The organism is Parvularcula maris (genome assembly GCF_024505085.1).
Taxonomy (GTDB): domain Bacteria; phylum Pseudomonadota; class Alphaproteobacteria; order Caulobacterales; family Parvularculaceae; genus Parvularcula; species Parvularcula maris.
In genome coordinates, this window is sequence record NZ_JANIBC010000001.1 from 443,983 (window position 1) to 498,915 (window position 54,933).

Annotated in this window: 55 protein-coding genes and 3 tRNA genes (2 of these 58 cut by a window edge); 28 read left to right on the forward strand and 30 right to left on the reverse strand. The window is 65.3% G+C overall.

From position 1 onward, the window contains the following. The 9 genes from NOG11_RS02120 to NOG11_RS02160 all read right to left on the reverse strand — a co-directional run. Window positions 1–1,005: the 5' portion of a UDP-glucose dehydrogenase family protein gene (locus NOG11_RS02120; RefSeq protein ID WP_256617978.1), read on the reverse strand. Its footprint begins 318 nt before the window's first position; the window shows 1,005 of its 1,323 coding nt (coding positions 1–1,005); it begins with the start codon at window positions 1,003–1,005; its stop codon lies beyond the left edge, outside the window. Between the two features lie 61 nt (window positions 1,006–1,066). Continuing rightward, window positions 1,067–2,194 carry an AGE family epimerase/isomerase gene (locus NOG11_RS02125; protein ID WP_256617979.1) on the reverse strand — a complete coding sequence of 376 codons (1,128 nt, stop codon included), beginning with the start codon at window positions 2,192–2,194 and terminating at the stop codon, window positions 1,067–1,069. Between the two features lie 109 nt (window positions 2,195–2,303). Continuing rightward, window positions 2,304–2,379: transfer RNA gene (locus tag NOG11_RS02130), tRNA-Thr, on the reverse strand. Between the two features lie 45 nt (window positions 2,380–2,424). Beyond that, window positions 2,425–3,309, reverse strand: coding sequence for a subclass B3 metallo-beta-lactamase (bla, locus tag NOG11_RS02135; protein ID WP_256617980.1), 885 nt, complete (start codon window positions 3,307–3,309; stop codon window positions 2,425–2,427). A 43-nt stretch (window positions 3,310–3,352) separates the two neighbouring features. Further along, window positions 3,353–3,427 (reverse strand) — tRNA-Asn (locus NOG11_RS02140). Between the two features lie 209 nt (window positions 3,428–3,636). After that, window positions 3,637–6,807, reverse strand: coding sequence for an efflux RND transporter permease subunit (locus NOG11_RS02145; RefSeq protein ID WP_256617981.1), 3,171 nt, complete (start codon window positions 6,805–6,807; stop codon window positions 3,637–3,639). Further along, a complete protein-coding gene (locus NOG11_RS02150) occupies window positions 6,804–8,075 on the reverse strand; it encodes an efflux RND transporter periplasmic adaptor subunit (protein ID WP_256617982.1) in 1,272 nt (423 codons plus the stop codon). Before NOG11_RS02150 ends, NOG11_RS02145 begins: the two co-directional genes overlap by 4 nt. Further along, window positions 8,072–9,586, reverse strand: a complete 1,515-nt coding sequence (locus NOG11_RS02155) for an efflux transporter outer membrane subunit (protein ID WP_256617983.1) — start codon at window positions 9,584–9,586, stop codon at window positions 8,072–8,074. The genes NOG11_RS02150 and NOG11_RS02155 overlap by 4 nt, the downstream gene beginning before the upstream one ends. A 357-nt stretch (window positions 9,587–9,943) precedes the next feature. Next, a tRNA-Cys gene (locus NOG11_RS02160) sits at window positions 9,944–10,017 on the reverse strand. 176 nt (window positions 10,018–10,193) lie between these two features. Between NOG11_RS02160 and NOG11_RS02165 the strand changes: the two genes are divergently transcribed. Both NOG11_RS02165 and NOG11_RS02170 read left to right on the forward strand, forming a co-directional pair. Further along, window positions 10,194–10,850, forward strand: coding sequence for a protein-L-isoaspartate O-methyltransferase family protein (locus NOG11_RS02165; protein ID WP_256617984.1), 657 nt, complete (start codon window positions 10,194–10,196; stop codon window positions 10,848–10,850). 165 nt (window positions 10,851–11,015) lie between these two features. Continuing rightward, entirely contained in the window at window positions 11,016–11,738 is a 723-nt protein-coding gene (locus NOG11_RS02170; RefSeq protein WP_256617985.1) for a DUF2497 domain-containing protein, read from the forward strand. 716 nt (window positions 11,739–12,454) lie between these two features. On the opposite strand, the gene NOG11_RS02175 is transcribed toward NOG11_RS02170, so the two are convergent. Then, window positions 12,455–14,167 carry an alkaline phosphatase D family protein gene (locus NOG11_RS02175; protein WP_256617986.1) on the reverse strand — a complete coding sequence of 571 codons (1,713 nt, stop codon included), beginning with the start codon at window positions 14,165–14,167 and terminating at the stop codon, window positions 12,455–12,457. Between the two features lie 242 nt (window positions 14,168–14,409). Here NOG11_RS02175 and NOG11_RS02180 point away from each other — a divergent pair, with 242 nt between their 5' ends. The 7 genes from NOG11_RS02180 (at window position 14,410) to NOG11_RS02210 (ending at window position 19,329) form a co-directional block, all read left to right on the forward strand. Continuing rightward, window positions 14,410–15,588 carry a type III PLP-dependent enzyme gene (locus NOG11_RS02180; RefSeq protein ID WP_256617987.1) on the forward strand — a complete coding sequence of 393 codons (1,179 nt, stop codon included), beginning with the start codon at window positions 14,410–14,412 and terminating at the stop codon, window positions 15,586–15,588. Continuing rightward, complete coding sequence (gene speD, locus NOG11_RS02185; protein ID WP_256617988.1) at window positions 15,585–16,019, forward strand: adenosylmethionine decarboxylase; 435 nt, start codon at window positions 15,585–15,587, stop codon at window positions 16,017–16,019. The genes NOG11_RS02180 and speD overlap by 4 nt, the downstream gene beginning before the upstream one ends. Before the next feature lie 6 nt (window positions 16,020–16,025). Beyond that, window positions 16,026–16,313, forward strand: a complete 288-nt coding sequence (locus tag NOG11_RS02190) for a hypothetical protein (RefSeq protein ID WP_256617989.1) — start codon at window positions 16,026–16,028, stop codon at window positions 16,311–16,313. A gap of 4 nt (window positions 16,314–16,317) precedes the next feature. Further along, entirely contained in the window at window positions 16,318–17,187 is an 870-nt protein-coding gene (gene speE, locus NOG11_RS02195; RefSeq protein WP_256617990.1) for a polyamine aminopropyltransferase, read from the forward strand. 359 nt (window positions 17,188–17,546) lie between these two features. Continuing rightward, complete coding sequence (gene speB / locus NOG11_RS02200) at window positions 17,547–18,416, forward strand: agmatinase (RefSeq protein ID WP_256617991.1); 870 nt, start codon at window positions 17,547–17,549, stop codon at window positions 18,414–18,416. Window positions 18,417–18,494: 78 nt separating this feature from the next. Beyond that, window positions 18,495–18,896 carry a hypothetical protein gene (locus tag NOG11_RS02205; protein ID WP_256617992.1) on the forward strand — a complete coding sequence of 134 codons (402 nt, stop codon included), beginning with the start codon at window positions 18,495–18,497 and terminating at the stop codon, window positions 18,894–18,896. A 4-nt stretch (window positions 18,897–18,900) separates the two neighbouring features. Continuing rightward, entirely contained in the window at window positions 18,901–19,329 is a 429-nt protein-coding gene (locus NOG11_RS02210; protein ID WP_256617993.1) for a phosphatase domain-containing protein, read from the forward strand. Window positions 19,330–19,332: 3 nt separating this feature from the next. Here NOG11_RS02210 and NOG11_RS02215 read toward each other — a convergent pair whose 3' ends face one another. The 3 genes from NOG11_RS02215 to ileS form a co-directional block, all read right to left on the reverse strand. Beyond that, window positions 19,333–19,875 carry a DUF3035 domain-containing protein gene (locus NOG11_RS02215; RefSeq protein WP_256618237.1) on the reverse strand — a complete coding sequence of 181 codons (543 nt, stop codon included), beginning with the start codon at window positions 19,873–19,875 and terminating at the stop codon, window positions 19,333–19,335. Window positions 19,876–19,937: 62 nt separating this feature from the next. Beyond that, window positions 19,938–20,468 (reverse strand): signal peptidase II, encoded by a 531-nt coding sequence (lspA, locus tag NOG11_RS02220; RefSeq protein WP_256617994.1) that lies wholly within the window; start codon window positions 20,466–20,468, stop codon window positions 19,938–19,940. Further along, entirely contained in the window at window positions 20,465–23,344 is a 2,880-nt protein-coding gene (ileS, locus tag NOG11_RS02225; protein WP_256617995.1) for an isoleucine--tRNA ligase, read from the reverse strand. The genes lspA and ileS overlap by 4 nt, the downstream gene beginning before the upstream one ends. A gap of 47 nt (window positions 23,345–23,391) precedes the next feature. On the opposite strand from ileS, the gene NOG11_RS02230 reads away from it, so the two are divergent. Then, on the forward strand, window positions 23,392–23,847 hold the full coding sequence (locus NOG11_RS02230; RefSeq protein WP_256617996.1) for a GNAT family N-acetyltransferase: 456 nt from the start codon (window positions 23,392–23,394) through the stop codon (window positions 23,845–23,847). 122 nt (window positions 23,848–23,969) lie between these two features. Here NOG11_RS02230 and NOG11_RS02235 read toward each other — a convergent pair whose 3' ends face one another. From NOG11_RS02235 to NOG11_RS02245, 3 genes are all read right to left on the reverse strand, one after another. Further along, window positions 23,970–24,893 (reverse strand): bifunctional riboflavin kinase/FAD synthetase, encoded by a 924-nt coding sequence (locus NOG11_RS02235; RefSeq protein ID WP_256617997.1) that lies wholly within the window; start codon window positions 24,891–24,893, stop codon window positions 23,970–23,972. Continuing rightward, window positions 24,890–25,747, reverse strand: coding sequence for a TIGR01459 family HAD-type hydrolase (locus tag NOG11_RS02240; RefSeq protein WP_256617998.1), 858 nt, complete (start codon window positions 25,745–25,747; stop codon window positions 24,890–24,892). Before NOG11_RS02240 ends, NOG11_RS02235 begins: the two co-directional genes overlap by 4 nt. Before the next feature lie 499 nt (window positions 25,748–26,246). Next, on the reverse strand, window positions 26,247–27,449 hold the full coding sequence (locus NOG11_RS02245; protein ID WP_256617999.1) for a glycine C-acetyltransferase: 1,203 nt from the start codon (window positions 27,447–27,449) through the stop codon (window positions 26,247–26,249). Window positions 27,450–27,539: 90 nt separating this feature from the next. Here NOG11_RS02245 and NOG11_RS02250 point away from each other — a divergent pair, with 90 nt between their 5' ends. Continuing rightward, complete coding sequence (locus NOG11_RS02250; RefSeq protein WP_256618000.1) at window positions 27,540–28,019, forward strand: DUF3291 domain-containing protein; 480 nt, start codon at window positions 27,540–27,542, stop codon at window positions 28,017–28,019. Between the two features lie 127 nt (window positions 28,020–28,146). Here NOG11_RS02250 and NOG11_RS02255 read toward each other — a convergent pair whose 3' ends face one another. From NOG11_RS02255 to NOG11_RS02285, 7 genes are all read right to left on the reverse strand, one after another. Beyond that, window positions 28,147–29,739: an ABC transporter permease gene (locus NOG11_RS02255; RefSeq protein ID WP_256618001.1), complete on the reverse strand. Its 1,593-nt coding sequence runs from the start codon at window positions 29,737–29,739 to the stop codon at window positions 28,147–28,149. Then, on the reverse strand, window positions 29,736–30,653 hold the full coding sequence (locus tag NOG11_RS02260) for an ABC transporter ATP-binding protein (protein WP_256618002.1): 918 nt from the start codon (window positions 30,651–30,653) through the stop codon (window positions 29,736–29,738). The genes NOG11_RS02255 and NOG11_RS02260 overlap by 4 nt, the downstream gene beginning before the upstream one ends. A 157-nt stretch (window positions 30,654–30,810) precedes the next feature. Further along, the gene (locus NOG11_RS02265) at window positions 30,811–30,993 is read right to left on the reverse strand and encodes a hypothetical protein (RefSeq protein WP_256618003.1); all 183 of its coding nucleotides are present in this window, start codon (window positions 30,991–30,993) and stop codon (window positions 30,811–30,813) included. Continuing rightward, window positions 30,990–31,160, reverse strand: a complete 171-nt coding sequence (locus NOG11_RS02270) for a hypothetical protein (RefSeq protein WP_256618004.1) — start codon at window positions 31,158–31,160, stop codon at window positions 30,990–30,992. The genes NOG11_RS02265 and NOG11_RS02270 overlap by 4 nt, the downstream gene beginning before the upstream one ends. 54 nt (window positions 31,161–31,214) lie before the next feature. After that, window positions 31,215–31,814, reverse strand: a complete 600-nt coding sequence (locus NOG11_RS02275) for a hypothetical protein (protein ID WP_256618005.1) — start codon at window positions 31,812–31,814, stop codon at window positions 31,215–31,217. Then, a complete protein-coding gene (locus NOG11_RS02280) occupies window positions 31,811–32,311 on the reverse strand; it encodes an RNA polymerase sigma factor (protein ID WP_256618006.1) in 501 nt (166 codons plus the stop codon). The genes NOG11_RS02275 and NOG11_RS02280 overlap by 4 nt, the downstream gene beginning before the upstream one ends. A 37-nt stretch (window positions 32,312–32,348) precedes the next feature. Further along, complete coding sequence (locus NOG11_RS02285; protein WP_256618007.1) at window positions 32,349–32,792, reverse strand: response regulator; 444 nt, start codon at window positions 32,790–32,792, stop codon at window positions 32,349–32,351. Between the two features lie 297 nt (window positions 32,793–33,089). On the opposite strand from NOG11_RS02285, the gene NOG11_RS02290 reads away from it, so the two are divergent. The 3 genes from NOG11_RS02290 to folD are packed head-to-tail and all read left to right on the forward strand — an operon-like array spanning window position 33,090 to window position 35,217. Continuing rightward, entirely contained in the window at window positions 33,090–34,052 is a 963-nt protein-coding gene (locus NOG11_RS02290; RefSeq protein WP_256618008.1) for a sterol desaturase family protein, read from the forward strand. Next, entirely contained in the window at window positions 34,049–34,339 is a 291-nt protein-coding gene (locus tag NOG11_RS02295) for a YggT family protein (protein WP_256618009.1), read from the forward strand. The genes NOG11_RS02290 and NOG11_RS02295 overlap by 4 nt, the downstream gene beginning before the upstream one ends. Beyond that, window positions 34,339–35,217, forward strand: a complete 879-nt coding sequence (folD, locus tag NOG11_RS02300) for a bifunctional methylenetetrahydrofolate dehydrogenase/methenyltetrahydrofolate cyclohydrolase FolD (protein WP_256618010.1) — start codon at window positions 34,339–34,341, stop codon at window positions 35,215–35,217. Before NOG11_RS02295 ends, folD begins: the two co-directional genes overlap by 1 nt. Window positions 35,218–35,424: 207 nt before the next feature. Here the strand turns inward: folD and NOG11_RS02305 are convergent, their stop codons facing one another. Next, window positions 35,425–36,186 carry a divergent polysaccharide deacetylase family protein gene (locus NOG11_RS02305; RefSeq protein WP_256618012.1) on the reverse strand — a complete coding sequence of 254 codons (762 nt, stop codon included), beginning with the start codon at window positions 36,184–36,186 and terminating at the stop codon, window positions 35,425–35,427. Between the two features lie 46 nt (window positions 36,187–36,232). Here NOG11_RS02305 and NOG11_RS02310 point away from each other — a divergent pair, with 46 nt between their 5' ends. The 7 genes from NOG11_RS02310 to NOG11_RS02340 all read left to right on the forward strand — a co-directional run bounded on the left by NOG11_RS02310 (window position 36,233) and on the right by NOG11_RS02340 (window position 42,285). Further along, window positions 36,233–36,826 carry an anthranilate synthase component II gene (locus NOG11_RS02310; protein ID WP_370468216.1) on the forward strand — a complete coding sequence of 198 codons (594 nt, stop codon included), beginning with the start codon at window positions 36,233–36,235 and terminating at the stop codon, window positions 36,824–36,826. Then, the gene (gene trpD / locus NOG11_RS02315; RefSeq protein WP_256618014.1) at window positions 36,823–37,830 is read left to right on the forward strand and encodes an anthranilate phosphoribosyltransferase; all 1,008 of its coding nucleotides are present in this window, start codon (window positions 36,823–36,825) and stop codon (window positions 37,828–37,830) included. Before NOG11_RS02310 ends, trpD begins: the two co-directional genes overlap by 4 nt. After that, window positions 37,827–38,630 carry an indole-3-glycerol phosphate synthase TrpC gene (gene trpC / locus NOG11_RS02320; protein ID WP_256618015.1) on the forward strand — a complete coding sequence of 268 codons (804 nt, stop codon included), beginning with the start codon at window positions 37,827–37,829 and terminating at the stop codon, window positions 38,628–38,630. The genes trpD and trpC overlap by 4 nt, the downstream gene beginning before the upstream one ends. Window positions 38,631–38,697: 67 nt before the next feature. Beyond that, complete coding sequence (gene lexA, locus NOG11_RS02325) at window positions 38,698–39,372, forward strand: transcriptional repressor LexA (RefSeq protein WP_256618016.1); 675 nt, start codon at window positions 38,698–38,700, stop codon at window positions 39,370–39,372. Window positions 39,373–39,583: 211 nt separating this feature from the next. Continuing rightward, a complete protein-coding gene (locus NOG11_RS02330) occupies window positions 39,584–40,240 on the forward strand; it encodes an SDR family oxidoreductase (protein ID WP_256618017.1) in 657 nt (218 codons plus the stop codon). 97 nt (window positions 40,241–40,337) lie between these two features. Then, complete coding sequence (gene proS, locus NOG11_RS02335; protein WP_256618018.1) at window positions 40,338–41,687, forward strand: proline--tRNA ligase; 1,350 nt, start codon at window positions 40,338–40,340, stop codon at window positions 41,685–41,687. A 160-nt stretch (window positions 41,688–41,847) separates the two neighbouring features. Further along, window positions 41,848–42,285 (forward strand): helix-turn-helix domain-containing protein, encoded by a 438-nt coding sequence (locus tag NOG11_RS02340; RefSeq protein ID WP_256618019.1) that lies wholly within the window; start codon window positions 41,848–41,850, stop codon window positions 42,283–42,285. Here the strand turns inward: NOG11_RS02340 and gluQRS are convergent. Next, window positions 42,203–43,045 (reverse strand): tRNA glutamyl-Q(34) synthetase GluQRS, encoded by an 843-nt coding sequence (gene gluQRS, locus NOG11_RS02345; protein WP_256618020.1) that lies wholly within the window; start codon window positions 43,043–43,045, stop codon window positions 42,203–42,205. The genes NOG11_RS02340 and gluQRS overlap by 83 nt on opposite strands. 36 nt (window positions 43,046–43,081) lie before the next feature. On the opposite strand from gluQRS, the gene NOG11_RS02350 reads away from it, so the two are divergent. After that, complete coding sequence (locus tag NOG11_RS02350) at window positions 43,082–43,594, forward strand: J domain-containing protein (RefSeq protein ID WP_256618021.1); 513 nt, start codon at window positions 43,082–43,084, stop codon at window positions 43,592–43,594. A 92-nt stretch (window positions 43,595–43,686) separates the two neighbouring features. Here NOG11_RS02350 and tldD read toward each other — a convergent pair whose 3' ends face one another. Next, complete coding sequence (gene tldD / locus NOG11_RS02355; protein ID WP_256618022.1) at window positions 43,687–45,099, reverse strand: metalloprotease TldD; 1,413 nt, start codon at window positions 45,097–45,099, stop codon at window positions 43,687–43,689. 420 nt (window positions 45,100–45,519) lie between these two features. Between tldD and NOG11_RS02360 the strand changes: the two genes are divergently transcribed. The 5 genes from NOG11_RS02360 (at window position 45,520) to NOG11_RS02380 (ending at window position 50,209) form a co-directional block, all read left to right on the forward strand. Next, on the forward strand, window positions 45,520–46,746 hold the full coding sequence (locus NOG11_RS02360; protein WP_256618023.1) for a cytochrome c oxidase subunit II transmembrane domain-containing protein: 1,227 nt from the start codon (window positions 45,520–45,522) through the stop codon (window positions 46,744–46,746). Window positions 46,747–46,758: 12 nt separating this feature from the next. Beyond that, window positions 46,759–48,423, forward strand: coding sequence for a cytochrome c oxidase subunit I (gene ctaD, locus NOG11_RS02365; protein ID WP_256618024.1), 1,665 nt, complete (start codon window positions 46,759–46,761; stop codon window positions 48,421–48,423). A gap of 97 nt (window positions 48,424–48,520) precedes the next feature. Beyond that, complete coding sequence (locus tag NOG11_RS02370; RefSeq protein WP_256618025.1) at window positions 48,521–49,432, forward strand: heme o synthase; 912 nt, start codon at window positions 48,521–48,523, stop codon at window positions 49,430–49,432. Next, the gene (locus NOG11_RS02375; protein WP_256618026.1) at window positions 49,425–49,634 is read left to right on the forward strand and encodes a cytochrome c oxidase system small membrane protein; all 210 of its coding nucleotides are present in this window, start codon (window positions 49,425–49,427) and stop codon (window positions 49,632–49,634) included. Before NOG11_RS02370 ends, NOG11_RS02375 begins: the two co-directional genes overlap by 8 nt. Beyond that, the gene (locus NOG11_RS02380; protein ID WP_256618027.1) at window positions 49,634–50,209 is read left to right on the forward strand and encodes a cytochrome c oxidase assembly protein; all 576 of its coding nucleotides are present in this window, start codon (window positions 49,634–49,636) and stop codon (window positions 50,207–50,209) included. Before NOG11_RS02375 ends, NOG11_RS02380 begins: the two co-directional genes overlap by 1 nt. 234 nt (window positions 50,210–50,443) lie before the next feature. Here the strand turns inward: NOG11_RS02380 and NOG11_RS02385 are convergent, their stop codons facing one another. From NOG11_RS02385 to NOG11_RS02400, 4 genes are all read right to left on the reverse strand, one after another. After that, window positions 50,444–51,565: a glutathione S-transferase family protein gene (locus NOG11_RS02385; RefSeq protein WP_256618028.1), complete on the reverse strand. Its 1,122-nt coding sequence runs from the start codon at window positions 51,563–51,565 to the stop codon at window positions 50,444–50,446. Window positions 51,566–51,770: 205 nt separating this feature from the next. Then, window positions 51,771–52,268, reverse strand: coding sequence for a GNAT family N-acetyltransferase (locus tag NOG11_RS02390; protein WP_256618029.1), 498 nt, complete (start codon window positions 52,266–52,268; stop codon window positions 51,771–51,773). After that, complete coding sequence (locus tag NOG11_RS02395; RefSeq protein ID WP_256618030.1) at window positions 52,265–52,675, reverse strand: SufE family protein; 411 nt, start codon at window positions 52,673–52,675, stop codon at window positions 52,265–52,267. The genes NOG11_RS02390 and NOG11_RS02395 overlap by 4 nt, the downstream gene beginning before the upstream one ends. Window positions 52,676–52,938: 263 nt before the next feature. Next, window positions 52,939–53,898 (reverse strand): hypothetical protein, encoded by a 960-nt coding sequence (locus NOG11_RS02400; RefSeq protein ID WP_256618031.1) that lies wholly within the window; start codon window positions 53,896–53,898, stop codon window positions 52,939–52,941. A 334-nt stretch (window positions 53,899–54,232) separates the two neighbouring features. On the opposite strand from NOG11_RS02400, the gene NOG11_RS02405 reads away from it, so the two are divergent. After that, window positions 54,233–54,933 carry the 5' portion of a sensor histidine kinase gene (locus NOG11_RS02405; protein ID WP_256618032.1) on the forward strand. 313 nt of this gene lie beyond the right edge of the window, so the window shows 701 of its 1,014 coding nt (coding positions 1–701); it begins with the start codon at window positions 54,233–54,235; its stop codon lies beyond the right edge, outside the window.

Below are 54,933 nucleotides of genomic sequence, written 5' to 3' on the forward strand. Positions count from 1 at the left end.
GCGCATATCATCCGTATTAGGCTTGAAGGTCAGGCCGAGCATGGCCACCGTCTTGCCCTCTGCCGTGCCGCCCAGCATCTGAACGATCCGCCCCGCCATGCTCTTCTTCCGCTCGGCATTGGCTTCGACCACCGCGTCGACGATACGCACGGGGGAGTCGAAATCCGCGGCGGTCTTGGTCAGCGCCAGCGTGTCCTTGGGAAAGCAGCTCCCGCCATAGCCAGGCCCGGCATGGAGGAACTTCGTCCCTATACGGCCGTCCAGCCCGATGCCCTTGGCCACCTGCTGCACATCCGCGCCCACCTTCTCGCAGAGGTCCGCCATCTCGTTGATGAAGGTGATCTTGGTGGCGAGAAACGCGTTGGCCGCGTATTTGATCAGCTCCGAGGTCGCCCTTTTGGTAAATAGGATAGGCGTCTCGCTGATATAGAGGGGTCGGTAGATCTCGCGCATCACCTCCACGGCGCGCTCGTCCTCCGTACCCACCACGACCCGGTCGGGCTTCTTGAAGTCGTTGATGGCCGCGCCCTCGCGAAGAAACTCGGGGTTCGAGGCGACGGAGAAGTGCACACCTTCGGCGAACTCCTTGCGGGTCCGCTTGATGACCTCGGCCACCTCTCGGCCCGTGCCGACGGGTACGGTCGATTTGGTCACCACCACGGTGTAGTCGGTGATCGCCTCGGCGATCTCCTCGGCGGCGGCGTAGACATAGGAGAGGTCGGCATGCCCATCACCTCGCCTCGATGGCGTACCGACGGCGATGAACACCGCGTCCGCCCCCGGCACGGCCTCGGCGATATCGGTGGTGAAGGAGAGCCTTCCCGCGCGCACGTTCTTCTCGACCAGCACGTCGAGACCCGGCTCGTAGATCGGCATCACACCGTCCAGAAGCCGGTCAATCTTGCCTCGGTCCTTATCGACGCAGATGACGTCGTGCCCGAAATCGGAGAAGCAGGCCCCCGAGACGAGCCCCACATAGCCGGTACCGATCATTGCAATGCGCATGGTGCGACTCCCTTTCCGGTTCGGGCGGGGTTAGCTTTCCACCGGCCTGCAAGTCCAGCCGCTAACCATCATAGGCCAGCAGCTCATCGGCCAGGGTGATGATGTGGTAGAGAAGACTGGTCGGCATCAGTTCCGACGCGGCGCTGCCGTCGGCGTTCAGCCGGTCGACCCACCCGCCTTTGGCGACAGGAGCGAGGTAGAGCTCGACGAATGTCTCGAGCAGCCTGCCCGCTTCCTCGTGGTAGGCGGCCTCGCCGGTCAGACGGCCAAGGGTTGCTGCCGCCCTGATATGCTCGGTCTGACACCACAGGCGCCCCGTCTGCAGAGCCTCGTCGGCGGCGAGATCGACCTCGTCGCTCAGGATGCCATATCTTCCGATACGGCCCAGCCGCCTGGCGTTCTCGTACAGCGTGACGAGGTGCGGAAGGTCGGTCTCGCCAGCCCGCTGCAGCAGCCAGAGCCATTCCGTCATGTGCCCTGGTTCGATCAGTGCGCCCTTGCGAGGGTCGGGTATCCAATCCTCGGTGAAGAACTCCAGGAGTACACCCCTATCCGGGTCCCAGAAGTGCTCGTGATAGAGGCTAAGCACCTCGCGCTGCGCCTCTTCTGCGAAGGCTGAAGCACCGGCTTCCAACCGCAAGGTGGACGCCTCGAAGAGGTGCATATGCGGGTTCTGCCGCCGGGGCAGGGAGGGGGGGAAGGCCTCGGCGTAGCCGCCATGCTCGTGCCGAAGCGCGGAGAAGTAGCCCTCCACCACGCTGTCCACCTCTTCGGCTTCCGGGTCGTCATAGACCGCCCGCCGCTCGGCCGAGGCGAGGAGGGCAAAAGTGTGGTCGTAGCCGTCGCGCGTGTCGTTCAGCACCTCGCCCTCGGGGCTGAACACGTGGACGAAGCTGGGCACGAAGCCTTCCTTGGGCAGAAGCCCCCGGTCGATCATGAAGCGCCAGCCGTGATCCGACGCGGCGCGGCCATCCGCCATCAGACCCAGCAGCTCCGCCCGCGCAAAGGAGAACGCCTGGCGCGCCTGCACCCGCCAACGCTTGGGCGCATCCACGACCGGCTCGCCGTTATGGGTGAGGGACTCGTGGTAGCCGCCGCGCGGGTCCAGCGCCGCTGAAGACCACAAAGGCAGGGCATCGTCCCGAACCCAAGCCAGGAACCACTCGCGCTGCTCGTGATAGGTGGTCATCTGCAAGGTCTCCCAACGGTCCAGGCCTCATAGCCAGCTCCGCGGCAAACGCCATCACCCCGAGGCGGTTCGCAGGCCTTGGACGAGAACATGGCAATCGTACGGAAAGTGGTGCCCCCAGTCCGACTCGAACGAACGACCTACTGATTACAAATCAGTTGCTCTACCAGCTGAGCTATAGGGGCTTTGTGGGGGTAGGGATTGCCGCAAACGGGGCGGCAGATCAATCGTCAATCGCCTGCCGGCTCGTTCTCCTGGGCTAGCCTCACGCGCAGGCGGGTTCGGACGCGCTCGGCGTAGCGCGCGCAGGCTGCTTCGTCCCGCAGTCCTTCTCCGCCCTCGATCTTTGTTCGCATGCCGCTGGCGGAGGGGTGGGGGGTGAGGAGGATTGTGCAGGGGCTGGCGGCCAGGCGGTCGAGCCCCGCCTCATAGGCCTCCACATAGGCGGGGTGGTCCGAGAAGCGGTAGTCGTCGCTGCTTACAGGGGAGAGGCTGTCGGCGTAGACGATGGTCTCGCAGCCCTCCTCGGCGCAGCTCTCCCAGCGCCAGCTCAGCGCGCCCGCGGCATGGCCCGGCGTGGCGATGGCGGTGAGTTCGAGCCCACCCTGACGCACCGTCTCTCCATTCTCCACCACCGCGCTGACTTCGGCGGCGGGGAAGGGCTCGTGCATGCCGTATTGGGGGTCGGAGGGGGCGTCCTCGCCGGTCGAGAGCACCGGTGCGGCGGCCTTCGAGGCGATCAGCCTCGCGCCGCTACGCCGCTGCAGCTCGGCCAGACCCGCCACGTGATCGAAATGCTCGTGGCTGTGCAGGAGAAATTCGACGTCCTCCAGGTCGAAGCCGAGCGCTTCGATATTGGCCGCGATCAGAGCCGCTCCCTCAGCGGTGCCCCCGTCGATCAGCACGTGGCCCTCTTCGCCTGCGATCAGCACCGCGGCGATGCCGCAGGTTCCCACATAGTAGGTGTTGCCGTGAACGCGGAAGGGCGGGCCGGGCTTGTCCCACTCGTCCCAGTCCTCGCAGGCTTCGGCCCAACGCTCGGCGGAAAGGTCGCGGGAAGCAGCTTCCCCTGCATGCTGCTCGGAGCAGGCGACCAGCGCGAGCGGTAGAGACATCCGAAGAAACGCTCTCAACGCAACCTCTCTTCATGTCGGGAAGTGGCTCCGGTGGAGGGATTCGAACCCCCGACCCAGCGATTAACAGTCGCTTGCTCTACCACTGAGCTACACCGGAACGAAGGGCGCCGATAGCGCATCGGGGTTGAGGTGAAAAGCCCTGTTCGCGCTCGCCCGGCAATTTTTTGGAAGGGTTCGAGCCGCCGCAAAGAGAAACGGCCCCGCCGAAGCGAGACCGTTCCTTTGGGGGTATGGTGGGTATGTCTTCCTGGGAGAAGAAGACCCTTCCTTCATCCTCCCTTAGGGTTAAGCGCCAGTTAAGACGGATCACTCCGCCGGAGCGTGCTGGCCCGATCCTTTGATCTCCGGGATGCCGTCGAGGGACGCGCCTTCGCCCAGGCGGGGCTGGCGCTCGCCGGTCCAGAGGCTTCGGAAGAAGCGCTGGATGTCCGCGCCCACCGCGTACATGGCCGGGACGAAGAACAGCGTCACGAAGAGCGCGAACAGCACGCCGAAGGCGAGGCTGATCACCACGGGCTTCAGGAACTGCGCGTCCAGGCTCTGCTCGAAGAGGATCGGCAGAAGACCGATGAAGGTCGTCACCGAGGTGAGGAGGATCGGGCGGAAGCGCACCGTGCCGGCCTCGACCAGGGCGGCGAACGCGCCTGCTCCCTCGCTGCGTAGGCGGTTCACATAGTCCACCAGAACCAGGTTGTCGTTCACCACCACCCCTGCCGCGGCGGCGATGCCGAAGAAGGAGAACATGGCGAAGTCCACGCCCCAGATCAGGTGGCCGAACACCGCCCCCATGAAGCCGAAGGGGATCGCCGACATGATCAGGATCGGCTGGAAGTAGCTGCCGAAGGCGATGGCCAGCAGCATATACATGCCGAAGAGCACCGCGATGCTCAGCACGAAGAGCTCGCCCAGGAACTTGTTCTGCTCCTGGTCCGCGCCGCGCTGCTTGACCGAGACGTCCGGGTACTTCGACAGGATCTCCGGCACCACCTGGCCGTAGAACTGGCCGCGGAAGGGGCCTGCATCGGCGCCGTCGCGAATGCGCGCGAAGACAGTGACCGAGCGCTTCCTGTCCGTGCGCCGGATGAAGCGGACGGCGGGGCCGTTCTCGAACTCGGCGACGGAGGAGATGGGGATCTGACGCCCGTCGGGGGTCCTGATGCGGAAGTCGGAGAAGAGCCCCTCCAGGCTGCGCCGCTGGGCTTCGGGGTAGCGCACGATGACGCGCACGTCCTGGCCATCGCGGGGGAGGCGCTGGACCTCCTCGCCGAAATAGGCCTGGCGAAGCTGCAGCGCCACGTCCTGCACGGTCACGCCGAAACGCTCCGCACCCGGCTTGAGCACCAGGCGCTTCTCGTCGAGCGGCGCCTGGAGGTTGTCGCGCACATCGTAGAGGATGGGCACGGAGCGCATATACTCCTTGATCTCGTTGCTGGCGGCCGCCGCCTGGTCGAGATCGGTGGCCTCGATCGAGAGGAAGAAGCGGTTGTTCGAGCCGGAGAAGTTCGAGCTGATCTCGATCTCCTCCGCATCCGGAACGGGGCCGATCTTGTCGCGGTAGATATCGCCGATCTCGGCCATGGTGATGTCACCGCGCTCCTCGCTGTCGAGGAAGACGTTGAAGCTGAAGACGGTGCCGGTCCACGCCCTGGTCGAGGTGCTGTTGACGACGTCCTTGCCCAGGCGTTCCTCAAGCTCCTTACGGAGCTCGGCGTCGGCGGCCTGGACCTGGTCGAAGACCTGCATCTGCCGCTCCCAGGAGGTGCCTTGCTGCATGGCGATCCGTGTCTGGATGAAGCGGTTCTCCACGTCGGGGAAGAAGGCGAACTGGATCCAGCCTTGGTTGAGAAGCGCCACTGAGACGGCGAAGAGACCGATGAACAAGGTGATGGTGATGGCCCGCCCGTGGATCGCCATGGTGATCAGTGGACGGTAGAAACGGTCCGCGAACCAGAGGAGGCCGTCGGCCAGCTTGCGCTGGAACTTCAGAATGCCCGTATCCGAGGGCGGCTTGAGATGCGCGAGGTGGCTGGGCAGAATCAGGAAGCTCTCGATCAGCGAGAAGGTCAAGGCCAGGATCACCACCCAGGAGATCGAGGACAACCAGCCGCCGAAATCGCCCCCGATGATGAGGAAGGGGGAGAAAGCCAGCATGGTGGTCAGCACCGCGAAGAGCACCGGCTTGGCGACGATCTGCGTACCGATCACCGCAGCGTCGAGGCCCGTCTTGCCGACCTCCACCTGGCGGTTGATGCTCTCGCCCACGACCAGTGCGTCGTCCACCACGATGCCGATCACGAGCAGGAGCCCGAAGAGCGACAGCATGTTGAGGCTGACCCCCAAGATGGGGAACAGGATGAAGGTGCCGAGGAACGACACGCCGATGCCTGCCGCCACCCAGAACGCCACGGTGGGGCGTAGGAACAACATCAGAATGATCAGGACGAGGACGAGGCCCTGCGCCGCGTTGCCGGTGACCAGCTTGAAACGGCCTTCATAGAACTCGGCCAGGGTGAAAGCGAAGGTGAGCTCGACGCCGGGGGGCAGGGTCTTGCTGCGCTCCTCGACCCAGTTCTCGAGGACGTCGACGATGGCGATGACGTCGGAGTCGGTGGGCTGGCGGACCGTGAGGGTCATGCCGATCTTGCCGTCGATCTCGTAGATGTAGTTGCTGTCCGGGAAGCCGTCGATGACGGTGGCGATGTCCTTCACCCGGATGATCGAGCCGTCGAGGTTCTGGCGCACGACGATCTCGCCGAACTCTTCCGAGGTGTCGGCGAGGTTCCTGGTGGCGAGGGGGATGTTGCCGGTGGTGGTCTGGACCTCGCCCATGGACAGGTTCAGGGACGCCCGGCGCACGGCCTGGGCGACCTCGCCGAAGGTGAGGCCGTAGCGCCTGAGGGCCGTCTCCGAGATCTCGATCGAGACCTCCTCGGTGCGAAGACCGTCCACATCGACGATCGGAGAGCCGCCGGGGAGGGCGGCGAGCTCGTCGCGGAGCTCCCGCGCCAGCCGGTTGAGGTCCCTGAACTCGACGGTCTCGTCGCCCGTCAGGTCCATGAAGGCGAGCTCCTGCTGGAAGTTCTGACGGCGCACCACCGGGGGGAAGCTGTCCTGGGGCAGGTTCGACACGCCGTCGATGCGCGACTTCACCTCGTTCAGGAAGCTGTCGAAATCGCCGCCCTTCTCCATCTCCACGGTCATGGAGGCGCCGCCCTCATAGGCGGTGGAGGTCAGCTCCTCGATGTTCTCGAGATTGGCGACCGCCTCCTCCATGCGCAGGAGGAGCTGCTCCTCGCTATCCGTGGGCGAGGCGCCGGGCCAAGAGATGTTCACCTCGACCGCTTCCTGGGCGACCGAGGGGAAGGTCTCGCGGCTGAGGGAGTTGTTGTAGGTGAAGATGCCAATGATGATGATGAAGAACATCAGCAGATTGGCGGCGACCGAGTTCTTGGCCCACCATCCGATCAGGCCGTTCATAGGTTGGTCCCCGTATCGGCTTCACCGCTGAGGGCGGTGGCGGCGCTTTCGTCCGCGTCACCCTCGTCGGCTTCGGGCGGACGGCGGCTGGCGCTTTCGCCGCCTTCGTAGAGCGGGCGGACCCGGCTGCCGACGGCGGAGTTGACCGGGCTCGTCACCAGGAGGTCGCCCTCGTCGAGGCCGCCGGTGGCAAGCAAGCCGCCGCCGATCTGCGCCACGATCTCGGGCCGCTTGAGCTGCAGCTCGTCCATCTCGTCCACCACATAGACCTGGCCGTCGCGGCGCAGGGAGAGGAGGGGGATGAGTGTCGCGTTGCCGATCTCGGGGCCGGTGACGACCGCGTCCACGAACAGGCCGAAGGCGAGGGGGAAGCCGTCATCGGCGCCCTCGCCGTAGGGGTCCTGGACCTCGGCGATGGCGGCGATCTGACGGGTGGAGCTGTCGATGGCGGCGTCGATCCGGCGGACATGGCCGCGCCAGGTGCGCGGCTGGCCCGCCACCGTGGCGGTCAGCACGACCGCAGGGCCTTCGCCCGCCTCGGCCTGGAAGGCGAAGGGGAGCTGGAGCTTGCCCAGATCCTCGTCGGTCAGCGGCAGCCTGATCTCGGCGACATCGGTGGCGAAGATCTCGCCGAGATTGAAGCCGGGGGAGACATACTGGCCGACATCGGCGGTCACCGTGCGGATACGGCCGTCAAAGGGCGCACGCACCTTGGTCCGGGCGAGGGCGAGCTGGGCATCGGCCAGGTTCGCCTTAGCCGAGGCGAGGTCGGCCTTGGCGGCGGTGAGCTGCGGCTTGCGCAGCGCCAGGAGCGAGGGATCGCTGGAGGCGTCGCGGCCCGAAAGCTCTTCGTAGTCACGGGCGGCCAGAACACCCTCCGCCTCCTCCACCGCCAGGCGCTGCTCGGCCTGGGCGACGGTGGCCTGGGCGCGGGTGACGGCGAGGCGGTAGTCCGCGTCCTCGATCTCGAGGAGAACATCGCCCTTCTTGAAGGTGCCGCCATCGGCGTAGGACGGGAACACGTTGGAGACCCTACCTGCGATCTGCGCCGAGAGCTGGATCTGCCGCCGGGGCTGAACCTCGCCCTGGGTCCTGACCTCCACCGTGGTCGGCTTGTAGTTCACGTCCTGGACGAAGGCGATAGGAGCTACGGGCTCCGCCTCCACCCGCTCGGGCTCGGGACGCATGCTGCCGCCGATGGCGATCAGCGCGACGAAGAAGACACCGAGCCCGAGGGCGCCGAGAAGGACGATAAATTTGCGGATCATAGGACGCCTCCTTCAGGCGTTTCGGCGTCGGGGCCGGCGGCGTCTGCCAGGGTGGTCTCCCCCGGCAGGACATAGGGGGCGCCCAGCGCCAGATACAGGGCCACCCGGTTGGTGAGCCTGGTCCGGCGGGCGTCGATGAGCTGGCCCTCGGCCTGGATGCGGCGCTGCTGGGCGCTGATCAGGTCGAAGATGTTGGTGGTGCCGGCGAGGTAGCGGCGCTCGGTCAGGTCCTCGGCGGCGGCGGCCTCCTCGAAGGCGAGCTGCAGGGCGCGCTCGCGGCTCGTCAGAAGGTCCTCGGCGGCGAGCGCGTCCTCGACCTCGCGCCAGGCGTCGAGCGCCGTCTGACCGTAGTCGTAGAGGGCGGCCTGGGCCAGATCGTAGGCCGCGCGCTCATTGGCGATGAGCCGCCCGCCCTGAAAGATCGGCTGGGTCAGGTTGCCGAACAGGGTCTTGGTCAGCCCCTCGATGTCGAAGTCGAAGACGTCGTTGATGTCGGCAGCGTTGGAGCCGGGTCCCGGCACGGCGTTCCTGGTGGCGTTGGCGGCGAGGGACAGGCGGGGGAGGAAGGCTTTGCGCGCCTCGCTGACCCTCAGACCCGCCGCCTTCAAGCGCCGCTCGGCGGCCACCATGTCGGGGCGGCGGCTGAGAAGCTCCTCCGGCGTGCCGAGGGGCGCGCCGCTGGCGGTCCTCAGCGGGGCGAGGGCGGGCAGGTCGCTGGCCGCCTCGATGGTGGCTGCGGGGTACTCGCCCAGCAGCACTTCGAGCTGGCGGCCCGCCTCGAGCTCCTGCTGGATGCGCGACTGCAGCGCCGCTTCGGAGCTGGCGAGGCTGGAGCGGGCCAGGCGCAGATCGAGGCTCGTGGAGATGCCGCGCTCGTAGCGGCGCTCGATGATGTTGAGGTTGGCCTGGCCGGTCGCCACATCACGCTCGGCGAGCTGGCGTTGCAGCCGGGCGGCGGTCAGGGCGTAATGGCCCTGGGCCGCGTTGCCTGCGAGGGACAGCCGCGCGGCGGCGAAATCGGCACGCTGGGCCGCGGCATCAAGATAGGCGGCGCGGGTCTGATCCGTCAGGCGGCCCCAGACATCGGCTTCCCAGTTGAGGCTCAGCCCGAGGTCGAAGTTGGTCTGGAAGGTATCGCCGAGCTGCTGACCCTGAACGATGATCGGGCCGCCGAACCGGCTGGCGTTGAAGCCCAGGCTGAGCTGCGGGAACAGCCCGGCCCTCACCGCGCGGGCCTGCTCGCGCTGGGCGTTCACGCGGGCGAGCTGTGCCTTGAGATTGAAGTTGTTGGTCAGGGCATCGGCCACGACATTGGTGGCCACCGGATCGCCGAGATCGCCGAGCCAGTTGCCGGTGATCGGCCGCGCCTCTTCGGCGGCGACGATGGACGCCCAGCTATCGAGCTCGGCCTCGATCGGCTCCAGCGCCTTTTTCGGGCCGGGGGTGGCGCAGGCGGAAAGGGCGGCTATCGCCACCAATGCACCCAACCGATGCTGCGTACCCCTAAGCATTCCTGACCTCCACCTTGTCGTTCCCCACGACCGATCCCGACCGCCCTTTATCGAAAAACATTGAAAATGTGGAATCGAATTCAAGAAGGTCGTGTGTTTTTTTTCACCTGCGGCCAAGGGGCCACGCCCTAACCATGCGGAAAGAGGGGGGTTGCGGGGCAGCGGCCCCCTCCGCCCTGACGGGCACCTCCCCCATGGTATGGGGGAGGGAAGCAGACCAACCGTCGCTCCCCACGACGGAGGAGAAGCCACAAACCAACCCAAGTCACCGAGAACGCGAGCGAAGCGAAAGCGAAGTCGAGCCAGCGCTCAAGTAGGAGGCCGGTCAGGCCGACGGTAGCGCCACTATTGGAAAGTTGGAGGCACCACCCGGAATCGAACCGGGGTACACGGATTTGCAATCCGCTGCGTCACCACTCCGCCATGGTGCCGTCCGAGGTGCGTCTCTAGGCGAGGCCCGCGACAATCACAAGCGGTAGGCGTCTCGGCTCAGGCATCTTTTGCGCCGCGAACCGGTTCCCACTTAGCGGCCCGGTGCCCTATCCAAGCCGTCAAAAGCGTTCTATCAGCCCGGCGAACGAGAAGAGAAGGCCCGAAGGAGCGCCCCTTGGACACGGCAACCCAACGCAAACACATGGTCGACAGCCAGGTCAGGCCGAACGACGTGACCGACTTCGCGCTGCAGGCCGCGATGCTCGAGCTGCCGCGTGAGCGCTTCGTGCCCGCCGACAAGCGCGCTCTGGCCTATGTGGAGCAGGACGTGCCCCTGTTCGAGGACCGCTACCTGATCGAGGCGCGTGACTTCGCCAAGCTGGTGAACGCGGCGGCGATCCAGCCCACCGATCTCGTGCTCGATATCGGCTGCGGTTACGGCTACTCCGCGGCCGTTCTCGCCAGGCTCGCCTCGGTGGTGGTGGCGATCGAGGAGAACGAGACCGTCGCGGCCAAGGCGACCGACCGCTTGGCCGAGCTCGGCATCGACAACGCCGTGGTGATGAACGAGGCCCTGACCAAGGGCTGCCCGAACCAGGGGCCTTACGACGTCATCGTCATCGCCCACGGGGTGGAGGAGGGGCTGGAGCCGCTTCTCTCCCAGCTCAAGGAGGATGTCGGGCGGCTCGTGACCATCAAGAGCGAGGGCCGGGTGGGGCACGCCACGCTCTACACCCGCTCCGGCGAAGCTTACGGCGAGCGGCGCCTGTTCGAGAGCTACCCTCCCGGCATCCTGCCCGGCTTCCGCAAGAAGGCAGCCTTCCAGTTCTAGGGACTTTCTTTACTTTTTCCTGTTCGCGCGGCTGAATAGTAAACGCTGCGTTAACCACTTTCCCGTGTATGTGGCCTTGCTCCCGAGTCCGAACAATTGGATGGTAGGCGCTTAAGGTTGACGAGTGAGGTTGGTCCGATGGCGGCGGCACAAAGCGAACTGAGCATGGACGAGATCCTCGCCTCGATCCGCAAGATCATCCATGACGAGGACGAGCCGCGGCCCGCGCTGAACCCCGACACCACCAACACCGTCGCCCTGCGGGAGCAGCAGGCCGAACCTCAGCCCGCCGCCCCGGCCCCGGCGGCGCCCGAGCCCAGCCTCGCCGACCAGCTCCGCCAGGTTCAGGTGACGAGCGCCGAGCCCGCCGCTCCCGTGCCTGCCGCCGAGCCGGTCGTCGCGGCGCCCCAGCCTGCTCCAGCGCCAGCAGCGCCCCAGCCCGCTGCAGAGCCGCAAGCTCAGCCTGCCGCCGCTGCTCCCGAGCCCTTTCCGGCCGAGATGGCGACTGCCCAGCCCGAAGCTCCCGCCGAACCGGCCCCCGCCTCTGTCGCCACGATGGAGCCCGATGCGGTCGCGACGGAAACTGCGGCGCCGACCGACACCACTTTCGACGAGGCGTCCAAAGAACCCGCGGCCGGTGTCGAGAAGACTTCGGAGGACACCGCTACGGGCCTCCTCGACGAAGCCGTCAGCTCCGGCGCCGCCAAGGCCTTCGCCCAGCTCCGCCAGGGCATCGAGGTCTCCAAGGGCACGCCCCTGACCCTCGAGGACATGGTCCAGGACATGATGCGCCCCATGCTGAAGGCCTGGCTCGATGACAACCTCCGCGCCATCGTGGAAGAAAAGGTCGAGGCCGAGATCGCCAAAGTGGCGGGCCGCAAGGCGTAGGGCCGCTGCCTGTCTCCTGATCGTCTGCCGCGCCCCGCCCCCTCAGCCTACTTCGCTCCCCCACGAGGTGGGGGAGCGAAGTAGGTGGCGAAGGCTAGTTCTGCTTCCCTCCCCCATGGAATGGGGGAGGTGCCCGAAGGGCGGAGGGGGCAGCGGCACCAGCCAACTTATCCCCGCCCTCGCAGTTTCAGCTACAACCCTTTTGTCCGGTCTTTGCGGGGGAGAGACGTCACTTCTCTTGGGTCCGGACGGGTCTTCGCGCCTTGTGTATAGTGACAGGCGGATGGCGAGAGCTGCGGATCGGCCGCCAGAAGAAGAAGGCCCAGCGCGCGGGCGGTGGTTTGGTCACTTCAGGCCACGGCCGACCCTAGATTGAACCAACACCACCAGCCGTGGCCACGCCCGCGCGCTCCCCGCTTCCGGTGAACTGCCTACGGGCAGGTTTTGGTGCTGAACCAACGTTCCACAGGCACGCTTCCCACGGCGCAGCGCAGCGAAGACCGTGGGACCCATCACCTGAAGGCTGAACATGATCGCACCCATAGGAGCTGGGCACCATGGTCTTCGCCGTGGTGAGCGCTATAGGGAAAGTGAGTGCTAAGGAACGGGCGCTGCAACAAGGACCCAACCCGTAGGGCGGTCAGCGAAGCTGGCCGCGTTCTAAGCGCCGAGTCTCGCAAACGCGGCCAACTCTGCGAGCTGACCGCCCTACGGCTCTACCGGTACAGCACCCGCTCCTTGAAACCGAGGCCCCTGGGGTTGGCGAGCTCGACCGTCCCCCGACGGCGCTTCAGGTCGAAGGCCGCCGAGCGCAGCGCCATGTAGTCCGGGCTCTCGATCGTCGACATGGCGATGAAGTCCACATGGCCCTCGTCGCCATCGAGCTCCAGGAGGAAGTAGCCGTTGCTGACCGGGTCCGTGTACCGAACTTCCGGGTTCTCGCGGCGGAGAAGCAGTGTGTAGTCGAAGGCCTTGTCGCCGAGATAGCTGCCGGGGCCGGGGGAGGTGATACCCGTCGTGCCCAGTTCGACCCCCATGTCGCGCCCGTCGTCGCGCTTGAGGTCGTTGGCCCAGAACTGGTGGGTGTCGCCGGTGAGGACGATGAGGTCCCTGGCCCCCGCCGCCTCGGCTGCATCATAGAAGCGTTCGCGAGCCGCAGGATAGCCGTCCCAGCTGTCGGTGTTGAGGGGCAGCCCCAGGGCGGAGAAGGTGAGGAAGTCGCGCACTTCGGGCCATTGCGGCTCGATCACAGCGATGTCGTCCTCGCTCACATACTCGCCGAGGTCAGGGGCCGCCACGCGGGCGAAGAGCACCTGGTTGGCGATCAGGCGCCAGGTGGCGCCCGAGTTCACCGACGCAGCCAGGCTACCTTCTACGAACTGCCGCTGGGCGTCGCCGAGAAGCTCCCTAGACGGATCACCGAGCACCTCGCGGCGGAAGCGGTCGATGGCTTCGGGCGAGGTCAGGGTGGGGACGATCTCGCTGTACTGAAGCTGCTTGGTCCTTGCGGTCAGGCGGCTCTCGATAGCCGTCAGGGTCAGGAGCTTGCCCCAGGAGTAGGAGCGGAACAGCGCCTCCCGCGCGCCGCCGGGCGCCGGGTCGCGCACGGGCATGTACTCGTAATAGGCCTGGAGCGCGACGAGTTTTCTTGCCTCCCACCGGCCTTCGGTTGCCGGGTCGTGGTTCTCCGCCCCGTCCCGCCAGCTATCGTTCGACGTCTCGTGGTCGTCCCATACGGCGATCAGCGGGTGCGCCGCGTGCATCCTGCGGGAGGAGGGGTCGGCCTTGTACTGACGGTGGCGGCGGCGGTAGTCGTAGAGCGCCACGATCTCATGGGTAGGCTCGTGCTGGCGGCCCAGCTTTTCGCCCTTCTCGCCGCCGTAAGCGTCCCGGCCATACTCGTAGATATAGTCGCCGAGATGCAGCACAGCGTCGATATCGTCCTGCCGTGCGATGTGGTCGTAGGCGTTGAAGTAGCCGAAGGGGTAGTTCGAGCAGCTCGCCACGGCGAACTTGGCCCGCTCGGCGTCCTGAGGCAGCGTCCTCGTCATGCCCACCGGGCTCACCCGATCGAAGACCATGAAGCGGTAGGCGTAGCGGCGGCCCGGCTCAAGGCCGTCGGCCACCACCTTCACCGTGTAGTCCCGCGAGGCATCGGTCTCGGTCCGCTCGGTCCAGACGAGCCGCGAGAAGCTCGCATCCTCGGCGATCTCGACCTGGACGGGTACCGCGCCGCCCTCGACCCCGCCGATGCGGGTCCAGAGGACCACGCTGTCCTCCGCCGGATCGCCCGAGGCCACACCGCAGGAGAAGGTCGCTTCCTCGGCCAGCGCTTCCGCCTTGAACGTGCCGAGTTCGGGCTTGGTGGCGCAGGCCGCGGCGGAGCCTGCAAGGCCGGTCAGAAGGGCGGTACGCCTGGAAATATGCATGGAACTTGCGCCTCCTCGCGGCTTTCTGGGCAAGCGTTAACCCGTCTCACCGTTGAAGACACCCCCTTCACTTCACAACTTTACAATTGTCGCCAAGGGCGCTAGCGGCGCGCTCTGCCGTATCCCACCTAAAGCCTCCGAACGGTTGAGGAGGCCCACTGCACGGGGTCCGGCACTCATGTCTAACGGCGGTCAGGGGGCGGGGAGCCTCGTAGTCGTCTTACACACGGGGGTCCCATGCGGTGGTCCAATTCGATAACGCGCGGCAGCTAGTCGCGAAACTCGCGCCCGAGAGGCCGGTGCTCTGCCGCCGTCCGCACCTGGCGCACCGGGCAGCATCCTTCTTCAAGGAGCGTTTTCCAGGCCACGTCTTCTATGCGGTGAAGGCGAACCCTGCGCCGTGGCTGCTCGAAGCGCTGCATCAGGGCGGTATCGACCATTTCGATGCGGCGAGCCTCACCGAGATCAAACTTGTCCGCGCCCATGCGCCTGGTGCTACGATCGGCTTCATGCACCCGGTCAAGGCCGAGGCGGCGATCCTCGAGGCGTATCAAGAGCACGGCGTGCGCATCTTCAGCCTCGACAGCCTGTCGGAGCTGGCCAAGTTCGAGCGGGTGCTGCCGGACGCCCGTGATCTGACTTTGTGCGTCCGCCTTCAAGTGGGCTCGGACCTCGCCAAGATCAGCCTCGGCTCCAAGTTCGGCGCCGGCGAGGATACCGATGCCGAGCTTCTGCAGCAGGTCCGCGCGCGGGCCGAGCGTCTAGGCGTCTGCTTCCACGTAGGCAGCCAGGCCATGAGCCCGGTGGCCTTCAAAGGTGCTCTCGACCGGGCGGCAAGGGCCGTGCGGCGGGCAGGAGTGATCCTCGACGTGCTCGACGTGGGCGGCGGTTTTCCGGCGGTCTATCCGGGCATGGAGCCGCCCAGCCTCGAGCGCTACTTTGCCGAGATCGAGCGCTGCTTCGAGACCTTCCCCTCGGCGGCGAACGCAGAGCTATGGTGCGAGCCGGGCAGGGCGCTTTCGGCCGATGCGGAGAGCGTCATCGTCAAGGTGATGGGGCGGCGGGGCGACTCGCTCTTCATCAATGACGGCGCCTACGGAGCGCTCTACGACGCGGCGCACCTGGGCTGGCGCTATCCGGCGCAGAACCTCTCGCGCGGCGGCGAGGAGCAGACCTTCGGTCTTTACGGTCCGACCTGCGACGACGCCGACCAGATGCGTGGCCCCTTCTTTCTGCCTGTAGATACGCAGGAGGGCGACTATATCGAGTTCGGCACTCTAGGGGCCTACGGACGAAGTATGGTGACCGGCTTCAACGGATACGGATCGTATCTTGAGGCCGGGCTGACCGACGAACCTTTTTCTTCACTTTATCATACCGGCGCCGAACAGAAGATGGCAGCCGAGGAGATGACTCGATGAGCCAGACTGCACTGCAACTCACCCCCGCCAACGACATCCTCGCGGGCAACACCGAGGCCGACCACTTCATTCAGCGGGGCGGCAAGGTCTATGCCGGAACCCACCTCATCATCGACCTTCTGGGCGCGAAGAACTTGACCGACAAGGCGCTGATGGAGGCCACCTTCAAGCGCATCGTGCGCGAGTGCGGGGCGACGCTGCTCCATATCCACGTGCACACCTTCCTGCCGTCGGGCGGGCTGTCGGGCGTGGCGGTCCTGGCCGAGAGCCATATCTCCGTACACACCTGGCCGGAGCGCGACTACGCCGCCTTCGACGTCTTCATGTGCGGCGACGCCAAGCCGGAGCTGGCCGTGGACATCCTGCGCGAAGCGTTCTCAGCCGAGGAAGCTAATGTGCAGACCTTCTACCGCGGCGAGGGTGTGGCGTAGGCTGCCATGGAGATAACTCTGGATGGGTTTGAGTGGCACGACGCGACGTTGGGCGAGTTCTGCATCGTCGGTCGGAAGCTCCGGCTAAAAATCATCCGTTCAGAAAGTATCCACAAGATCGAGTTGGTGCCGCAACATAAGCTCGAAATTGACTATGCGAATGATTGGGGACCTTCCAACCAGATTCACGAGTTTGAAGAAGGGGACGGCGGCGTTCGTATGGCTTTGCAGTCGGGTTTGGAAATTACGATCACGGGGTGTGAACTTGTTTCTCACGAAGTGACCTGGAGATAGGCGAATGAGCAAGTACCTGCATAAGATCGGCGGCGAGCTCTGGTTCAAGGAGGAGATGGAGGAGGGCATTGGCCACTCCGCCCGCGTGGACAAGGTCCTCTTCGACGATGAGATCGACCACCAGCACCTCGTCGTCTTCGAGAACGCCAAATACGGACGAATGTTCGCGCTGAACGGTATCATTCAGATGACGTCCTCGGACGAGTTCGTCTATCACGAGATGCTGACCCATGTGCCGCTCTATGCACACGGCGAGGCGAAGCGGGTCCTCATCATCGGCGGCGGCGATGGCGGGATCCTGCGCGAGGTGCTGCGTCACAAGTCCGTCCAGAGTGCGACCCTGGTCGAGATCGAGAAGGACGTGATCGAGTTCGCTCGTCAGTGGTTCCCTGAGACCTCGAACGGCGCCTTCGACGATCCGCGCACGAACATCGTCATCACCGACGGCGCGAAATATGTCGAGGAAACCGACGAGCGCTTCGACGTGGTCATCGTCGATTCGACCGACCCCGTCGGCCCCGGCGAGGTCCTCTTCACCGAGGAGTTCTACGCAGGCTGCAAGCGTGTTCTGAACACCGGCGGCATCCTCACGGTGCAGGGAGGCCTCCCCTTCCTGCAGCCCTGGGAGCCGAAGATGATCAAGGAGCGCCAGGAGAAGAGCTTCGCCAATGTCGAGTTCTATGTCGCGGCCGTGCCGACCTATACGGGCGGGCTGATGACCCTCGGCTTCGCGTCCGACGCTCAGTACCCGCACGACGAGACCTGGCTGGCACGGCGGACGTCGGCCAACCCGCTGGAGATGGGGTACTACACGCCGGAGGTGCACGCGGCGGCGTTTGCGCTGCCTGCTTATATACGGAAGGGGTTGGAGTAGGACCGTAGGGCGGCTCGCGAAGCGTGCCGCCTTCGACGGTAGCGCTTATGAACGGCGGCACGCTTCGCGAGCCGCCCTACAAGGACCTCAAGACTTCAACTGCCACCCAGATAGTAACGCCAGCAAGTGCCAAATGGCATTCACAGCCGTGCCTACACAGATGAAACCTACGGTTCCTGAAAAGGCTAGTTTTGTGAACTCGGACCCCGCGGAACTCGCGCTAACCAGTCCGTAGAGGTCAGCACTCAACCCAACTACGAAGAAAATCGTTCCAATAGCCAGGGAAAGCTTCACGACGGAAACCTCCCAGAGTAAAAACCTACGGAAGTTATATTCCACCCTCTCGGAAAACCTCACCCATGACCCTCATGTTCGAACACGATCGCATCCCGGCGCCTGATGATGCGCCGAAGGTCCACATCATCCCCTTCGGCCTCGAGGACACCGTCTCTTACGAGGGCGGCACGGCCAAGGCGCCCCAGGCGATCTTCCGGGCGGCGAAGGAGGTGGAGCTTTTCGACGACGAGCTCTGGCAGGAGCCGATCCGAAAGTTCAACGAGGAGATCGTCGAGACCGGCCCCATCGCCCCCACCATCGAGGAGGGCATGGGCCAGCTCGAAGACCTCGTGCGCAAGACCCTGGACGCAGGCGCCTTTCCCATGACTTTGGGCGGTGAGCACTCGATCACCCCCGGCGCCATCAAGCCGCTGGTCGAAAAACACGGCGAGCTGCACCTCCTCCAGTTCGACGCCCATGCCGACCTGCGCGACATGTTCCGCGGCGACTATTACAGCCACGCCAACGCCATGCGCCGGTGCCTCGACGATGACCGCGTGACGCTGACGAGCTTCGGCATCCGCAACATCAGCCGCACGGAAATCCCCTTCTACGAGGAGCACAAGGACGAGCGCATCCGCATCCACTGGGCGCGGGAGAAGGCTAAGTGGGACGTGGAGGAGGCGGTCGAGCACCTGCGCGGCAAGCCGGTCTATGTCACCTTCGACGTGGACGGCTTCGACAGCTCGCTCATGCCGGCCACCGGGACGCCGGAGCCAGGCGGCATGTTCTGGGACGACGTCATCCCCATCCTGCGCCGGACATTCGAGATTGCGGACGTTGTCGGCGCCGATATCGTCGAGCTAGCGCCCCGGCCCGAGCTGCACGGTTGTGATTTCCTGGCCGCTAAGCTCTGCTACAAGATGCTGTCTTACAAATTTGCTCTCGATTAACTCGCTTTTCGCACTGTGCTCCTCTTGAATATGTGGTAAGCTTTGCCCAGTTGCGTCCTAGGAGAGAGGACAACGACGATGAAACCGACAGAAAACGCCATGAGCCGCCGGACCCAAATGGCCAGGGGAGCGGGCGCCGCCGTCGGTACCTTCATCATCGCCACGGTTGCTTTGGCGCTGACCGTCACCCTCACCGGCAACACTGAGCTGGTGCATGGCGGCGAGGCTGCCGCCGGGCAGGGCTTCATTCAGATGACCAGCGCCGCCGCCTTCAGCATCGCCAGCGCGGTGATGAGCCTGGTGATGGCGTCGGTTTCCTTCGTCACCGCTGCGGGTGCCACCGTGCTTAGTCTCGCCTTCGGCGCCGCCGGGATTGTCGGTGCCGCCGTGGTCGGCCTCGGCGTGGTGACCGGTCCGGTGCTGTTGATCGCCGCTATCGTTATCCTGGTGAAGCGCCGCTTCTTCCCGGACGTTATCTGAGGCGTTGTTCGTCGTCTTCGATTTGGACGGCACGCTGGCGCTGATCGAGCATCGCAGGCACTTCATTCAAGGCGGGCGCCGGAACTGGCCCGCCTTTTTTCGTGCCTGCAGCGATGACGAGCCGAACCGGCCGATCGTCGCAATGTTTCAGGAGCTGAGCGCCGCCGGGCACCGGGTGGAGATCTGGTCAGGCCGCTCGGACGAGGTCCGTGCCGAGACCGATGAGTGGCTCGCACAGCATGTGGGGGAGGGCGTCACCGCCAACCGGATGCGGCCCGAGAAGGACTACCAGCCAGACGTCGCGCTCAAGGAGAGCTGGCTGCGGGAGGAAGCATTCCCGCCGGACCTCGTCTTCGACGACCGACAGGGCGTGGTGGATATGTGGCGGCGCAACGGCATCGTCTGCGCCCAGGTGGCACCGGGCGACTTCTGATCCCTACTTCACCCCAGGAAGCCGGAGGATACCCCGGTCATCGGTCGCGATGGTCACAGCGTTGCCCTCGCCTACCACCGAGCGGATGGAGTTACGGCGGCCTTCGAGCCACTCTTCACGGTTGTCGACCACCAGCGGCGCGCGGCTGTCGTCGATCTCGTCGCCGTTGAAGTCCCAGAAGAGGAGGCGGGTGGTGAGGCTGTCGCTCTTCTCCGCGCGGCCGCCATTCTCAGCGGCGAGGATCGCCCTGATCGAGGGGTCCACATCGAGGGCGCCGACGGCGGAGACCAAGGCCAGCTCACCGTTCGATGGCGGCTCCGAAGACTGATCACCGAGGAGGAGCTGCTGCGTGCGCTGGGTGGTGGAGAGCTCCTCGGGCCGGGTCTCGCCGGGGCGCGGGGGCTCCAGCGCATAGTCCGGCGGCACGGTGAGGGGCGGCTTGGTGATGACGGCGAACTCGTCCGGCGCGTTGCGGTCGGAAAGGGGACCGCTGCTGCAGGCCGCCAGAAGCGCGGCGGAGGACAAAAGGACGAGCTGACGACGCATAGACACCTTCGGAACTGTTGTGCGGCTCACGTCCTACAACGGGGGAGCGGAACCACCAAGACCTAACCGGATGAAGAACCGGCACGCTCGCGCCGCTCCACCACCAGCCAGTCATAGAGGAGGAAGGCGACGCCGATATTGATCGCGGCGTCGGCCACGTTGAAGACGTAGCCGAAGCCGATGCCGCTGAAGTCCAGAAAATCAACCACATAGCCGTAGAAGACCCGGTCGATCAGGTTCCCGACCGCGCCGCCCAGGATCAGCCCGGCGGCAATGGCGGAGAAACGCCGCTCGGTCTTGGCGAGCCACCTTACAATGAAGACGGAGACCACGATGGAAACGAGCGACAGGAACACCCGGCTCGCCATACCCCCTGCGAGAAGGCCGAAGCTGATGCCTCGGTTCTCTACGTAAGTGAGGTCAAAGATGGGGCTGAGTTCGACCTTACCGCCGATCCGGCCCGGCAGCTCGAGAAGGTGCAGTACCCAGAGCTTCGTCGCCTGGTCGAGCACCAAGGTCACTGCCGCCAGGATCATCCCCATACGGAAAAGCGGGCGCTTGTGCACCGGCGGAAGAGGCCAGAGGATGGTCATGCTCCGGTCGCCTCTTTGCAGCGTAGGCAAAGAGCGCCTTCCTCCGGCACCTCCGGCAGGATACGCCAGCACCGGCCGCATTTATCGCCCTCGGCACGGGAGATGATGACCGCGACGCCCGGCTGTTCGGCCAGGCGGAAGGCGCTGTCCGCTGCAGGGCTCGGCCCAAGCATGGCCTGCGAGGTGATCGCCAGTTCGGCCCAGTCCTGGTCTTTCGCCAGTTCGGCCAGTTCTGCGTCGTCGATATAAAGGCCCGTGGCCGCGTCCAAGCTGCCGCGGATCTCCTTCTCGTTGCGCCGCTCTTCGATGGCGCCGGTGACCACACGGCGAATGCCGCGCAGCTTGGTCCAGCGTTCGGCAAGCGCTTCGTCGCGGTAGCTTTCCGGGAGTTCGCTAAACTGAAGAAGGTGCACGGAGGGTTTGCGCTCGCCGAGGCCTTCGGGGAAGTGGTCGTAGACCTCCTCCGCCGTGAACGGACAGACGGGGGCGAGGAGCCTGACCATGGTTTCCAGGAGCTGCGCCATGACCGTCCGGGTGGAGCGGCGCTTCACGTTGTCCGGCGCGTCGCAGTAGAGGCAGTCCTTGCGCACATCGAAATAGAAGGCCGAGAGGTCCTGGATGGCGAACTCGGAGAGCGCGCGCCAGGAGGCCTTGAAGTTGTAGTCCTCGAAACCCTTCCTGACGCGGGCGTCCACCTCGTGAAGCCGGTGGAGGATGTAGCGCTCCAGCTCCGGCATCTCAGAGGCCGACACCGCTTCCTTCGCGTCGTAGCCGTCAAGTGCGGAGAGAAGATAGCGCAGCGTGTTGCGCACCTTACGGTAGGCATCGACGGCGGAGGAGAGGATCTCGTCACCGACGCGGATGTCCTCCTGCACGTCCGAGCTCGCCACCCAGATGCGCAGGATATCAGCGCCGTATTTGTTCGTGATCTCGTCAGGACCCACCACATTGCCCAGGGATTTGGACATCTTGCGGCCCTTATCGTCCATGACGAAGCCGTGGGTGAAGACCGCCTTGTACGGAGCTCTGCCGCGCGTACCGCAGCCCTCTAGAAGCGAGGATTGGAACCAGCCGCGGTGCTGGTCCGAGCCTTCCATGTAGAGGTCGGCGGGCCAGGTGAGGTCGTCCCGCGCCTCCAGCGTGAAGGCATGGGTGCAGCCCGAATCGAACCAGACATCGAGGATGTCGTTCACTTTCTCGTACTGGCTGGCATCGTAGGAGCCGCCGAGGAAATCCTCAGCAGGCGTACCGAACCAGGCGTCGGCTCCACCTTCGCGAACGGCTTCGATGATGCGCTTATTGACGGCCTGGTCCACCAGCGGCTCGCCCTTGGCGTCCACGAACAAGGTGATCGGTACACCCCAGGCCCGCTGGCGGGAGACGAGCCAATCGGGCCGCGTCTCGACCATGCCGCGCAGGCGGTTGCGGCCGGAAGGGGGGTAGAACTCGGTGTCCTCGATGGCCCCGAGGGCTACCTCTCGCAGCGAGCCTTCGCCCTCGCCCACACGGATGAACCATTGCGGCGTGTTGCGGAACAGGACCGGCGCCTTGGAACGCCAGGAATGGGGGTAGGAGTGGGTGAGGCGGCCGCGCGCGAGGAGCGATCCGTGTTCGGTCAGCGCCTTAATGACCTCGGGGTTGGCATCGCCGTCCTTGCCCGCCTTCTTGCCGTCGGTGCGGAAGATCTTGCGGCCCTCGAAGCCTGGCGCCTCGTCCGTATAGGCACCGTCCGGGCCGACCGTGTAGGGGATGGCGTCGAGGGGCAGGCCGGCGGCGAGCCAGGCGAAGTAGTCCTCCTGGCCGTGGCTCGGTGCCGTATGCACGAAGCCCGTACCTGCCTCGTCGGTGACGTGATCGCCGGGCAGCATGTGCACCTCGAAGCCATACGCATCAGCGTGCCCGGCCAGGGGGTGCTTCAGCTTGGTGCCAGCGAGCTGCGATGGTGCGACATCGGAAAGGCGTTTGAAACCACTGACGAAGGCTGCCGCGAAGACATCCTCATGAAGAGCATCGGCTAGGATCAGCCGGTCGCCAGGCTTGGCGAAGGGTGCGAAGTCGAGGTCGTCTCGGACGCTCTCCACCTCGTAGAGACCGTAGCCGAGGCCTTCACCATAGCAGACCGCGCGGTTGGCCGGGATGGTCCAGGGGGTGGTGGTCCAGATGACCACATCCGCGCCTTCTAGGCCTGCCGGGGCGTCTACGAACGGGAAGCGCACCCAGATGGTGGTGGACTGATGATCGTGGTACTCGATCTCGGCCTCGGCGAGCGCGGTCTGCTCCACCGGCGACCACATGATCGGCTTCGAGCCTCGATAGACGAGGCCCTTCTCGGCGAAGGTCAGGAACTCGGCGACGATGGCGGCTTCGGTGCCGAAATCCATGGTCTTGTAGGGGTTCTGCCAGTCGCCCTCGACACCGAGGCGGCGGAACTCTTCGCGCTGGATGTCGATCCACTTGGCGGCGTAGGCCCGGCACTCGGTGCGGAACTCCGAGGGCGGAACGTCTTCCTTCTTGCGTCCTTTGCCGCGGAAGGCCTCCTCCACCTTCCACTCGATGGGCAGGCCGTGGCAGTCCCAGCCGGGCACGTAGTTCGCATCGAAGCCTGCCATCTGTCGGGTGCGGACGATCAGGTCCTTGATGGTCTTGTTGAGCGCCGTGCCTAGGTGCAGGTGCCCGTTGGCGTAGGGCGGGCCGTCATGCAGCACGTAAGGGGTCCGCCCCTTCGCATCCTCTCGCAGCTTGCCGTAGAGCCCCATCTCGTCCCAGCGCTTCAGGATCTGCGGCTCTTTCTTGGGCAGGCCGCCGCGCATCGGGAACTCGGTCGCCGGGAGGAAGAGGGTGTCTTTGTAGTCGTTCTTGGGTTGATCGTCAGCCATCAGGCGCGCTTAGCGGGGGTTTGGCCCAAGGGCTAGGAGGTTGTGAGATGGTGCGCATCATCGAGGTCCCTAGCGACAACGAGCGGGTGCAGACGCTGATCGCCGTGCAGAAAGCCTACTCCATCGAGCACACCCCGCCCGGCAGCGGGCACGCCATTGTAGCAGGGGGAAAGCCCGAGGGGCGTTTCTTTCTGGCGGTCCTGGGGGAGGAGGCTGCTGGCTGCATTGCGTTGAAGGGGCTCGGGGAGGGCGTTGCGGAGATCAAGGCGATGCATGTCTATGAGCGCTTCCGGGGGCAGGGGATCGCATCGGCGCTGGTGGCGCGTTTGGTCGAGGAGGCGAAGGTTGGCGGGGTAGAGGTGCTCAAACTGGAGACCGGGCCGAACGAGCCCTGGGCGGCCTCGCGGGCGGTTTATACGAAGGCCGGTTTTACGCCGTGCGAGCGCTATGGGGAGTATGCGGCGGACCCGTTCAGCTACTGCATGGAGCTTCGGTTGAACTAAGCCGTCATCCCGGACTTGATCCGGGATCCATGGCCTAACCGTGCTGAACATGCTGCCGTCGCGCAGGTTTCGGACCTCAGTCCATGGGTCCCGGATAGCCTTCGGCTTCCGGGATGACGGGTTCAAACCACCGCTCTTGCAGCCTCGCTGTCCTTGGCGATCTGCGCCTTCAGCGCGTCGAGCCCGTCCATCTTACGCTCCTCGCGGATGAAGCGGATAAAGTGGCAGTCGATGGTCTTGCCGTAGAGGTCGCCGTCGAAGTCGAAGAGATGCACCTCCAGGCGCTCCTCCTTGCCGTCGACGGTGGGGCGGATGCCGATATTGGTGACGGCGCCGTGGGTGTTGCCGTCCACCACTGCCTGGCAGGCATAGACGCCGTACTTTGGGCGGATGACGTCGCCTAGGACGACGTTTGCCGTGGGGAAGCCCAGGGTTCTCGCCAGCTCCCGCCCACGTACCACCTCGCCGCGCACGAACCAGTCTCGGCCCAGGACGGCCTTGGCATCTCCGGGCCTGCCTTCGCGCAAGGCGCCGCGGGCGGTGCTGGAGGAGTGCTTCTGCTCTCCCTCGCCCACCGGCTCGATGGCTCGGTAGGTCATGCCGACCTCGCCTGCGATCTTGGCTAGGGTTTCCGAAGAGCCCGCGCGGTCCTTACCGAACTGGAAGTCCTGCCCGGTGACGATACCGGAGAGACCGAGGGTCTCGGCGAGCACGCCGCGCACGAAGGCATCGGGGGACTGCTTGTAGAGCTCCGGGATGAAGGGGAGGGCGAAGATGTGTTCGCAGCCCGCCTCCTCTAGCAGCTCGGCCTTCACCTCCAGCGGGGTAAGGAGGAAGGGCGGGGCGTCGGGGTTGAAGACCCGCCGTGGGTGCGGCTCGAAGGTGACGGCGGCGAGGGGGCGACCCATTTCCTCGGCCACCTTTTTCGCCTCAGCGATGAGCGTCTGGTGCCCGAGATGCACGCCGTCGAGATTGCCCATGACAGCCACCGCGCCGCGTAGGGGCTCGGCCAGGGAGCAGGCGAGGGGCGCGCGGACGAGGCTCACCAGGCAATCGTGTCCATGGCGTACTCGGCGTGCACCCCGTCGGCATCAAGTGCTTGGGCCAGCTTGTCCCCGGAGAGCTTACCGTCCTTGCGCGCCGCTTCGGCGAAAATGCCATCGGCGACGAAGACGCAGTCGATGCCCTGCGCGTTGGCGCCCTTGATGTCGGTGCCGATGCCGTCGCCGATGGCGAGGAGCTTACTGGGCTCGCGGCCTGCGATCTGGGCCATGCGGGCCTTGGCGAGCTCGTAGATCGGCGGGTGGGGCTTGCCGCCCAATAGCACCTTCCCGCCAAGCTGTTCGTAGAGCTGACCCAAGGCGCCTGCGCAGTAGATCAGCTTGTCGCCGTAGCGCACCACGATGTCGGGGTTGGCGCAGACCATGGGCAGGCCCCGCTTGGCAGGCTCAGTCAGGAGGCCGCGATAGTCCTCGGGCGTCTCGGTCTCGTCGTCGTTCGGGCCTGAGCAGAAGATGGCGTCGGCCCCCGAGAGAGGCGCCAGCTCGATGTCCACGGCGGCGAAGAGGCCGTCATCCTTGGAGGGGCCGATGCGGTAGAAGCTCTTGCCTGCCATCTCGCGCACGATCTGGCGGGTGGCGTCGCCCGAGGTCACGACCGCATCGTAGGCCTCGCGCGGTAGGCCGAGCCTGTCGAGCTGGGCGGGGATCACGTCTGAGAGGCGCGGAGCGTTGGTCAGCACCACCACCGGGCCGCGGGTCTCGCGGAACTTCGTCAGCGCTTCGGCAGCGCCGGGGAACAGCTCGCGCCCATTATGAATGACTCCCCAGGCATCGCAGAGAAGGCCGTCATACTCGCCCGCGATCTCGGAGAGACCGGTGATCAGCTTGGTCGCGCTCATGGTTCGGCGATAGGGGCGAATGGGGAGAGGGGCAAGCGGGAGATGGGCCGGGGTATGCCGTAGGGCGGAACGCGAAGCTTTCCGCCTCGCGGGCACTCAACGAATGGCGGATGGCTTCGCAATCCGCCCTACGAACTATTGCTTGGCAATCGGGATGTTCTCCAGCCAGCGAATGATTGCTGGAACCCTTCTACCAGATGCCTTCCAAGCCGCTCTACCTCCGTCGAGGAAAACGACCGCTAGAAGTGCTATCGGTCCCCATACGATAACATTACCGAGGATGAGCATCCAACTACGTTGAAGACCATCGTCGAAACAGAGCTCGGGTAGATCTTCTCCGCCACAATGCTTCCAATCGAGATACAGGTCTATCCCTAGAGAAGACAAACCTGCGAACAGTATGAAGAGTACGAACAGGACGCAGACAAAACTGAGCGAGAACAGAACGCCCGCAAGTGCTATAAAGACGACGTTGCGCACCAGCTAACTTACCGCTCGTTCAAATCGCCCCGACCTCGCGCCCGACCTTCACGAAAGCATCCACCGTGCGTCTCACCTGTTCTTCCGTATGAGCAGCATTCATCTGGGTGCGTATTCTCGCCTTGCCGCGCGGGACCACGGGGAAGCTGAAGCCGGTGACGAAGACGCCCTCGTCCAGAAGCTTGGCCGCCATGGTCTGCGCCTTCTTGGCGTCGTAGAGCATGACGGGGATGATGGGGTGCTCGCCGGGGAGGAGGTCGAAGCCTGCTTCGGTCATCAGGGAGCGGAAGAGCTCGGCGTTCGCGAAGAGCTGCTTGCGCAGATCGCCCCCCTCGCGGACGAGGTGGAGGGCGCGGCGGGAGGCTTCGACCAGCGCCGGGGCGAGGGCGTTGGAGAAGAGGTAGGGGCGGGCGCGCTGGCGCAGCAGGTCCACGACTTCCTGACGTGCGCAGATGAAGCCGCCCATGCCGCCGCCCAGCGCCTTGCCCAGCGTGCCGGTGAGGATGTCGACCCTTCCCATGACGCCGCAATGCTCGTGGGTGCCGCGGCCACCTTCGCCCATGAAGCCGGTGGCGTGGCAGTCATCCACCATGACCAGAGCGCCGTACTTGTCGGCCAGGTCGCAGATGGCGCCAAGCTGGGCTATAGTGCCGTCCATGGAGAAGACGCCGTCGGTGACGATGAGTTTCGTCCGTGCCCTCGCTTCATCGGCGTCCTTCAGCTGCTGCTCCAGCGAGGCCATGTCGTTGTTGTCGAAGCGGTAGCGCTGCGCCTTACACAGACGAACCCCGTCGATGATCGAGGCGTGGTTGAGGGCGTCGGAGATGATGGCGTCTTCCTTGCCGAGGAGCGGCTCGAAGACGGCGGCGTTGGCGTCGAAACACGCCGCGAAAGTGATCGTGTCCTCGAAGCCCAGCCAGTCGGCCAGCTCGCGCTCGAGCTTGCGGTGGATCTCTTGCGTGCCGCAGATGAAGCGCACCGAGGCCATGCCGTAGCCGTGGCTCTCGGCGCCTTCTTGCGCGGCGCGGATCAGCTCGGGGTGGTCGGCGAGGCCGAGATAGTTGTTGGCGCAGAAATTGAGCGCGCGCACCTCGCGGCCCTCATGGCTGATCGTGACCTCCGGTCCCTGTTTGGAGGTGATGAGGCGCTCGGGCTTGGTCAGGCCCTCCTCCTCGATCTCATGCAGGGTATCGCGGATGCGGGCGTAGAATGCGTCGGTCATCGGTTCCTCCGTCGGGGTGCTGCGCACCGCGGTCGTGTTCTTCCTGCCCGGTAGCTAGGCTCTTTGGCGCAGTGATGAAAGGTAGAGGGCATGGAGCAGCCTGAAGGAACGCATCTCGCGGAGATCAATATCGGGCGGACGAAGGGCACGGTGGATGACCCGGTGATGAAGGAGTTCTTCGACCGTGTCGACGCGATCAACGCGCTGGCCGAACGCTCGCCGGGCTTCGTCTGGCGCATGACGGGGGAGGGCAACCACGCCATGGATGTGCGCTGGACGCCAGACCCCTTGGACGCCGTCAACCTGTCCGTATGGGAAACGCCTGCCGATCTCGCCAACTATGTTTGGAAGACGGCCCATCAACATGTCTACAACCGCAAGGCGGAATGGTTCGTGCCCTCGGAGAAGCCGCATTTCGTCATGTGGTGGGTGCCGATCGGGCACCTTCCCAGCCTCGACGAGGCCGTTGGCAGGCTCGAGCAGTACCGCGCTCACGGCCCTTCCGACCAGGCTTTCGGCTGGCAAGAGCTTCCCGAAGCGAAGCTCTTCAGGGAGCGCCGCTGCGCTTGAGTTTTGGTACTGCCGCCCCCTCAGCCTGCCGGCAGCTCCCCCACCAGTGGGGAGCGAAATAGGGAACAACGGTTGGTTTGCTTCCCTCCCCCATGGAATGGGGGAGGTGCCCGAAGGGCGGAGGGGGCTACCGCGCCGCGTTCTCCCGCGAGGTTCGGGCGGCATCCAGCATGCCCTTGAAGGTCGCCTTGCCGCCGGACTGCAGGATGCCCGCCCGGTAGATGCGGCCCATGAAGCCGATCAGCAGAAGCGCGGAGCCCGCTAGGATCGCCGTGCCCGCGATGATCTCCCAGACCGGCGGGTTGGCCGATAGCCTCAGCATCATGGTGACGTGGCTGTAGAGGGGGATGAAGGTCAGGACCCTGGCGATCACCCCGTTGGGGTCGTCGACGATGATGCCGACAAAGGCGAAGGTCGGCAGCAGCACCAGGAAGGTGAGCGGCGTCGAGAGGTTCTGGGCGTCCTGGATGGTCTCGCACATGGCGCCGATGCCCAAGTAGACCGCACCGATCAGCAGGTAGCCGAGCACGAAGTAGAGGAAGAAGAACGGCACCAGCGGGCTGCCGGTGACGACGTCGAGCACCAGTCCGAAAAACTCGTCGCCTGCGCCGAAGACCGATAGGATGGCGATCCCAACGGCGGCGAAGAAGACCATGGGGGTAAGGCCGACCAAGGCCAGGGCGATCAGCTTGCCGATCATGAGCTGGCCTGCCGAGACCGACGAGAGCAGCATCTCGACGATCTTGTTGGACTTCTCCTCGATCGTATTGGTCAAGAGCATCGAGCCCACGGAGAAGGCGCCGAAGAAGAGGACATAGGCGAGACCGAAGGGCAGGAAGCGCTCGATCTGGTCGCGCTGGTTCTGAGCCTCGTCGCCCTCCTGAGTGCCCGCCTTCACCGTGCGGACGGAGGCGGAGAGGCCGGTGATGCGGACCACCTCGGCCTCGCTGACGCCCGCTTCGAGGAAGGCCCTGGTGCGCAGGTTCTCGCTGACCGCGCCGCGCACGAAGCCTGCAATGCCGGTGTCGTTGAGGTTGTCCGTGAGGTAGACGGCGCTGATCTCTGGGTCGTCGCCAAAGCCCTGGGGGATGAGGACCACACCGGTGAGGCGGCCGCCATCCGGCAGATCCTCGTCGCCGCGCATATAGGGGGCGTAGGCGGTGCCGATCTCCTCCGCGCCCGCATCGGCGCCCAGCCCTAAGTCCAGCTCCACCACGCGGTAGCGCAGCTTGGGCTCCTCGATCTTGGGGAGGTCCGCGGAGGCAAGTTCGGAGAGGCGGCGGCGGCCTTCTTCCAGCCCGCCCGCCTCGAAGAAGGCTTCCCGGCGGGCGCTGGGTCCGACCGAGCTGGTCATGCTGGCGGCGATGGCCTCCGCGTCGGGCATGCCGGGTGCACCGCTGTCGGCTTCAGGCCTGAAGGGGTAGCCGAGCGCATCGGCGTCGACGATGCCTGCGGTGGCAAGGCCGGTGACGAAGTCGTCCCAGCGGCGCAGCACGCGCTCCTGCCGATCGGTCTCGACGGCCTCGGCGATGGTCTCTTGGTAGTCGCCGGTGCGGTCGATGATGACGAAGGTCTTGGCCGTCTCGGTGGCCTCCTGAAGGAAGGCGACGCCTAAGCCCACCGCCATGCCGAGGGGGATCAGGAACAGGAAGGCGATGAAACCGCGGGTGAAGACGTATTTGCGGTACTCGTGGGAGATGATCTCGAAAAGGCCGCTCATGCCGCTTGCTCCTGCGTCTGGTCAGCGCCCGCGAGGCGGAAGAAGATGTCGTGAAGGCGCGCTTCCTCGCGGCCGAAGCTGATGACGTGGATGCCGGCGGCGAGGATCGCGGCGAGGACGGACTGGCTGTCCGTACCTTCCTGCACTGACAGGGCGTAGCGGTCGCGGCCGAGCGGCGTGACGGCGGTGATGCCCGCGTGACCGACGAGGCGCTGCGGGTCGTCCGGCGTAGCGAGGATCAGGCGCCGTTCATAGGCGTCGCGCGCCTCCTCGATGGTGCCTTCGAAGACCTTCTCGCCCGCTTTGATCATGACGAAGCGGTCGCAGAGGCGCTCGGCATGCTCCATGGTGTGGGTGGAGAAGAGCACCGTCGCGCCCTCCTTCCGCAGGTCCGAGATGAGGTCCTCGAGCAGCTTCTGGTTCACCGGGTCGAGGCCGGAGAAGGGTTCGTCGAGGATCAGGAACTTGGGCGCATGGGTCAGCACGCTGAGGAGCTGGATCTTCTGGGCGTTGCCCTTGGAGAGGGTCTCGATCTTGTTCTGCGCGTACTGGGTCATGCCGAAGCGTTCGAGCAGCTCGTTCGCGCGCTTCTTGGCGGTCTTGCCGGGCACGCCCTTGAGGCGGCCGAAATAGGCGATGGTGTCGACGGCCTTCATCTTGCGGTACAGCCCGCGCTCCTCGGGCAGGAAGCCGACCTTGAGGCGCCCGTCACGCAGGTTCTTGCTGCCGAACAGCTCGATCCGCCCCTTGGTGGGGGGCAGGATGTCCATGACCATGCGCAGCGTCGTGGTCTTGCCAGCGCCGTTCTGACCGAGAAAACCGACGATCTCCCCCTCGGTGACGCTGAAGGAGAGGTCCTTCACCGCTTTGAACGCACCGAAATGCTTGGAGACCCCTTCGAGGGTGAGAATCATGTGCCGTCTACCTTGGATTACCCGCCATGCCACCTTGCAGGTGGTCGATGACAGTGAGTTTAGCAAGCTGTCCGTAAATATCGAGTCTCGATGTGCCCACATGCCGCAGGCACGGCCGAGGAAGAAGGTGGTGACCTCCCTCGGCTCGCCGAGTTTCCTACCGGCTGCTTCGCCTTACGGCGGCGAACACGGTCGCCAGCATCAGGACGATCGGTACGAAGAGCACGGAGGTCTTCGGGTCGATCACGCCGAAAAGGGCGCCGATGATCGCCAGGAAGGCAAAACCGAAGGCGATTCCCAGAACGGTTGCCGTGAGCAGGCGGTTCTCGCTCCTGTTCACCGGCTTTCCCCCTCGCCGCCAAGCCAGGTGGGGGTGTAGCCGTCCCAGATACCGCCCTCATCGGGCTCGAGGATGATCCCGGCCAGAAGGGTGAGGGTGACCAGCAGCCACACCGCGCTCACGGCGATGGTGCTCCGGCTCGGCTTGCACTTTGTTTCGTCGATCATGGGTCCTGTCTCCTGCGTTTATGCAAAGGGACAGTCGCCAAAGGTGCGATCCTCTTACAGATCCTCTTCCAGCTCGCGCAGGCGCTGCTCCAGCGCCGCTATCTCGCCTACCTTACGGCGCGCCGTGCGGAGCCCCCAGACCATGCAGCCGGCAACGCCTGCCAGGATCGGCAGGGCCAGCGCCCAGAACGACCATTCGGGGGTAGCCAAACGGCCGCCGGGGGCCGCGAGAAGCGGACCGAGCAGCATCCCCAACACCAAGCTTCCCGGCATCACCCCGTAGAACACCCTGGCGTTGCGCAGCGAGACCTTCGCCTGGCGGATGGCAAAGCGCACAAGCTCTATAGGCGGCAGCGCGGCAGGCTCGCCGCAGTGCGCTCTCGCCTGCCTGCTCTTGCGGTACTGCCAGGCGATGGACCCGACCAAGAGCAAGGTGAACAGGCCGGGTACACGGAACAAACCCTGTAGATCAAGGTAGAGCGTCAGAAGGAGCGACGCGAAGCCTAGGGCGTAGCAGGCGCGGAGGAACCGGCGCTGCTGGGCGTGCTCGGCTTCCACCACCCGCAACATCTCGCCTGGATCGACGGCCTGGTGCTCCGACTGCCAGAGGGCGGCGAGGGCGTCATCGCCGCCGTGATGGGGCTGGAAGGTCATGCGGCAACTCCCATTAGGCGGCGTAGCCTCTCCCGCGCGCGGGTCAGGCGGACCGCGACGTTGCCCGGCGTCAGGCCGAGGGCGTCCGCCACTTCTGGGTCGGAGAACCCTTCGAGGTGGAGCGTCACGACCTGACGCTGGCCGATCGGCAGCTTCCTGACGGCTTCGAGCAGGCGCTTGCGGGCCAGACTTCGGCCTGCTTCCTCCTCCGGCCCTGGCAGGTCCGAGGGGGTTTCCGGTTCGAGATCGGCATGGGTGACGCGCGATTCCCGCCGGACGTGACTGACGCAGGTGTTGTGCGCGATGCGCGCCACGAAGGTGCGAAGCGACGCCTCTCCCCTGAAGCGGAGCAGGGCTCGCCAGAGCGCGGAGAAGGTGTCCTGGACGAGCTCTTCGGCGAGGGCCGGGCGCGCCTCATAGCTGGAGCAGATGCGCGAGACCAGGGGACCGTGCGACCGCACGGCCTCCTCGAACATCTTCGCTTCGCCACCTGTCATCCGATGGATAGTCGCGATGGGTGCGGTTCTCTTACATTCAATCGTCGTCCGAACGGGACGAGGAGGAGATCTGGCTGGCCAACGCGCCGACGATATCGGCCATCTCGGCTGGCTTGCTGAGCCAGAGGGCGGCGGGGTAGCGCCTGGGCAGGTCGGTGAGCAGCTCGGCGTGGCCGGAGTGGAACACCAGCGGCACGCCCTGCTCCTGCAGCATGTTGGCGAGGGGGAAGACGGTGAGACCGCCAAGGTTCACATCAAGAAGGGCAGCGTCGATCTGGCCCTTGTCGGTGGTGAGCTTGGAGAAGCCCTCGTCCAGACTGGCCGCCATGAGGACGTCGCCGCCGCAGTTCTCGAGGTTCTCGCAGAGGTCCAGGCCGATCAGGAACTCGTCCTCCACCAAGAGGATCTTCCTCCCAGCCAGGGGCGGCGGGGTGGTGGTGCGCCCGCTATCCTGCGGTGCCTGAAACAGACCTGACGGCAAAACGCTGTCTCCTCTTGGGCCGGCGCAAGGACCGGAAGATAGGCTTGTAGCCGCCCTGCGATAGGACAGGAAATGGCCGCTGGCGTTGGATGGTTCCCTTGCCACATCGCCATGTTCGTGGCGCAGGCTGAGCGCGAGATGGACATCGCCGTGCCCCGCATGGCATAGAACCTAGGGCATCGAACCGCGAGGCAGGAACCGGTTCGCGGTGGAAAGATGCTTCAAGACAAAGACCTAGAGCAGTAGACTGATCTCATGAGGCCGTCCGCTGCCTTAGCCTTGGAAGAAGAGGTAGCGATGTCGATCACCGATCTCCCTGACGTATCTGTCATGGCAGCGCCCATCTATATCCTGCTGATCGCCGTCGAGATCGTCCTGCTGTCGCGCCTCGGTCGCGGCGAAGAGGTGCGGAAGGATCTCTGGGTGAACCTTGCCATGGGGACGGGCAACGCGGTCTCCGCCCTGTTCCTGTTCGGCGGGGTGGCGGCGCTGTTCCTTCTCGCCTGGGAGTTCCGCATCGCCGATCTGGGGCTGAGCTGGTGGAGCTTCCTCTTCGCCATGGTGGCCAAGGACTTCACCTATTACTGGACCCACCGGCTGCAGCACCGCATCCGCTGGGGCTGGGCGAGCCATGTGGTCCATCATTCGAGCCAGGGCTACAACCTGTCCACAGCGCTGAGGCAGCCCTGGTTCGGGTTTCTGACCGGGACCTATGTGTTGGGCTTGCCCTGGGTGTTTCTAGGGGTTCACCCCGCGCTCTATGCGTTGGCAGGTGGGCTGAATCTCTTCTACCAGTTCTTCATCCACACCCAGTCGGTCAAAAGGCTGCCCGCACCGATCGAATGGCTCTTCAACACGCCGAGCCACCACCGGGTGCATCACGCGACCAACCCGCAATATCTGGACACGAACTATGGCGGCATCCTGATCGTGTGGGACCGGCTCTTCGGCACCTTCGAGCCGGAGGACGACGAGGACCCGTGCGATTTCGGCCTGGTCTCGAACATCACCACCAAGAACCCGGCCCTGGTGGCGAGCCACGAGTATATCGCCATCGCCCGTGATGCCACGGGGAAAGGGCTCAGCCCGATCGAGCGCTTCCGCTACCTCTTCGCGCCGCCCGGCTACAGCCATGACGGCTCGCGCCTCACCACCGCGGAGATCAAGGCGAGGGCCGGGAAGGGGGCGCCTTCGCGGTTGCGGGAGGGGGAGACTGCCCTTATGTCCGGCGCTTCCCATAAAGGAGCGCCTGCGCCTTGAACGCTATCTTCGACCTTCTCTACGCCGTCCTCGAACTCTACAAACTCGTCCTTATCGTGACGATCATCATGGGCTGGCTGTTCGTCTTCGGCGTCATCAACCGCTACAACAAGGTGGTGGACACGATCTGGAACGTCTGCACCTCGCTGACCGAGCCGGTGCTGAGGCCCATCCGCAACATCCTGCCGAACATGGGCGGGCTCGATCTCTCGCCTATCGTGGTGTTCCTAGGCATCCTGTTCCTGCAGTCCTTCATCGCGAAGGACCTCCGCCCCGCGCTGACCTGATGGGCGCGCAGCTCATCGACGGCAAGGCGGCGGCGGCCAGGCTGCGCGCCGACGTCGCCGAGGCGGCCGCGATGCTGCCCAGAAAGCCGGGCCTCGCCGTGGTGCTGGTCGGCGACGATGCCGCAAGCCAGGTCTATGTCGCCAGCAAGGAGAAGGCCGCCGCCAAGGCGGGCTTCGAGGGCCGGGTCCACCGTCTGCCTGCGGACAGCTCCCAAAACGCCGTCGAGGAGGTCGTGCGCAGCTTGGGCGCCGACGACGCCGTGGACGGCATCCTGGTTCAGCTTCCCCTGCCGAAGGGCCTCAACGAGGATGCGGTGATCGCCTGCATCCCGACCGAGAAGGACGTGGACGGACTGACCGCCGCCAGCGCGGGCCAACTCGTCCTCGGCGGCGAGGGGCTGGTGCCCTGCACGCCGCAGGGATCGATGCTTCTCATCCGCGACGAGCTGCCGGACCTCTCTGGCAAGACGGCGGTGGTGGTCGGCCGGTCGATCCTGGTGGGCAAGCCCCTGGCGTTGCTTCTTCTCGAGAAGAACGCGACGGTGACGGTGGCTCACTCGCGGACCAAGGATTTGGGCGCGGTGTGCCGCGAAGCGGATGTTCTCTGCGTGGCGGTGGGGCGGCCCGAGCTCGTCACGAAGGATATGATCAAGCCCGGCGCGATCGTCATCGACGTGGGCATCAACCGCGTCGAGCGGGGCGGCGAGAGCAAGCTCGTCGGCGACGTCGCCTTCGACGAAGCGAAAGAGGTGGCGGGCGCCATCACCCCCGTCCCTGGCGGCGTCGGCCCGATGACCATCGCCTGCCTCCTGCGCAACACGGTGGTCGCCTCGGCCAGGCGGCAGGGTGTGGCGGTGCCTGAGGTGGTGGCTGACTGAGAGTTCAGATCGTTGGGATGCTGCTATCATCTATCGCATCCCTCTCTCGCTTGCGGGGTTGGGCGTATACGACCAACGGACCGAGGGTGAGGGTGTTCTGAGCACCCAAGCTGAAGGCAAGCGAAGCAGTACTGCTTCGCCGATCCCTTCACCCAAAATCGTAGATTTTGACCTCTCCCGTGAACGGGAGAGGTAGCGGCGCTCCCGCTAAACCCCAGCGCCCGTCTTCCGCAGCTCGGAGGCCAGCTCCCCCGTCGTCACCAGCCTGAAGCGGCCCTGCGCCCCCTCCGCCCATTCCTTCAGCACGGCGAGGGTCTCCGGGTAGGGGTGGCCGACGCCGATGGCTGCTCCGTCCCGCGTGGCCTCAGCCTCCAGCGCTTCGAGCTGCCGCCTGACATGTCCGGCCCCCAGCTTGCCCATGCCGCCGTCGAGGAAGCGGTTCGCCTGTAGCACCACAGCCCCGGTCTCGCTCGCTAGGTCAGCGCTGACGCTCCTAGGTGTGGTGCGGGTGTCGAGAAAGTAGAGGTCCTGGCTCGCCAGCGTCTGCAGCACGGTGCGCATCGCGCTTCGGTCGGCGGTGAGCTTGCTGCCGGTGTGGTTGTTCACGCCCCTATAGCCGGTCAGCATGGCGAGGTTGCGCCTGACCCCGCGCCGGACCTCATTGGCGCTTCCGGTCATCACCACGCTCGGCCCCGCATCATGGAGGCGCACCGTGGGCTCCATCGGCATATGCAGCATCGCCTCGTGGCGCGGACTGGTATCGTCCAGCATGGCTTGCGCCTCCTCGCCATAGGGCAGGAAGGCGAGGGTCACCGGGAAGGGAAGGGCGTTCACCGCCTCGAACTTGGCCCTGCCGAGACCAAGATCGTCGATGACGATGGCGATCACCGGGCGGTCGTCGGGCTTGGCTTCGAGCCGCATGGGCACATCGCCGCGCAGCTGCGCGGAGGCGGTGCCCATGATTGCCATGAGCGCGAGGGCTGCTAAGCGGACGAGCTGCAAGGGCGACGGCACCATGATCCTCATCGTCGATAATTACGACAGCTTTACCTACAACCTCGTCCAGCTTCTCGCGCCGTTCGGGGTCCCTGCCAAGGTGATTCGTAACGATGCCATGGGCGCCGAGGAAGCGCTAGCGCTGAAACCGGGTGCGGTGCTTCTGTCGCCGGGGCCGTGCACGCCGGATGAGGCGGGGATCTGCCTGGACCTCGTGGCGCTTTGCGCGAAGGAGGGCGTGCCGCTCCTGGGCGTCTGCCTCGGCCACCAGGCCATCGCCCAAGCCTTTGGCGGCAACGTAGTGCGCGCCGGGCGACCTATGCACGGCAAGGTCAGCCCGATGCGCCACAGCGGCAGCCCGCTCTTCGAAGGTATCCCGTCTGCGTTCGAGGCGACGCGCTATCACAGCCTTTCGGTGGAGCGAGACAGCCTGCCCGAACGGGTCGAGGTCTTGGCCGAGGCCGAGGACGACGGCGAGATCATGGCGCTGAAGGTACGGGACACCTCCGTCTACGGCGTACAGTACCATCCGGAGAGCTATCTCTCGCCATCGGGCGGCAGGCTGCTGGGCAACTTCCTGGGCCTTGCCGGGCTGGGCGCGAAGGCTGCATGAGCTTCAAGGCGACCCTAGAGCACGCCCTGACCGGCGCGCCGCTGCCGCCTGAGATGATGGCCGCGGCGATGGAGGACCTCTTCGCGAGGGAGGTGCCGCCGGAGCAGGCCGCCGCCTTCCTCACCGCATTGCGGGTCAGGGGCGAGACGGCGGAGGAGCTCCTCGCGGCGGTCCGCTACCTGAAGAGCAAGGCAAGGCTCATCTCCTCTCCCCCCGGCACCATCGACACCTGCGGCACGGGCGGAGACGGGGCGGACACCTACAACATCTCCACCGCCACGGCGCTCGTCGTGGCCGGAGCAGGGGCGCCGGTGGCCAAGCACGGCAACAGGGCCGTCTCCTCCGCCTCCGGATCGTCGGACGTGCTTTCGCGGCTAGGGGTAGACCTGACCGAGAGCGTTGAGACTCAAGAGAGGCGCTTGGCCGAGGACGGCATCGCCTTCCTGTTCGCTCCCAACCACCACCCGGCCATGGTGGCGGTAGCCCCGGTGAGGAAGGCGCTCGGCTTTCGTACCCTCTTCAACATGCTCGGCCCGCTGATGAACCCGGCCCAGGCGAAACGCCAGCTCATCGGGGTTTATGACGAGAGGATCAGGCAGCTCTTCGCCAAGGTGCTGATCGCCGAGGGGGCGGAGCGGGCCTGGGTCGTGGCAGGGGCGGACGGTCTCGACGAGCTCTCACCCAGCGGCGAGAACCTGGTGACGGAGGTCTCGGACGGAAGCATCCGTGAGCTGACGGTGCATCCTTCCGATGCGGGGCTCGACGTGGTGCCCGTCGCTGCGCTGAAGGGCGGGGACGTGGAAGCCAATGCGAAGGCTCTCCGCGCGCTTTTGGACGGCGAGAAGAGCGGCTACCGCACGGCCGTGATGTTCAATGCAGCCGCCGGGCTGGTGCTTGGCGGCAAGGCCGCCGACCTTAAAGAGGGCGCCGAGAGGGCCGCCGCCGCCATCGACAGCGGCGCTGCCAGGGAAAAACTCTATAGGCTGACAAGGAAGCTTCCATGACCACCGTGCTCGACCGCATCATGGCCTATAAGCGCGAGGAGGTGGCCGAGGCGAAGAAGGTCCGCCCCATCGAAGGCGTGGCCGAGCGCGCCCAGGACTACTCCCCGCGTGGCTTCGCCACGGCGCTTCACGAGAAGGCGGAGGACGGCATCGGCATCATCGCCGAGGTCAAGAAGGCCAGCCCCTCCAAAGGCCTCATCCGCAAGGATTTCGAGCCCGGAGAGCTCGCCGCGGGCCTCGAGGCGGGCGGCGCGGCCTGCCTTTCCGTCCTCACCGACACACCGAGCTTCCAGGGGCATCTCTCCTACCTGGAGGTCGCCCGGTCCAGGGTCTCGATCCCCATCCTGCGCAAGGACTTCATGGTGGACCCCTACCAGGTGGCCGAGGCCCGGGCGGCTGGAGCGGATGCGATCCTCCTGATACTCGCAGCGCTCACCGACGCCGAGGCGGCGAGCCTTCGCGAAGAGGCTGCGAAGTGGGGTCTCGATGTTCTCGCCGAGGTGCACGACGCCGAAGAGATGGAGCGGGCGCTCCGGCTGGAGCCGGACCTTCTCGGCGTCAACAACCGCGACCTCAGGACGTTTGAGACCCGCATCGAGACCACGCTGGAGCTTGCCCCCAGCGCCTCCATGCCGGTGGTCAGCGAATCGGGCGTGGACGGGGCGCAGGCCATGAAGACTCTCATGGCGGGCGGGATCAGGCGTTTTCTCATCGGCGAGCATCTGATGCGCCAGCCCAGCGTGGATGCGGCCTTGCGGGACCTTTTGCAGAACGTGTCCTCCTCGAAACCGTCCTTCTAGCGCGGAAGCTGTTGACGGCCGCGCGGAACAACCCTAGAACGTGCGTGCTTTGTTCCTAGAGGGTTCCATGCTCACAGCCAAACAGCGCACGCTTCTGATGTTCATCCATGAGCGCCTGGAGGCGACGGGTGTCTCTCCCTCCTTCGAGGAGATGAAGGACGCGCTGGACCTCAAATCGAAATCGGGCATCCACCGCCTGATCACGGCGCTGGAGGAGCGGGGTTTTCTCAAGCGGCTGGCGCATAAGGCGCGGGCCTTGGAAGTGATCCGCCTGCCCGAGGATGCAGCGCCCCAGAAGCGTGAGCCTTTCCGCCCGGCCGTGATTGAGAACCTGCAATACGATAAGGGCCCCGGCATGGAGGAGGAGCAGGTGCCGCTCCTCGGCCGTATCGCCGCCGGCACGCCCATCGCTGCCATCCAGCACGAACAGGCGCGTGTCACCGTGCCCCCAACCATGCTGCGGGGTGGCGAGCACTTCGCCCTCGAAGTCCACGGCGACTCGATGATCGAGGCGGGCATTCTCGACGGCGACACGGTCATCATCCGCCGCTGCGACGACGCTCCGAACGGCGAGATCGTGGTGGCCCTGGTCGAAGACGAGGAGGCGACCCTCAAGCGCATCCGCAAGAAGGGCAACTCCATCGCCCTCGAAGCAGCCAACCCCGCCTACGAAACCCGCATCTTCGGCCCGAACCAGGTCAAGGTGCAGGGACAGCTTGCCGGTCTCCTCCGCGAGTACTGAGCGAGGCGGCTCGCCCAGCTCTCCTCTCGGGAGAGGTCGAAGGCTGCTTTAGCAGGCTTCGGGTGAGGGCTTCTGAGCAAGATGAGGTTGGAAGAAGCGTTGGAACGTGCAGCCACGGAGCGGCTTCGGGGCTGTCTTCCGACCCTTGGCATCAGACGAGCCCTGCGCCTATGAGCGCCCCTGTCGCTCATAGGGTTCGCAAGGAGGCTCCATGCTAGGCACCATCATCGTCACCGGCGCCGCGGGCGTGCTTGGCCGAGCCGTCTGCGCCAAAGTCGAGGAGGCCGGGGGCAGGGCTCTCGGTGTCGATCTGGCTCCTGAGGTGCCCAGCGGTGTCGGCGGGGTCGATCTGACCGACGAGGCGGCGGTGACCGAGGCCTTCGGCAAGCTCGCCGCCTCGGGACCGATCCAGGGTCTTGCCAACATCGCGGGCGGCTTTGTCTGGGAGAAGGTCGAGGGCGGCAGTGCCGAGAGTTTCGACCGTCTGTACCGCATGAACTTGCGCACCGCGGTGCTGGCCTCGAGGGCCGTGCTGCCTCATCTTTCCCAGGGCGGAGCAATCGTCAATGTGGGCGCTGCCGCTGCTGCTGCGCCAGGTGAGGGAATGGCGCCCTACGCAGCGTCCAAAGCGGGGGTCTCAGCGCTTACTGAAAGCCTGGCCGAGGAACTCAGGGTGCGCCGCATCCGTGTCAACGCGGTGCTGCCGACCATCCTCGACACGCCGACCAACCGCGGCGATATGCCGGATGCGGACTTCGCCGCCTGGGTCGATCCTGAGGACGCCGCTGAAGCCGTGGTTTTCCTGCTTTCCGAACAGGCGAGGGCGGTGACGGGAGCCAGCCTGAAACTCTCCCTCGGGCGGGGATAGCCGAAGCGGGGCGGAAAGTCGGCCCGAACCTAGCCCCCTACCTAAGCCCGTACCGTTCACTTGCCCTTCCACCAGTTTCCAAGACCGGATCAGCGCCATGCGGCTTTCGCAGTTCTACCTTCCCACCCTGAAAGAGACACCCGGCGAAGCGCAGATAGCGTCGCACCGCTTCATGCTGCGTTCGGGCATGATCCGTCAGCAGGCGGCGGGCATCTATGCCTGGCTGCCGCTGGGCCTTCGTGTCCTGCGCAAGATCGAGGCTATCGTCCGTGAGGAGCAGGAGCGGGCCGGTGCTGTAGAGCTCCTCATGCCGACGATCCAACCCGCGAGCCTGTGGGAGGAGAGCGGGCGCTTCGACGCTTACGGCCCCGAGATGCTGCGCATCAAGGACCGCTCGGGCCGGGACATGCTCTACGGGCCGACCAATGAGGAGATGATCACCGAGATCGTCCGTGCCTCGACCAAATCCTATAAGCAGCTTCCCCAGCTCCTCTACCACATCCAGTGGAAGTTCCGCGACGAGCTGCGCCCGCGCTTCGGCGTCATGAGGGGCCGGGAGTTCCTGATGAAGGATACCTACAGCTTCGATGCGTCTCCGGAGGATGCGCGTAAGAGCTATCTGAAGATGTTCGCCGCCTACCTGCGTACTTTCCGCCGGATGGGGCTCGAGACCGTGCCGGTGAAGGCCGATCCCGGCCCCATCGGCGGCGATCTCACCCATGAGTTCGTGGTGCTGGCTGAGAACGGCGAGAGCGACGTGTTCCTCGACAGGCGCCTCCTCGGAAAGGGCGTGCCCGGAGCGGATACCGATTTCAGTGGCGATCTGGAGCCGATGTTCAAGGACTGGACCTCGCACTATGCCGCCACCGACGAGATGCATGACGAGGCCGCATGGGCCGAAGTGGAGGAGGCGGAGAAGCTCTCCTTACGCGGAATCGAGGTCGGGCATATCTTCTATTTCGGTACGAAGTACTCCGAGCCGCTGCGAGCCAAGGTGCAAACCGCCGAGGGCGAAGAAGTGGCCATGGAGATGGGCTCCTACGGCATCGGCGTCTCCCGTCTTCTCGGTGCACTGATCGAAGCGCACCACGACGAGCACGGGCCGAAATGGCCGGTCTCGGTGGCGCCCTTCCATGTCGGCATCGTCAATCTGCGCCCCGGCGACGAGGGAACCGACAAGCTGACGGCAGAGGTGGAGGCCGAGCTGACGGCGGCGGGGGTCGAGGTGCTGACCGACGACACCAAGGACCGGGCTGGGGAGAAGTTCGCGCGCATGGACCTTTGCGGCCTGCCCCATGTCCTGACGATCGGACCAAAGGGGGTGGCCGCCGGCGAGATCGAGTGGAAGCGGCGTGACACGGGCGAGAAGTCCGCACTACCACAAGCTGAAGCGGCCAAGACCATTACACGCGAAGTCCAGGAGGCCCTCGCGGCCCTTCAGAGATAGATAACAGGGCCGAATGCGAAGTATGGTTAAGAAATACTGGATAGCGCACCCTGCAATTAACGTAAAACGCTCACGTTCCTATCAGTAAAAAGTTATCCACGCAGTGTTTCCGTGCGATAGAGTCGCGGGGCAGTAGTCTGTAGTAGGGGAAGAAGGCGTGGTGATTCCGACGAGTGAGAGGCCTGAGACGTCCGGGCAGTGGTGCCGTGCAGCCGGGATCGTCATCTCCCTGACGGCAAGGGCGTTCGACGTTCCGGCCTCCAAACTGGTGCTGAAGAACAGGTGCCGTCAGCCCATCGCCCACGCCAGGCAGGTCGCCATGTATCTTCTGCATACGGTCTTCGGCGGCACCTACGAGCAGGCCGGCATGCATTTTCGGCGTGACCGAACCACGGTGAAGCATGCTTGCAGCATGATCGAGGACGAGCGCGACGACCCAGCCTTCGACCGCAAGCTGGAGTTTCTTGAAGAGACGCTGATGCGGCTCTGGTCAGTCGAGAGGCTTCGCCCCCCGGCTAGCATCGCGGCGGGCCTAGACCCAGCCGCCGACGAAGTGCTTCGGGCGCATGTCCCTCGCGGCGCCATGAGCGCAGCGTAGCCGCCCGATCGCGCTTGGCGAGCCTCTTCCCGTCCGGCCCCAGGATAAGCTTGTGGTGCCGGTAGCTGGGGATGGGCAGGCGCAGGAGTTCGTGCAGCAGAAGCTGAACCGGCAGTGAGGCGCGAAGGTCCTCGCCGCGCCAGACGAGATCTACCCCCTGATGGGCATCGTCGATAACACAGGCCAGATGATAGCTGGCCGGAAAGTCCTTTCGGGCGATGATCGGGTCCTGCTCACCGGTGAAGGTTACCGCCGCCTCTTCGCCGTCGACGAAAGCGGTGACCGTCCCTCTACTGATGATCTCTCTGGCGCGCTCGACGGATAGGCGCCAGGCGAAAGGGCGGTCCTCTTCAAGGAGGCGAGCCTCCTCCGCCTCGTCATGGGGGCCGGGGGAAAGCCCGGCGGGAGGGGCACCATGGGGTGCGCGGAGCATCTCGTTCAGCTCGCTGCGGGTACGGAAACAGCGGTAGAGAAGACCGCTTGTGCGAAGATGCTCGATGGCTTTTTCGTAGATTGGCAGACGGCCTGACTGGCGCACCACCTCGCCGTCCGGCTCGATGCCGAGCCAGGCCAGGTCTTCGAGAACGGCCTCCTCGAACTCCGGTCTGCACCGGCCTGCGTCGATGTCCTCGATGCGCAGGCGGAAAGCGCCTCCGTTCTCCCGCGCGTGGTCGTGGTTGAGGAGCGCCGAATAGGCGTGCCCCAGATGCAGATAGCCTGAAGGTGAAGGGGCGAAGCGGGTAACGGGAGAGGGCGGCACGGGTTCTGCATAGACGGGTCCGAGGAAGGACTGAAGATGCTGGGTTTCCGCCGCCCCGAAACGCTTGGCCCCCGCGAGGTCGTCATTGAGCTACGCGACGGAAGGAAGCTGCGCGGCCGGTTGCAGCTCGCCGCGAGCGAGACGGGCGCTGGCCTCTTGGCCAAGGCGAAGCCTTTCCTGACGATCAGGACGCCACAAGGGGACGTCGCCTTCCACAGGGACATGATCGCGGCCGTGCTGCTGAAGGACGAGCGGGCGGTGCTAGCCTCCAAGACTGAGACGGCCCGCAGCGTGCCGCCGACGGGTCCTGACCAGCGCAAGGAACGTGCCGCGGAAGTGCAGGGCTTCGATCCCTGCCGCATCCTCGATGTGAGGCCGGGGGCCAGCCGCGAGGAGCTGAAGGCCGCCTGGCGGAAGCGCATCGCCGAGTGCCACCCCGACAAGATGGCGGCCCGAGGAGCGCCTGCGGACATCGTGGCCGCCGCGCAACGACAGGCAGCGCAGATCAACGCAGCGTATCAGACGCTTTCAGTGATGCGGCGGGGGTGAAGCCAGCTCTGTAGGGCGGTTTGCGAAGCCAACCGCCTCGCCGCGTATCTACTCGAGCGGCGGAAAGCTTCGCGTTCCGCCCTACGCATTTGCTAGCCAGCGCCGCCGACGGTGATCGCGTCGATCTTCAGCGAAGGCTGGCCGACGCCGACAGGGACGCCCTGACCGGCCTTGCCGCAGACGCCGATGCCGGGGTCGAGTTCGAAATCGTTGCCGATCATGGAGATGCGCTTCATCACCGTCGGCCCGTCGCCGATCAGGGCCACGTTCTTCAGCGGCTCGCCGATCTTGCCGCCCTGGATGCGGTAGGCCTCGGTGCAGTTGAAGACGAACTTGCCGCTGGTGATGTCCACCTGGCCGCCAGCGAAGTTCACAGCATAAATCCCGTCCTTCACGCTGCCAATCAGCTCCTCGCGGGAGTGGTTGCCGCCGAGCATGAAGGTGTTGGTCATGCGCGGCATAGGAGCATGCTGATGGCTCTCGCGGCGGCCATTGCCGGTGGGGGCTACACCCATCAGGCGGGCGTTCATCCGGTCCTGCATGAAGCCCTTGAGGATGCCGTCCTCGATCAGCGTGGTGCGCGAGGTGGGGGTGCCCTCATCGTCCACGGTGAGGGAGCCTCGGCGTCCAGGAATGGTGCCGTCGTCGATCACGGTGACGCCCTTGGCGGCCACCTGCTCGCCTAGGAGACCGGCAAAAGCCGAGGTCTTCTTACGGTTGAAGTCGCCTTCGAGGCCATGGCCAACGGCTTCGTGGAGGAGGACACCGGTCCAGCCCGAGCCGAGCACCACCTCCATCTCGCCCGCCGGGGCAGCGACGGCTTCGAGGTTCACGAGCGCCATGCGCAGGGCCTCGTCTACCTGGGCCTGCCAGAAGGAGGGCTCCAAGAGACGGTCATAGGTCTCGCGCCCGCCCGCGCCGGTGGAGCCGGTCTCGCGGCGGTCGCCGTCCTGGGCGGTGACCGAGACGTTGAGGCGCACCAGGGGCCGCACGTCGCGCACGGCCTCGCCGCCGGGGCGGACGATCTCGACCGTGACCCACTCGCCTGACAGCGAGACCGAGACCTGATCCACCCGCGGGTCTTTGTCGCGGGCGTAGCGGTCGATGGTCTCGAGGAGCTTGGTCTTCACCTCGAAGGGCACGGCGGAGAGGGGGTCGTCCGCTGAATAGAGGTGCCGGTTGGTGCGGGCAGGGGGCGCAGCCAGGGTGCCGCCGTGCCCGCGCTTGACCGCCTCCACGGACTGGGCGGCGCGCTTGAGGGCCGCTTCGGAGAGCTCCGAGGCATGGGCGAAGGCGATGGTCTCGCCAAGGACCGAGCGGAGGCCGAAGCCCTGCGACATATCGTAGGAGGCGTTCTTCAGCCTGCCGTCATCCCAGACGAAGCTTTCGGACTGCGCATATTCGAGGAACAGCTCGCCGTCATCGGCGTGGCCGAGCGCCTCGTCCACCAGCGCGCGGGTGCGAGCTTCGTCGAGATCGGTCTGGGAGAAGAAGAAGGAGGACATGGGGGACCTTTGGTTGAGCCGGTCCGGTTATCTGGGTGAAGGGGCAGGGGGGATGCAAGGGGTTGGCTTCCCAGGCAGGAAAGGTTCTGTTCATACGCCTTCCCACGGCGTAGCGTTAGCGAAGACCGTGGGACCCAACTCCTGAACCTTGAAAACTAGTCCACCCGCAAGAGATGGGCACCACGGTCAAGCCGTGGTGAGCGCTTCGAAAGAGAGGAAGGTATTTGGGTGGCGCTTGTTCTCGGGAACGAACGGCGACACGGGAAGGCACCTGAGCAGGTGCCCGGACCGGGCAGGTCCGCCCCGCCGGAGCGCCCTTGGCGCGTGAGGCAGAATGCGCGGCAGAAAAACTCTTCTGCGACGAAAAATCTGCGCCTAAGGGGGCGACAAACGTAAGGCTTCTTCTGTAGGTGCCCCCGCATGAATCGAATTTCCGTCGCCGTGATCCTCAGCGGCCTGCTCGCACTTCTTATGATGGCTGACCCTGCCTTCGCGCAGGAGGCGGCCGACACCACCCCCGCCATCGTGGACGGCCTGGAAGAGGACCGCCCCGACGCTATCGGCACGGGCCTTCGCGAGGCCGCCTCGCCGGTGGCCGAGGAGATCCACAGCTTCTACGAGCTGACCCTTCTGCCGATGAAGCTGCTGATCAGCTTCTTCGTGCTCGGCCTCCTCGTCTGGGTGATGATCCGCTACAACGCCAAGGCCAACCCCGTCCCCAAAAGATTCAGCCACAACACGCTGGTCGAGATCCTCTGGACGGGCATCCCCGTGCTGATCCTCTTCATCATCGCTATTCCGTCCTTCGACCTCCTCTATCTTGAGGACGTCATGCCCGACGGTCAGGTGCACGAGTATGACGAGGCGCCGGGCCAGACCGAGTTCCAGTTCGCCAACGACTTCCCCGCCAGCCGCATGGTCAAGAAGGAGCGTCACCTCGACGTCTTCGCCGTGCGCGGTGAGGAGCGCCGCCTGCTTCAGCCCGGCGACGACTTCGAGGTTGAGGGCCTGGGCGATGAGAACGTGCTGGTCCGTCTGGAGAACCCGCTGCCCGCCGGTGAGCGCCTGCGTATTGTCGCTGGCCGCGCGCGGGTCGGTGCGAAGAAGGCCCTTTGGCTCTTCGGCGAGGACACGACGCGCGTCATCGAAGCACCGACCCTGACCATCAAGGCGACGGGCTACCAGTGGGGCTGGGCCTACTCCTATCCTGACTACGGCGATTTCGAGTTCGACGCCCTCATGGCGCCGCCGGATGCGACCACCGAGGAGCTTTATCGCTTGGCCACCACCAACGACATCGTCGTTCCGGCCGGTGAGACCGTCCGCGTCATCACCACGGCCCGCGACGTCATCCACTCCTGGGCCATGCCGGCCTTCGGCGTGAAGATCGACGCCATTCCCGGCCGCCTCAACGAGACTTGGTTCCAGACGGATATGGAGAAGACCTTCTACGGCCAGTGCTCGGAGATCTGCGGTAAGGACCATGCCTTCATGCCGATCTCGGTACGCGTCGTCTCCCGCGAGGAGTTCGAGGCTTGGGTCGATGAGCGCCGGGAGCTGGAGGGTATGGAACCCTTCTTCGCCGGACAGGAACTAGCAGCCGCGGAGAGCGGTGAAGAGCGCCAAGCGGCGCTGCAGCAGAACTAAGAGGGTTTGAGCATGAGTTCGACCGAACGCGAATTTGCCCATCACGGCGCTCACGCCGAGGATGATCACAAGCCGAAGTTCTGGGTCCGGTGGTTCTACTCCACCAACCACAAGGATATCGGCATTCTGTACCTGATCTTCGCGGTCCTGGCGGGCCTCGTGGGCGGTGCGATGTCGGGTCTGATCCGCTGGGAGCTCATGGAGCCGGGCATCACCGTGCTTACGGGCTTCACCACTGGTGAGACCGACATGGAGCGGATCGAGAGCGCCAAGAACTTCTACAACGTCCTGATCACCTATCACGGTCTGATCATGATCTTCTTCATGGTCATGCCCGCCCTGATCGGCGGTTTCGGCAACTTCTTCGTGCCGATCATGATCGGTGCGCCGGACATGGCGTTCCCGCGCATGAACAACATCTCCTTCTGGCTCTACGGCGCCTCCGCGACGCTGCTGTTCCTCAGCTACATCGCGCCTGGCTACGGCTCCGAGCAGGGCTACGGCGGGGGCTGGGTGCTCTACCCGCCGCTCTCGACCAGCGTGAGGGGGCCTGCGATGGACCTCCTGATCGTCAGCTTGCACCTCGCCGGTGTCAGCTCGATCCTCGGCGCCATCAACTTCATCACCACCATCTTCAACATGCGTGCGCCGGGCATGACGCTGCATAAGATGCCGCTCTTCGCCTGGGCGGTGCTGGTCACGGCGTTCCTGCTCGTGCTGTCCCTGCCGGTCCTGGCGGGCGCCATCACCATGCTGCTCACCGACCGCATGTTCGGCACGGCCTTCTTCGATGCGGCCCGCGGCGGTGACCCCGTGCTCTACCAGCACCTCTTCTGGTTCTTCGGCCACCCCGAGGTCTACATCCTGATCCTGCCCGCCTTCGGCATCATCAGCCACATCGTCTCGACCTTCTCGAAGAAGCCGGTCTTCGGCTACCTCGGCATGGCCTACGCGATGTGCGCCATCGGCTTCGTCGGCTTTATCGTCTGGGCGCACCATATGTACACGGTGGGCCTGTCGGTGGACATGAAGGCCTACTTCGTCGCGGCTACCATGGTGATCGCGGTGCCGACTGGCATCAAGATCTTCTCCTGGATCGCGACGATGTGGGGCGGCTCGATCGACTTCAAGGTGCCGATGCTCTGGGCCATCGGCTTCATCTTCCTGTTCACCGTCGGCGGCGTGACGGGTGTGCTGCTCGCCAACGCAGGCATCGACCACTACATGCACGACACCTACTACGTGGTGGCGCACTTCCATTACGTCCTGTCCCTGGGCGCCGTGTTCGCGATTTTCGCCGGCTGGTACTACTGGTACGAGAAGATGTTCGGTCACCCCTATTCGGAGCTTCTCGGTCAGATCCACTTCTGGCTGATGTTCATCGGGGTGAACATCATCTTCTTCCCGCAACACTTCCTGGGTCTGCAGGGCATGCCGCGTCGCTATATCGACTACCCCGTCGATTTCGCCTTCTGGAACAAGGTCTCGACAGTGGGCTACGTCATCATGGCGGTGTCGATCGTGGTTTGGCTGGTCTCGATCGTCTACGCTCAGCTCGTGCTTCGCCGTAAGGCCGCGCGGGACAACCCGTGGGGCGAGGGCGCGACGACCCTGGAGTGGACACTCCCGAGCCCGCCGCCCTACCACCAGTTCAACGAGCTGCCGAAGATCCACTAAGGTCTCCGGCCTCCGCGGCCAATTAACAGAGTCACGCGCCGCGCTCTTGCCCCCCGGGCGCGCCGCTTCGATGTCGGGGTGAGGAGAAACGCCTTCCATGAACGACGCAGCCACCGAGAACGACATCCCGGCCCACCTCACTGCCAGCGCGAGGGACTACGCCTCGCTGCTCAAGCCGCGGGTGATGAGCCTGTCGATCTTCACCGCGATGGTGGGGATGGTGGTGGCCCCCGGTCCGGTGCCGAGTTGGGGCCTGGCGGTGCTCTCGGTGATCGCCATCGCCCTCGGTGCGGGTGCGTCGGCGGCGCTCAACATGTGGTGGGACAGCGACATTGACGGCCGCATGGCCAGGACCGCCGCCCGGCCTATCCCCACTGGTAAGGTGCCCGCGGCCGAGGCGTTCGGCTTGGGCATCGTGCTATCCGCCCTCTCTGTCTGGCTGCTGGCTCTCTCGGGGGGCTATCTCGCGGCCGGGCTTCTGGCGGTCACCATCGGCTTCTACGTGGTCGTCTACTCCATGCTATTGAAGCGGCGCACGCCGCAAAACATCGTCATCGGTGGCGCGGCAGGTGCGCTGCCGCCCGTCGTCGGCTACGCGGCGGTGACCGGTGCGGCGCCTCTCGAGGCGTGGCTTCTCTTCGCGCTCATCTTCATCTGGACGCCGCCCCATTTCTGGGCGCTCAGCCTCCTGAAGAAGGGCGACTACGAAGCGGCGGGCATTCCCATGCTGCCCAATGTGAAGGGTGATGCGGTCACGCGGGAGGAGATCTTCCGCTACTCCGTGGCGCTGGTGGTGCTGGCGCCGATGCTGGCGGTCGCGCCGCTCGCCGGTTGGCTCTATGCGGCCGCCGCCATCATTCTGGGAGCGGAGTTTCTGCGCCGGGCCTATCTCCTTCGCCGCTCACCGGACAATACCGGAGCAGGGGGGCTGTTCGGCTTCTCCATCTTCTACCTCTTCGCGCTTTTTCTCGTGCTGTTGATCGAGCACTGGGCAGGTTTTCATGGATAAGGACGAACGCAGCCTCGACCTCGCCGAGGCGAGGGAGGGGCTGCCCACGGGCGAGCTTCATCAGCCTACGGAGGCCGAGATCAAGGCCCGCGACAAGCGCAACATCGCTATCGCGCTGGCCGTGGTGGCGTTCATCGCGCTGGTCTTCGCCACGACCATGCTGCGGCTGTCCCAGAACCTGCCCCAGGGGGGAGCATCGTGATGGTGAGCAAGAACGGCAAGGTCGCGGCCTCCGTCGCGCTCGTCGCGGCACTGATGGTGGGTGCGTCCTTTGCCGCCGTGCCCCTCTACCGCATCTTCTGCCAGGTGACGGGCTGGGGCGGCACGACCCAGGTGGCCAAGGCAGAGGCCGACCGGGTGCTGGACCGCCGGGTGACCGTGCGCTTCGACGCCTCGATCGCCAAGGGTATTCCGTGGTCGTTCAAACCGGCCCAGGTGAGCCAGACCCTACGCATAGGCGAGACGGGGCTTGCCTACTACGAAGCCACCAACAATGCCGACTACCCCGTGATCGGCAGCGCCAGCTTCAACGTGCAGCCCGCCAAGGCCGGGTCCTACTTCATGAAGGTGGACTGTTTCTGCTTCGAGGAGCAGATCCTTCAGCCCGGCGAGACCATGCTGATGCCGGTGACCTACTATGTGGACCCGGAGATGGCCGATGAGCGCCGCCTCGACGATGTCCGCGAGATCACGCTGAGCTACACCTTCTACCGCAACGAGGACGCGGAGGAGCGCGAAGATCTGGGGACGGAGCGCCGAGCCGAAGCGGGGCGGTAGGCGTTCATCCTGTAAGGTTCTTTACCGCCCCCTCCCCCTCAGCCTGCCGGCAGCTCCCCCTCCAGAGGGGGAGCGGAGTAGGGGGGAAGCGGTTGTTCTGTTTCCCTCCCCACTGGTGGGGGAGGTGCCCGAACGGGCTTCGTAGCTGGTTTGCAGTCAGGCAAAACATTTGGTCCGGGGGAGCAAATGTAAGCGCAGAAGGCCACGGCAGTGGCCGGGAGGGGGCAGCAACGCCTACGCCCAGACCAGCTTGTGGTTCTCACGCTTCACCGGTGCCTTGATCATCTCGGGCTTGATGAAGTCCCCGCCGATCTGTCCCAACAGTCCGTCCACGCCCTTTCTATCTTCGTCTGACAGTCCCGCTTGATGGTCCGTTGCGCGCTGCAGCAGCCACTGCCCGTAGGGGAAGACGAGGCGCTGCCCGGTCTTCTCCTCGCCGCTGCGGTCTTCCAACGTGAAAGGCTGCATGCCGAGGGCGCGGGGAATGTCCGCGTCCGGACTGGACTGTTTGAGCGCACCGACCTTATCCGTCATGTCCTGGATGCAGGGGCCTTGTTCCCTCATCATGCGGCGAAGGACCGGAAGGAGGGTCTCGGGTATTTCGTCGCCGTCCAGGAACTCGCCGCTTTCGGGTTCGGCACCTTCGAGCTCGTGCATCCGCCTCACCCAGGCGACAACGTTCGGGGCGAGGCGCTTCATGATCTCGCCGGACGCAGGGTCGCGGTAGAGGTGGGCGTAGAGGGGGCCGATCAGGCCGTAGTCACCGATCGAGGGGCGGGTGCCGAAGAGGTAGGAGTGCCGAGCGAAGTGGGCGTCCAGCTCACCGAGAAGCGCTTCGTAGGAGGCCTCGATGGCGTCCGTCATCTCCGGCGTGGCGCCCAGCATGGGCACGACGCCCTCGAACATCTTGGAAGCCTTGCGCCCAGCCTCGATCTGGGCCGCTTCGTCGCCATCGGGCAGAGCGGTCTTGCCGAACTCGGCATGGGCGAAGTCGCGGTTGTGCCGCCACCGGTAGTGCATGGCCGGGATCAGCAGCCACTCATCGCCGTAGAACTCGAGAAGATGAGCCGCGAAGCGCTGTTTCGGCGTATCAGGAAAAACCGAAGGTCCGTCCGTGTGCTTCTCGAAATGGTCGATAATCTCGGTCGTGTCCTGGATGGTCTGGCCGTCCGGCGTCTCGATGACCGGGATCATAGGGTAGCCGATACGCGGTATGATGATCGTCTTGTAGACCTCCGGCGTCGACAAACGCTCCTCGAACGGCACACCGCGCCAGCGCAGGTAAGCGCGCGCCTTGCCGGAGAAGAGGGAGAGCGGGGCGCCGTAGAGGACGGTCTGCTGGTCGGTGCTGGTCATGCCCGCGCTTATGGACCGCCGGGCTGGGTGCTGGCCAGCGCGGCTTGCTGTTTGCCGACGTTAGGATTTCTGCTGCTCCGTTGCCTCCCCCTCAGCCTGCCGGCAGCTCCCCCTCAAAGAGGGGGAGCGAAGTAGAGAGCAGGCAGTAGTTCTGCTTCCCTCCCCCACTGGTGGGGGAGGTGCCCGAAGGGCGGAGGGGGCGCGACTACCCCAGCTCCCCGAACGGCGCTGCGTACTCGGCCTTTCCCGACTTCGGCGCGTCCTCATCGAGGAAAGCCACCTGCCAGTAGGGGCCGTCATAGGCGCTCTTGAAGCGGGTAGCGTCATCGACCGAGAAGCCGAAGCGCTCGTAGAAACCAGGGTCCCCGAGGAGGAAGGCGAGCTGGAAGTCGTGGGCCGTAGCCAGTGCCAAGCTGCTCTCGATGAGGGAGCTGGCGATGCCTTGGCCCTCAAACCCTTTTGCGGTCGCGACCGGTCCCAGGCCGAGGGCTCTGGCGGGCGACTGCATGAGCGAGAGGATGATGTGGCCGACGATCCGTCCGCTCGCGTCGGCAACAAGCTCGATCTCGGCATGGCCGCCGGTGCGGAGCTTCTCGGTGAGGTCCGCTTCGGCAGGCGTCTCGAAGCGTTCCAGGAGGAGCGATCGTACGCTCTCGGTGTCGGCGGGTTCGAAGGACCTGACCTCCCAATCGAGCTCGCTCATGCTGCGGCCTCCGCCCTGATCTTCTGGACCATGCTGGCGACGCCGTTGGAGCGCTGGGGGGTGATGTGCTCCTTGAGGTCGATCTCGGCGAGGCGGGCCTCGGCGTCGAGGGAGCGGGCCTCGGCCTTGGGCTGGCCGGAGTAGAGGCTCATCATCAGGCCGACGAGACCCTTGACGATGGCCGCGTCGCTGTCGCCGCGGAAGCGTAGCGTGTCGCCCTCGCCCTCGAAGACCAGCCAGACCTGGCTGGCGCAGCCGCGCACCTTGTTGGCCTCGCTGCGCTCCTCGTCCGTCAGGGGAGGGAGGTTGCGGCCGAGGTCGATCAGGTAGCGGTACTTCTCGTCCCAATCGTCGATGAAGGCGAAGTCGGCGGCGATGTCGCTAAAGGAGGGCAGGCTGTCGGTCATGGGGGGCAGGTAGGGGATGTCGGGGCGGGGGCAAAGGGTGGTTTGCTCTTCGCCTGCTTCTAGCGTCTCCCTCTCCCCTCTGGGGAGAGGGACCAAGGGTGAGGGGGCTTCGGAGCGCAACGCTACGGCTTCGCCGATGCCCTCACCCAAAGCCTGCTACGCAGCCGTTGACCTCTCCCGCAGGCGGGAGAGGTAGGACGCAAAAAGAAAACGCCGCGACCTTTTCGGATCGCGGCGCTTCGAACTTCAGTGGCTTGCTAGGTTCAGGACCCGGCCGCGCCGACCCCGGCAGGCCAGCCGACGCAGGAGGACACGTCGTTCAGCGCGTGCTGGCCGAGGCAGAAGGCCTCTTCATAGGGCGTGCGGGTGGCCGCGATGCACTGGTCGAGGTTCATCTTGGCGTTGGTGAAGCAGCGCTCGGACTTCTTCGAGGTGCCGAAGGAAGCGAGGTGCTCCTGCTCCGCCGTGTTGGTGGCGTAGCGCACGCCGAGCACCAGGGCCTTGGTGACGATGGTGCCGGGGCGGGCCGAGGGGTTCACCTGGGCGTCTTCCTTGGACCATTCGGGCGACCAGCTTGCGAGGCTGACGAGGTCCGGGCGGACCGTGCCGTTCTTCGAGGGCTTCACCTTGCGGCCGTAATCAGCCCAGCGGCGGGTGGCGGCGTATTTCAGCGCGTCCTCGACACGCTGGGTGCCGCCCTTGCTGATCGGCGCCTTGGCCCAAGAGACCTTCTGCATCTCGTAGGCTTCGGAGATGAAGCTGTCGCCCACCTTGCGGATCCTGGAGGCGTCGTTGGTGGCGAAGGCCATGATGGCGGCGACCGCCTCCTCCGAGCCCTTCATGTTGCGCACCACGGCGGGGTTGCTCTCGAGTTCCTCGAGGAAGGCTTCGCGGCCACCGCGCTTCTTCACGCGGCGTGCGATCTCCGCGGCGAAGTCGGGCTGGTCGGCGGCGATCATGGCCGCATAGGCGATCCAGGACGCGGCCATGGTGCGGTTGTCGTGGCTGGCGAGGCGGAAATAGGTGTCCCGCATGGCGCCCTCGTCGGCCGGCATCTCGCCGGAGACGTGGTCGATGTCTTCGCGGTACTGGATGTAGGGCTGAGCGGCGTACTCGATGAGCTGCGCGCCCTTCATGCCCTCGACCGCGGTGCTGGAGGCAAAAGCGGGGCTGACGCACATCGTTGCCGCGGCAATGCCTGCGGTGAGCCAAGACTTCTTCATGCTACTACCCCTGCCGCTGGACCCGGCCGGATTAAGATTCCGGTCACGAGTCCTAATGTCCATCAATGATGGTTTCCAAAGTCTAAACGATCCCAGTGCGTTCGAATACATAATTTGCTCCCACCTTGGTGTTTCCAACACCCGGAGACAGGCTGCGTGGCTAGCGTTCAGGAACCTTTAAGGGGGAAAGCCATAACGTTAAGACATGCAGGTGATTCCCCGGCGGCATCTTCACGAATCGTCCCAGAACCCCCGTGGCGACTGGGGGGAAGGCGTGCGCAGCGAGCCGATGTTTTTTGAGCTCACACCGCAGGGGTGCGTCGTTTCGTCAACCGTGAGCGGAGCGAAGCTGTTCTCCACCACACCCGGCCGTCTGCGAGGCGCTAGGCTGACCGAGCTGGTCACGGCCCGGCACCATCCCAAAGTGCTACACGCCCTTGCCGAGGTGCAAGCTTCGGGCCGTGCAGCGCTGTCGGTGGACCTCAACCGCGCGGCCAAAGTGCCGCATGCCAGGATCGAGCTGAGAAGCCCTCGCCGCGGCGTGGTCGAGGCTCGGCTGAGGCCGCTTCTGACCAGCCGTTCCGAGCCGGCTCCCAGCAAACAAGCTCCCGCCGACAAGGAGCAGCTCGCCGATGTCAGCCACGAGATCAGGACGCCGCTGAACGCGGTGATCGGCTTCGCCGACGCGCTGCGTCAGGAGAGCTTCGGCCCTCTGGGCGACAAGCGCTACCGCGACTATGCGAGGCTGATCCAGGAGAGCGGCCAGCATGTCCTCGCCCTCGTCAACGACCTTCTGGACCTCTCCAAGGCCGAGGCGGACAAGCTGGAGTGCCGGGTCGAGCCTGTCCACGCAGGCGACCTCGTAGCGGCCTGCGCCTCCATGCTGGCGCTGCAGGCGAAGGAGGCAGGGCTGACCTTGCGCGTCGAGACGGCGCCGCAGGTGGGCATCCTCACCATCGACCCGAAGATCGTGCGTCAGATCCTCCTCAACCTTCTCAGCAACGCCCTCAAATTCACCGAGGAGGGCTCGGTGAC

What these genes read in the sequence shown, in the direction of transcription:
- NOG11_RS02125 (WP_256617979.1), bottom strand. Translation starts at nt 2,194, where the DNA reads ATGACCACCTATCACGAGCAGCGCGAGTGGTTCCTGGCTTGGGTTCGG.
- bla (WP_256617980.1), bottom strand. Translation starts at nt 3,309, where the DNA reads ATGTCTCTACCGCTCGCGCTGGTCGCCTGCTCCGAGCAGCATGCAGGG.
- NOG11_RS02145 (WP_256617981.1), bottom strand. Translation starts at nt 6,807, where the DNA reads ATGAACGGCCTGATCGGATGGTGGGCCAAGAACTCGGTCGCCGCCAAT.
- NOG11_RS02150 (WP_256617982.1), bottom strand. Translation starts at nt 8,075, where the DNA reads ATGATCCGCAAATTTATCGTCCTTCTCGGCGCCCTCGGGCTCGGTGTC.
- NOG11_RS02155 (WP_256617983.1), bottom strand. Translation starts at nt 9,586, where the DNA reads ATGCTTAGGGGTACGCAGCATCGGTTGGGTGCATTGGTGGCGATAGCC.
- NOG11_RS02170 (WP_256617985.1), top strand. Translation starts at nt 11,016, where the DNA reads ATGGACGAGATCCTCGCCTCGATCCGCAAGATCATCCATGACGAGGAC.
- NOG11_RS02175 (WP_256617986.1), bottom strand. Translation starts at nt 14,167, where the DNA reads ATGCATATTTCCAGGCGTACCGCCCTTCTGACCGGCCTTGCAGGCTCC.
- speD (WP_256617988.1), top strand. Translation starts at nt 15,585, where the DNA reads ATGAGCCAGACTGCACTGCAACTCACCCCCGCCAACGACATCCTCGCG.
- NOG11_RS02190 (WP_256617989.1), top strand. Translation starts at nt 16,026, where the DNA reads ATGGAGATAACTCTGGATGGGTTTGAGTGGCACGACGCGACGTTGGGC.
- speE (WP_256617990.1), top strand. Translation starts at nt 16,318, where the DNA reads ATGAGCAAGTACCTGCATAAGATCGGCGGCGAGCTCTGGTTCAAGGAG.
- speB (WP_256617991.1), top strand. Translation starts at nt 17,547, where the DNA reads ATGACCCTCATGTTCGAACACGATCGCATCCCGGCGCCTGATGATGCG.
- NOG11_RS02205 (WP_256617992.1), top strand. Translation starts at nt 18,495, where the DNA reads ATGAAACCGACAGAAAACGCCATGAGCCGCCGGACCCAAATGGCCAGG.
- NOG11_RS02215 (WP_256618237.1), bottom strand. Translation starts at nt 19,875, where the DNA reads ATGCGTCGTCAGCTCGTCCTTTTGTCCTCCGCCGCGCTTCTGGCGGCC.
- lspA (WP_256617994.1), bottom strand. Translation starts at nt 20,468, where the DNA reads ATGACCATCCTCTGGCCTCTTCCGCCGGTGCACAAGCGCCCGCTTTTC.
- ileS (WP_256617995.1), bottom strand. Translation starts at nt 23,344, where the DNA reads ATGGCTGACGATCAACCCAAGAACGACTACAAAGACACCCTCTTCCTC.
- NOG11_RS02230 (WP_256617996.1), top strand. Translation starts at nt 23,392, where the DNA reads ATGGTGCGCATCATCGAGGTCCCTAGCGACAACGAGCGGGTGCAGACG.
- NOG11_RS02240 (WP_256617998.1), bottom strand. Translation starts at nt 25,747, where the DNA reads ATGAGCGCGACCAAGCTGATCACCGGTCTCTCCGAGATCGCGGGCGAG.
- NOG11_RS02245 (WP_256617999.1), bottom strand. Translation starts at nt 27,449, where the DNA reads ATGACCGACGCATTCTACGCCCGCATCCGCGATACCCTGCATGAGATC.
- NOG11_RS02250 (WP_256618000.1), top strand. Translation starts at nt 27,540, where the DNA reads ATGGAGCAGCCTGAAGGAACGCATCTCGCGGAGATCAATATCGGGCGG.
- NOG11_RS02255 (WP_256618001.1), bottom strand. Translation starts at nt 29,739, where the DNA reads ATGAGCGGCCTTTTCGAGATCATCTCCCACGAGTACCGCAAATACGTC.
- NOG11_RS02260 (WP_256618002.1), bottom strand. Translation starts at nt 30,653, where the DNA reads ATGATTCTCACCCTCGAAGGGGTCTCCAAGCATTTCGGTGCGTTCAAA.
- NOG11_RS02270 (WP_256618004.1), bottom strand. Translation starts at nt 31,160, where the DNA reads ATGATCGACGAAACAAAGTGCAAGCCGAGCCGGAGCACCATCGCCGTG.
- NOG11_RS02275 (WP_256618005.1), bottom strand. Translation starts at nt 31,814, where the DNA reads ATGACCTTCCAGCCCCATCACGGCGGCGATGACGCCCTCGCCGCCCTC.
- NOG11_RS02280 (WP_256618006.1), bottom strand. Translation starts at nt 32,311, where the DNA reads ATGACAGGTGGCGAAGCGAAGATGTTCGAGGAGGCCGTGCGGTCGCAC.
- NOG11_RS02290 (WP_256618008.1), top strand. Translation starts at nt 33,090, where the DNA reads ATGTCGATCACCGATCTCCCTGACGTATCTGTCATGGCAGCGCCCATC.
- folD (WP_256618010.1), top strand. Translation starts at nt 34,339, where the DNA reads ATGGGCGCGCAGCTCATCGACGGCAAGGCGGCGGCGGCCAGGCTGCGC.
- NOG11_RS02305 (WP_256618012.1), bottom strand. Translation starts at nt 36,186, where the DNA reads ATGGCAATCATGGGCACCGCCTCCGCGCAGCTGCGCGGCGATGTGCCC.
- NOG11_RS02310 (WP_370468216.1), top strand. Translation starts at nt 36,233, where the DNA reads ATGATCCTCATCGTCGATAATTACGACAGCTTTACCTACAACCTCGTC.
- trpD (WP_256618014.1), top strand. Translation starts at nt 36,823, where the DNA reads ATGAGCTTCAAGGCGACCCTAGAGCACGCCCTGACCGGCGCGCCGCTG.
- trpC (WP_256618015.1), top strand. Translation starts at nt 37,827, where the DNA reads ATGACCACCGTGCTCGACCGCATCATGGCCTATAAGCGCGAGGAGGTG.
- lexA (WP_256618016.1), top strand. Translation starts at nt 38,698, where the DNA reads ATGCTCACAGCCAAACAGCGCACGCTTCTGATGTTCATCCATGAGCGC.
- NOG11_RS02330 (WP_256618017.1), top strand. Translation starts at nt 39,584, where the DNA reads ATGCTAGGCACCATCATCGTCACCGGCGCCGCGGGCGTGCTTGGCCGA.
- proS (WP_256618018.1), top strand. Translation starts at nt 40,338, where the DNA reads ATGCGGCTTTCGCAGTTCTACCTTCCCACCCTGAAAGAGACACCCGGC.
- NOG11_RS02350 (WP_256618021.1), top strand. Translation starts at nt 43,082, where the DNA reads ATGCTGGGTTTCCGCCGCCCCGAAACGCTTGGCCCCCGCGAGGTCGTC.
- tldD (WP_256618022.1), bottom strand. Translation starts at nt 45,099, where the DNA reads ATGTCCTCCTTCTTCTTCTCCCAGACCGATCTCGACGAAGCTCGCACC.
- NOG11_RS02360 (WP_256618023.1), top strand. Translation starts at nt 45,520, where the DNA reads ATGAATCGAATTTCCGTCGCCGTGATCCTCAGCGGCCTGCTCGCACTT.
- ctaD (WP_256618024.1), top strand. Translation starts at nt 46,759, where the DNA reads ATGAGTTCGACCGAACGCGAATTTGCCCATCACGGCGCTCACGCCGAG.
- NOG11_RS02370 (WP_256618025.1), top strand. Translation starts at nt 48,521, where the DNA reads ATGAACGACGCAGCCACCGAGAACGACATCCCGGCCCACCTCACTGCC.
- NOG11_RS02375 (WP_256618026.1), top strand. Translation starts at nt 49,425, where the DNA reads ATGGATAAGGACGAACGCAGCCTCGACCTCGCCGAGGCGAGGGAGGGG.
- NOG11_RS02380 (WP_256618027.1), top strand. Translation starts at nt 49,634, where the DNA reads ATGGTGAGCAAGAACGGCAAGGTCGCGGCCTCCGTCGCGCTCGTCGCG.
- NOG11_RS02385 (WP_256618028.1), bottom strand. Translation starts at nt 51,565, where the DNA reads ATGACCAGCACCGACCAGCAGACCGTCCTCTACGGCGCCCCGCTCTCC.
- NOG11_RS02390 (WP_256618029.1), bottom strand. Translation starts at nt 52,268, where the DNA reads ATGAGCGAGCTCGATTGGGAGGTCAGGTCCTTCGAACCCGCCGACACC.
- NOG11_RS02395 (WP_256618030.1), bottom strand. Translation starts at nt 52,675, where the DNA reads ATGACCGACAGCCTGCCCTCCTTTAGCGACATCGCCGCCGACTTCGCC.
- NOG11_RS02400 (WP_256618031.1), bottom strand. Translation starts at nt 53,898, where the DNA reads ATGAAGAAGTCTTGGCTCACCGCAGGCATTGCCGCGGCAACGATGTGC.